Annotated in this window: 56 protein-coding genes and 1 tRNA gene (1 of these 57 running past the window's edge); 37 read left to right on the plus strand and 20 right to left on the minus strand. The window is 51.4% G+C overall.

The window, feature by feature from the left end:
• From OGX91_RS01455 to rmf, 5 genes are all read left to right on the plus strand, one after another.
• A protein-coding gene (locus OGX91_RS01455; protein WP_005123526.1) for an ABC transporter ATP-binding protein crosses the window boundary here: on the plus strand, positions 1-67 show its 3' end. 1,841 nt of this gene lie to the left of the window's left edge; only the last 67 of its 1,908 coding nucleotides appear in the window; its start codon lies off the left edge, out of view; its stop codon occupies positions 65-67.
• A 14-nt stretch (positions 68-81) separates the two neighbouring features.
• Positions 82-1,335: a membrane integrity-associated transporter subunit PqiA gene (gene pqiA / locus OGX91_RS01460; RefSeq protein ID WP_005123525.1), complete on the plus strand. Its 1,254-nt coding sequence runs from the start codon at positions 82-84 to the stop codon at positions 1,333-1,335.
• A 4-nt stretch (positions 1,336-1,339) separates the two neighbouring features.
• Positions 1,340-2,980, plus strand: coding sequence for an intermembrane transport protein PqiB (gene pqiB / locus OGX91_RS01465; protein ID WP_005123524.1), 1,641 nt, complete (start codon positions 1,340-1,342; stop codon positions 2,978-2,980).
• Complete coding sequence (gene pqiC / locus OGX91_RS01470) at positions 2,977-3,540, plus strand: membrane integrity-associated transporter subunit PqiC (RefSeq protein WP_040231826.1); 564 nt, start codon at positions 2,977-2,979, stop codon at positions 3,538-3,540. Before pqiB ends, pqiC begins: the two co-directional genes overlap by 4 nt.
• A 256-nt stretch (positions 3,541-3,796) precedes the next feature.
• On the plus strand, positions 3,797-3,964 hold the full coding sequence (rmf, locus tag OGX91_RS01475) for a ribosome modulation factor (protein ID WP_003035871.1): 168 nt from the start codon (positions 3,797-3,799) through the stop codon (positions 3,962-3,964).
• A gap of 121 nt (positions 3,965-4,085) precedes the next feature.
• Here rmf and fabA read toward each other — a convergent pair whose 3' ends face one another.
• Both fabA and OGX91_RS01485 read right to left on the minus strand, forming a co-directional pair.
• On the minus strand, positions 4,086-4,604 hold the full coding sequence (fabA, locus tag OGX91_RS01480) for a bifunctional 3-hydroxydecanoyl-ACP dehydratase/trans-2-decenoyl-ACP isomerase (protein WP_003035875.1): 519 nt from the start codon (positions 4,602-4,604) through the stop codon (positions 4,086-4,088).
• Positions 4,605-4,672: 68 nt separating this feature from the next.
• Positions 4,673-6,433, minus strand: coding sequence for an AAA family ATPase (locus tag OGX91_RS01485; RefSeq protein ID WP_286625266.1), 1,761 nt, complete (start codon positions 6,431-6,433; stop codon positions 4,673-4,675).
• A gap of 185 nt (positions 6,434-6,618) precedes the next feature.
• Between OGX91_RS01485 and matP the strand changes: the two genes are divergently transcribed.
• Positions 6,619-7,071, plus strand: coding sequence for a macrodomain Ter protein MatP (matP, locus tag OGX91_RS01490; RefSeq protein WP_005123520.1), 453 nt, complete (start codon positions 6,619-6,621; stop codon positions 7,069-7,071).
• 98 nt (positions 7,072-7,169) lie between these two features.
• On the opposite strand, the gene ompA is transcribed toward matP, so the two are convergent.
• Both ompA and sulA read right to left on the minus strand, forming a co-directional pair.
• Positions 7,170-8,219 (minus strand): porin OmpA, encoded by a 1,050-nt coding sequence (gene ompA, locus OGX91_RS01495; protein ID WP_005123519.1) that lies wholly within the window; start codon positions 8,217-8,219, stop codon positions 7,170-7,172.
• Between the two features lie 355 nt (positions 8,220-8,574).
• Entirely contained in the window at positions 8,575-9,084 is a 510-nt protein-coding gene (gene sulA / locus OGX91_RS01500; RefSeq protein WP_040231828.1) for an SOS-induced cell division inhibitor SulA, read from the minus strand.
• A gap of 216 nt (positions 9,085-9,300) precedes the next feature.
• Here sulA and OGX91_RS01505 point away from each other — a divergent pair, with 216 nt between their 5' ends.
• Positions 9,301-9,915 carry a TfoX/Sxy family DNA transformation protein gene (locus tag OGX91_RS01505; protein ID WP_199947557.1) on the plus strand — a complete coding sequence of 205 codons (615 nt, stop codon included), beginning with the start codon at positions 9,301-9,303 and terminating at the stop codon, positions 9,913-9,915.
• On the opposite strand, the gene yccS is transcribed toward OGX91_RS01505, so the two are convergent.
• Positions 9,893-12,046, minus strand: coding sequence for a YccS family putative transporter (gene yccS, locus OGX91_RS01510; protein ID WP_005123516.1), 2,154 nt, complete (start codon positions 12,044-12,046; stop codon positions 9,893-9,895). The genes OGX91_RS01505 and yccS overlap by 23 nt on opposite strands.
• An 18-nt stretch (positions 12,047-12,064) precedes the next feature.
• A complete protein-coding gene (locus tag OGX91_RS01515) occupies positions 12,065-12,511 on the minus strand; it encodes a YccF domain-containing protein (protein WP_005123514.1) in 447 nt (148 codons plus the stop codon).
• 125 nt (positions 12,512-12,636) lie between these two features.
• Between OGX91_RS01515 and helD the strand changes: the two genes are divergently transcribed.
• Positions 12,637-14,691 carry a DNA helicase IV gene (gene helD / locus OGX91_RS01520; RefSeq protein ID WP_199947556.1) on the plus strand — a complete coding sequence of 685 codons (2,055 nt, stop codon included), beginning with the start codon at positions 12,637-12,639 and terminating at the stop codon, positions 14,689-14,691.
• A gap of 35 nt (positions 14,692-14,726) precedes the next feature.
• Here helD and mgsA read toward each other — a convergent pair whose 3' ends face one another.
• Both mgsA and csgI read right to left on the minus strand, forming a co-directional pair.
• Positions 14,727-15,185: a methylglyoxal synthase gene (mgsA, locus tag OGX91_RS01525; protein WP_182290712.1), complete on the minus strand. Its 459-nt coding sequence runs from the start codon at positions 15,183-15,185 to the stop codon at positions 14,727-14,729.
• Positions 15,186-15,278: 93 nt separating this feature from the next.
• Positions 15,279-15,941 (minus strand): curli synthesis inhibitor, encoded by a 663-nt coding sequence (gene csgI / locus OGX91_RS01530; protein ID WP_149691713.1) that lies wholly within the window; start codon positions 15,939-15,941, stop codon positions 15,279-15,281.
• Positions 15,942-16,113: 172 nt separating this feature from the next.
• Here csgI and OGX91_RS01535 point away from each other — a divergent pair, with 172 nt between their 5' ends.
• Complete coding sequence (locus OGX91_RS01535; protein ID WP_006685217.1) at positions 16,114-16,527, plus strand: CoA-binding protein; 414 nt, start codon at positions 16,114-16,116, stop codon at positions 16,525-16,527.
• A 74-nt stretch (positions 16,528-16,601) separates the two neighbouring features.
• On the opposite strand, the gene hspQ is transcribed toward OGX91_RS01535, so the two are convergent.
• Both hspQ and rlmI read right to left on the minus strand, forming a co-directional pair.
• Positions 16,602-16,919: a heat shock protein HspQ gene (gene hspQ / locus OGX91_RS01540; RefSeq protein WP_005123508.1), complete on the minus strand. Its 318-nt coding sequence runs from the start codon at positions 16,917-16,919 to the stop codon at positions 16,602-16,604.
• Between the two features lie 57 nt (positions 16,920-16,976).
• Positions 16,977-18,167, minus strand: coding sequence for a 23S rRNA (cytosine(1962)-C(5))-methyltransferase RlmI (rlmI, locus tag OGX91_RS01545; protein ID WP_032936284.1), 1,191 nt, complete (start codon positions 18,165-18,167; stop codon positions 16,977-16,979).
• Between the two features lie 94 nt (positions 18,168-18,261).
• Between rlmI and yccX the strand changes: the two genes are divergently transcribed.
• Complete coding sequence (yccX, locus tag OGX91_RS01550) at positions 18,262-18,543, plus strand: acylphosphatase (protein ID WP_005123507.1); 282 nt, start codon at positions 18,262-18,264, stop codon at positions 18,541-18,543.
• Here the strand turns inward: yccX and tusE are convergent.
• Both tusE and yccA read right to left on the minus strand, forming a co-directional pair.
• Positions 18,540-18,869, minus strand: coding sequence for a sulfurtransferase TusE (gene tusE, locus OGX91_RS01555; protein WP_005123506.1), 330 nt, complete (start codon positions 18,867-18,869; stop codon positions 18,540-18,542). The two genes, yccX and tusE, sit on opposite strands and share 4 nt — an antisense overlap.
• Before the next feature lie 88 nt (positions 18,870-18,957).
• On the minus strand, positions 18,958-19,617 hold the full coding sequence (gene yccA, locus OGX91_RS01560; protein ID WP_003035917.1) for an FtsH protease modulator YccA: 660 nt from the start codon (positions 19,615-19,617) through the stop codon (positions 18,958-18,960).
• A gap of 271 nt (positions 19,618-19,888) precedes the next feature.
• Between yccA and OGX91_RS01565 the strand changes: the two genes are divergently transcribed.
• Together OGX91_RS01565 and OGX91_RS01570 are read left to right on the plus strand one after the other, a co-directional pair.
• Entirely contained in the window at positions 19,889-21,517 is a 1,629-nt protein-coding gene (locus OGX91_RS01565) for an ABC transporter substrate-binding protein (RefSeq protein ID WP_286625273.1), read from the plus strand.
• Between the two features lie 143 nt (positions 21,518-21,660).
• A tRNA-Ser gene (locus tag OGX91_RS01570) sits at positions 21,661-21,748 on the plus strand.
• 535 nt (positions 21,749-22,283) lie between these two features.
• Here OGX91_RS01570 and cbpM read toward each other — a convergent pair.
• Positions 22,284-22,577: a chaperone modulator CbpM gene (cbpM, locus tag OGX91_RS01575; protein ID WP_005123502.1), complete on the minus strand. Its 294-nt coding sequence runs from the start codon at positions 22,575-22,577 to the stop codon at positions 22,284-22,286.
• Positions 22,577-23,497, minus strand: a complete 921-nt coding sequence (gene cbpA, locus OGX91_RS01580) for a curved DNA-binding protein (RefSeq protein ID WP_005123501.1) — start codon at positions 23,495-23,497, stop codon at positions 22,577-22,579. The genes cbpM and cbpA overlap by 1 nt, the downstream gene beginning before the upstream one ends.
• A 274-nt stretch (positions 23,498-23,771) precedes the next feature.
• Here cbpA and OGX91_RS01585 point away from each other — a divergent pair, with 274 nt between their 5' ends.
• Positions 23,772-24,074, plus strand: coding sequence for an antibiotic biosynthesis monooxygenase family protein (locus OGX91_RS01585; protein WP_286625276.1), 303 nt, complete (start codon positions 23,772-23,774; stop codon positions 24,072-24,074).
• A gap of 112 nt (positions 24,075-24,186) precedes the next feature.
• Here the strand turns inward: OGX91_RS01585 and dsbA are convergent, their stop codons facing one another.
• A complete protein-coding gene (dsbA, locus tag OGX91_RS01590) occupies positions 24,187-24,810 on the minus strand; it encodes a thiol:disulfide interchange protein DsbA (RefSeq protein WP_149691710.1) in 624 nt (207 codons plus the stop codon).
• A 413-nt stretch (positions 24,811-25,223) separates the two neighbouring features.
• Between dsbA and OGX91_RS01595 the strand changes: the two genes are divergently transcribed.
• The 16 genes from OGX91_RS01595 (at position 25,224) to agp (ending at position 40,976) form a co-directional block, all read left to right on the plus strand.
• Complete coding sequence (locus tag OGX91_RS01595; protein ID WP_149691709.1) at positions 25,224-25,586, plus strand: copper resistance protein; 363 nt, start codon at positions 25,224-25,226, stop codon at positions 25,584-25,586.
• Between the two features lie 48 nt (positions 25,587-25,634).
• Entirely contained in the window at positions 25,635-27,515 is a 1,881-nt protein-coding gene (locus tag OGX91_RS01600) for a cytochrome c biogenesis protein CcdA (protein ID WP_149691708.1), read from the plus strand.
• A complete protein-coding gene (locus OGX91_RS01605; protein ID WP_286625278.1) occupies positions 27,512-28,135 on the plus strand; it encodes a DsbA family protein in 624 nt (207 codons plus the stop codon). The genes OGX91_RS01600 and OGX91_RS01605 overlap by 4 nt, the downstream gene beginning before the upstream one ends.
• A complete protein-coding gene (locus OGX91_RS01610) occupies positions 28,125-28,631 on the plus strand; it encodes a protein disulfide oxidoreductase (protein WP_040231840.1) in 507 nt (168 codons plus the stop codon). Before OGX91_RS01605 ends, OGX91_RS01610 begins: the two co-directional genes overlap by 11 nt.
• A 194-nt stretch (positions 28,632-28,825) precedes the next feature.
• The gene (nqrC, locus tag OGX91_RS01615) at positions 28,826-29,578 is read left to right on the plus strand and encodes an NADH:ubiquinone reductase (Na(+)-transporting) subunit C (RefSeq protein ID WP_040231841.1); all 753 of its coding nucleotides are present in this window, start codon (positions 28,826-28,828) and stop codon (positions 29,576-29,578) included.
• A gap of 272 nt (positions 29,579-29,850) precedes the next feature.
• On the plus strand, positions 29,851-31,800 hold the full coding sequence (locus tag OGX91_RS01620) for an FTR1 family iron permease (protein WP_286625279.1): 1,950 nt from the start codon (positions 29,851-29,853) through the stop codon (positions 31,798-31,800).
• A gap of 29 nt (positions 31,801-31,829) precedes the next feature.
• On the plus strand, positions 31,830-32,357 hold the full coding sequence (locus tag OGX91_RS01625; protein WP_003035987.1) for an iron transporter: 528 nt from the start codon (positions 31,830-31,832) through the stop codon (positions 32,355-32,357).
• Between the two features lie 200 nt (positions 32,358-32,557).
• A complete protein-coding gene (locus OGX91_RS01630; RefSeq protein ID WP_286625280.1) occupies positions 32,558-33,937 on the plus strand; it encodes a Fe-S-containing protein in 1,380 nt (459 codons plus the stop codon).
• Positions 33,938-33,939: 2 nt separating this feature from the next.
• Positions 33,940-35,223 carry an ABC transporter permease gene (locus tag OGX91_RS01635; RefSeq protein WP_040231843.1) on the plus strand — a complete coding sequence of 428 codons (1,284 nt, stop codon included), beginning with the start codon at positions 33,940-33,942 and terminating at the stop codon, positions 35,221-35,223.
• Entirely contained in the window at positions 35,213-36,343 is a 1,131-nt protein-coding gene (locus tag OGX91_RS01640; protein WP_040231844.1) for an ABC transporter permease, read from the plus strand. Before OGX91_RS01635 ends, OGX91_RS01640 begins: the two co-directional genes overlap by 11 nt.
• A 4-nt stretch (positions 36,344-36,347) precedes the next feature.
• Positions 36,348-37,043, plus strand: a complete 696-nt coding sequence (locus tag OGX91_RS01645; protein ID WP_048212087.1) for an ABC transporter ATP-binding protein — start codon at positions 36,348-36,350, stop codon at positions 37,041-37,043.
• Entirely contained in the window at positions 37,030-37,515 is a 486-nt protein-coding gene (locus tag OGX91_RS01650) for a TlpA family protein disulfide reductase (RefSeq protein ID WP_005122129.1), read from the plus strand. Before OGX91_RS01645 ends, OGX91_RS01650 begins: the two co-directional genes overlap by 14 nt.
• Before the next feature lie 24 nt (positions 37,516-37,539).
• A complete protein-coding gene (locus tag OGX91_RS01655; RefSeq protein ID WP_286625281.1) occupies positions 37,540-38,028 on the plus strand; it encodes a hypothetical protein in 489 nt (162 codons plus the stop codon).
• Positions 38,029-38,114: 86 nt separating this feature from the next.
• Positions 38,115-38,870 carry a sulfite exporter TauE/SafE family protein gene (locus OGX91_RS01660; protein ID WP_155020881.1) on the plus strand — a complete coding sequence of 252 codons (756 nt, stop codon included), beginning with the start codon at positions 38,115-38,117 and terminating at the stop codon, positions 38,868-38,870.
• A 68-nt stretch (positions 38,871-38,938) separates the two neighbouring features.
• On the plus strand, positions 38,939-39,646 hold the full coding sequence (locus OGX91_RS01665) for an ArsR/SmtB family transcription factor (RefSeq protein ID WP_005122123.1): 708 nt from the start codon (positions 38,939-38,941) through the stop codon (positions 39,644-39,646).
• Positions 39,647-39,734: 88 nt separating this feature from the next.
• Positions 39,735-40,976, plus strand: a complete 1,242-nt coding sequence (gene agp, locus OGX91_RS01670) for a bifunctional glucose-1-phosphatase/inositol phosphatase (RefSeq protein WP_040231846.1) — start codon at positions 39,735-39,737, stop codon at positions 40,974-40,976.
• 37 nt (positions 40,977-41,013) lie between these two features.
• On the opposite strand, the gene OGX91_RS01675 is transcribed toward agp, so the two are convergent.
• Together OGX91_RS01675 and wrbA are read right to left on the minus strand one after the other, a co-directional pair.
• On the minus strand, positions 41,014-41,241 hold the full coding sequence (locus OGX91_RS01675; protein WP_001143127.1) for a YccJ family protein: 228 nt from the start codon (positions 41,239-41,241) through the stop codon (positions 41,014-41,016).
• A 20-nt stretch (positions 41,242-41,261) separates the two neighbouring features.
• On the minus strand, positions 41,262-41,858 hold the full coding sequence (wrbA, locus tag OGX91_RS01680; protein ID WP_003832057.1) for an NAD(P)H:quinone oxidoreductase: 597 nt from the start codon (positions 41,856-41,858) through the stop codon (positions 41,262-41,264).
• A 385-nt stretch (positions 41,859-42,243) separates the two neighbouring features.
• Between wrbA and OGX91_RS01685 the strand changes: the two genes are divergently transcribed.
• The 3 genes from OGX91_RS01685 (at position 42,244) to rutR (ending at position 44,191) form a co-directional block, all read left to right on the plus strand.
• Complete coding sequence (locus tag OGX91_RS01685) at positions 42,244-42,417, plus strand: con-10 family general stress protein (RefSeq protein WP_003036022.1); 174 nt, start codon at positions 42,244-42,246, stop codon at positions 42,415-42,417.
• A gap of 162 nt (positions 42,418-42,579) precedes the next feature.
• Positions 42,580-43,494, plus strand: a complete 915-nt coding sequence (locus tag OGX91_RS01690) for a DMT family transporter (RefSeq protein ID WP_155020884.1) — start codon at positions 42,580-42,582, stop codon at positions 43,492-43,494.
• A gap of 58 nt (positions 43,495-43,552) precedes the next feature.
• Entirely contained in the window at positions 43,553-44,191 is a 639-nt protein-coding gene (gene rutR, locus OGX91_RS01695; protein ID WP_005122118.1) for an HTH-type transcriptional regulator RutR, read from the plus strand.
• Here the strand turns inward: rutR and OGX91_RS01700 are convergent.
• Positions 44,188-44,583 carry a lysozyme inhibitor LprI family protein gene (locus OGX91_RS01700; protein WP_005122117.1) on the minus strand — a complete coding sequence of 132 codons (396 nt, stop codon included), beginning with the start codon at positions 44,581-44,583 and terminating at the stop codon, positions 44,188-44,190. The genes rutR and OGX91_RS01700 overlap by 4 nt on opposite strands.
• Positions 44,584-44,641: 58 nt before the next feature.
• A complete protein-coding gene (putA, locus tag OGX91_RS01705; RefSeq protein WP_286625283.1) occupies positions 44,642-48,604 on the minus strand; it encodes a trifunctional transcriptional regulator/proline dehydrogenase/L-glutamate gamma-semialdehyde dehydrogenase in 3,963 nt (1,320 codons plus the stop codon).
• Between the two features lie 421 nt (positions 48,605-49,025).
• Between putA and putP the strand changes: the two genes are divergently transcribed.
• From putP to phoH, 5 genes are all read left to right on the plus strand, one after another.
• On the plus strand, positions 49,026-50,534 hold the full coding sequence (putP, locus tag OGX91_RS01710) for a sodium/proline symporter PutP (RefSeq protein WP_040231851.1): 1,509 nt from the start codon (positions 49,026-49,028) through the stop codon (positions 50,532-50,534).
• Positions 50,535-50,748: 214 nt separating this feature from the next.
• Positions 50,749-51,582, plus strand: a complete 834-nt coding sequence (gene efeU, locus OGX91_RS01715) for an iron uptake transporter permease EfeU (RefSeq protein WP_005122113.1) — start codon at positions 50,749-50,751, stop codon at positions 51,580-51,582.
• 57 nt (positions 51,583-51,639) lie between these two features.
• Entirely contained in the window at positions 51,640-52,767 is a 1,128-nt protein-coding gene (gene efeO / locus OGX91_RS01720; RefSeq protein WP_286625286.1) for an iron uptake system protein EfeO, read from the plus strand.
• Positions 52,768-52,772: 5 nt separating this feature from the next.
• Positions 52,773-54,056: an iron uptake transporter deferrochelatase/peroxidase subunit gene (gene efeB, locus OGX91_RS01725; RefSeq protein WP_149691700.1), complete on the plus strand. Its 1,284-nt coding sequence runs from the start codon at positions 52,773-52,775 to the stop codon at positions 54,054-54,056.
• A gap of 520 nt (positions 54,057-54,576) precedes the next feature.
• Positions 54,577-55,365: a phosphate starvation-inducible protein PhoH gene (phoH, locus tag OGX91_RS01730; RefSeq protein ID WP_286625290.1), complete on the plus strand. Its 789-nt coding sequence runs from the start codon at positions 54,577-54,579 to the stop codon at positions 55,363-55,365.
• A 177-nt stretch (positions 55,366-55,542) separates the two neighbouring features.
• Here phoH and artJ read toward each other — a convergent pair whose 3' ends face one another.
• Positions 55,543-56,274, minus strand: a complete 732-nt coding sequence (artJ, locus tag OGX91_RS01735) for an arginine ABC transporter substrate-binding protein ArtJ (RefSeq protein WP_005122109.1) — start codon at positions 56,272-56,274, stop codon at positions 55,543-55,545.
• Positions 56,275-56,335 lie beyond the last annotated feature (61 nt).

The raw sequence follows: 56,335 nt of genomic DNA on the forward strand, positions 1-56,335 counted from the left end.
GGAACAAGAACTTGAGCAAGCCTTTGAGCGCTGGGAGTATCTTGAGTCTTTGAAGAATGGCGCATAATTAAAGGAGCACATATGTGCGAACATCACCATGCCGCGAAGCATATTTTGTGCTCGCAGTGTGACATGCTGGTGGCGTTACCTCGCCTTGAGCATGGTCAGAAAGCGGCATGTCCACGATGTGGCACTACGTTAACCGTTGAGTGGGACGCGCCCCGGCAGCGTCCCACTGCCTATGTTTTAGCCGCATTATTTATGCTGCTGCTGTCAAATCTCTTCCCCTTTGTGAATATGAACGTCGCAGGGGTGAGTAGTGAAGTGACGCTGCTGCAAATCCCCAGCGTGCTCTTTTCTGAAGATTACGCCAGTCTCGGCACCTTCTTTATCTTATTCGTTCAGCTGGTTCCGGCCTTTTGTCTGCTGACGATCCTGCTACTGGTAAACCGGGTTCAGATGCCCGAGCGGCTTAAAGCATGGCTGGCGCGCATTTTGTTTCAGTTAAAAAGCTGGGGAATGGCGGAAATTTTCCTCGCGGGCGTGCTGGTGAGCTTTGTTAAGCTGATGGCCTATGGCGATATCGGTGTGGGCAGTAGTTTCATCCCGTGGTGCTTCTTTTGTCTTCTCCAGTTACGTGCATTCCAGTGTGTCGATCGTCGCTGGCTTTGGGATGATATTGCGCCGATGCCGGCTATCAAACAGGTCTTAAAGCCAGGTGTACCCGGTATCCGGCAAGGATTGCGTTCCTGCTCCTGTTGTACGGCTATTCTTCCGGCTGATGAGCTGGTGTGTCCGCGCTGTCAGACGAAAGGTTATGTGCGGCGTAAAAACAGTTTGCAATGGACATTAGCCTTACTGTTCACGTCGATCATGCTTTATCTTCCTGCCAATATTCTGCCGATTATGATCACCGACCTGCTGGGGTCAAAATTGCCATCGACGATCCTTGAGGGGGTGGTTTTAATCTGGAGTGAAGGTTCTTACCCGGTGGCAGCGGTTATCTTTATCGCCAGTATTATGGTGCCGACATTAAAAATGATCGCCATTGCCTGGCTGTGTTGGGATGCCAAAGGGCACGGTAAACGCGACAGTGAACGGATGCATTTAATTTATGAGGTTGTGGAATTTGTCGGTCGCTGGTCAATGATCGACGTTTTTGTAATTGCCGTACTCTCTGCGCTGGTGCGCATGGGGGGATTAATGAACATTTATCCTGCAATGGGTGCTTTGATGTTTGCTTTAGTCGTCATTATGACAATGTTTTCTGCGATGACATTTGATCCGCGTCTGTCGTGGGACCGTGAACCAGAACCAGATCATGAGGAGTCCTGACAGCATGGAATCTAAAAGTGGGGAAGCCAAAGTGCAGAAGGTAAAAAACTGGTCACCCGTGTGGATATTCCCTATCGTCACTGCACTCATTGGCGCGTGGGTTCTGTTTTACCACTACAGCCATCAGGGGCCGGAAGTCACGTTGATTACGACCAATGCCGAAGGTATTGAAGGAGGTAAAACGACGATTAAAAGCCGCAGCGTAGATGTCGGCGTGGTTGAAAGCGCTACTCTGACGGATGATTTGACCCATGTGGAAATTAAAGCACGCCTCAATTCCGGTATGGAAAAGCTGCTGCATAAAGATTCTGTTTTTTGGGTTGTGAAGCCGCAGGTGGGGCGTGCAGGTATCAGTGGCTTGGGAACGCTGTTGTCCGGGGCATATATTGAGCTACAACCTGGTAATAAAGGCAGCAAGCTGGAAAATTACCAATTGCTCGATTCTCCACCGCTGGCGCCGCCTGATGCGAAAGGGATCCGTGTGAACCTGGACAGTAAAAAAGCCGGTCAATTGAGTCCGGGTGACCCGGTGCTGTTCCGTGGATATCGCGTGGGCTCGGTTGAGACCAGCACGTTTGATGCGCAAAAACGCACGATCAGCTACCAGCTTTTCATCAATGCGCCAAACGATCGACTGGTAACCAGTAATGTTCGTTTCTGGAAGGACAGCGGTATTGCCGTCGATCTCACTTCGGCAGGTATGCGAGTGGAAATGGGCTCGCTCACCACGCTATTTGGCGGCGGAGTAAGCTTTGACGTACCGGAAGGGCTGGAACAAGGCCAACCGGTTGAACAGCTCTCCTCTTTCAATCTATATGACGATCAAAAAAGTATTCAGGATTCCTTGTATACCGATCACATTGATTACCTGATGTTCTTCAAGGATTCAATTCGTGGTCTGCAGCCGGGAGCGCCGTTGGAGTTCCGTGGTATACGCCTGGGTACAGTAAGTAAAGTGCCTTTCTTTGCGCCAAATATGCGCCAGGTATTTAACAACGATTACCGCATTCCTGTTCTGGTGCGTATCGAACCTGAACGGTTGAAAGCGCAGTTAGGCGAAGACACCGATGTGGGGGCTCATCTTGCTGAGTTGCTCAAACGTGGGCTGAGAGGGTCATTGAAGACGGGGAACCTGGTGACCGGCGCGCTGTATGTCGATCTCGACTTTTACCCGAAAGAGCCGCCAATTACAGGGGTACGCGAGTTTAATGGTTATCAAATTATTCCGACAGTGAGCGGCGGTCTGGCGCAGATTCAGCAGCGTCTGATGGAAGCGTTGGATAAGATTAATAGCCTACCGCTGAACCCGATGATTGAGCAGGCGACCACGACTCTGTCGGAAAGCCAGCGCACGATGAAACACCTGCAAACTACGCTGGATAACATGAATAAGATCACATCCAGCCAGTCGATGCAGCAGCTTCCTGCGGATATGCAGAATACGTTGCGTGAACTGAATCGCAGCATGCAGGGCTTCCAGCCGGGTTCTGCGGCCTACAACAAGATGGTGGCAGATATGCAGCGTCTTGATCAGGTACTGCGTGAACTGCAGCCGGTTCTGAAAACGCTGAACGACAAGAGCAACGCGCTGGTGTTTGAAGCGAAGGACAAAAAAGATCCAGAGCCGAAGAGGGCGAAACAATGAAAAAGTGGCTAGTGGTGATGATGGCGGTCTGGCTGACGTCATGTAGCTCCAGCGGAGAGAATAAAAGCTATTATCAGCTCCCCATTGCGCAAGGGGGGGGACAAAGTTCAGCTAATCAGGGCAACCGCCTGCTGTGGGTTGAACAGGTTGCCGTACCTGATTACCTGGCGGGGAATGGTGTGGTGTACCAGACCAGCGACGTGAAGTATGTGATAGCGAATAACAATCTCTGGGCCAGCCCACTGGATCAGCAGCTACGTAATACCCTTGTCGCCAATCTCAGTATGCAACTTCCTGGCTGGGTGGTTGCATCTCAGCCGTTGGGAAGCACTCAGGATACGCTTAACGTGACGGTGACAGGCTTTCACGGACGTTACGATGGCAAAGTGATTGTCAGCGGTGAATGGTTACTGAATCACCAGGGGCAATTAATCAAGCGTCCGTTCCATATCGAAGTTGTGCAGACGCAGGATGGCTACGATGAAATGGTGAAAGTTCTGGCCAGCGCCTGGAGTCAGGAAGCGACGGCTATTGCCCAGGAGCTGAAACGTATTCCATAAGCTTAAATAATTGTAAATTATGCCGCCTCAGGCTTATCGCCAGAGGCGGTTTTTTTTATTTTTTTAGCGGTTGAGGTAGCTGTTCTGACAGAGAATTTTTGTACAAATGATTTACCAGCTAGCTCACAATTATGACACTGGCGTGAATTTTGCGCATTGACGAGCCTGATGTTTAGGGGTATTCGTTTAGTGTGATTGCACACTTAGTAATCACTGTTTTCTTTTCCACCAGACCTAAAGATGAGGGAAACGAGGCATGAAGAGACAAAAACGAGATCGCCTGGAACGGGCACATCAACGTGGTTATCAGGCCGGCATTGCCGGACGCTCAAAAGAAATGTGTCCCTATCAGACGCTGAATCAGAGGTCATACTGGCTGGGAGGCTGGCGAGAAGCCATGGGGGATAGGGTTTTAATGGCCTGATTCTGTCTCTTTAGATAAAAGAAACCTCCGCAAAGCGGAGGTTTCGCCGTTTGTAGACCGGTAAATTAACGTACGCGGCCATTCGGCCATGTCGCACCACCAGTCCTACAGATGTCTGCGATTAGAACGCCGAGGTGTCCTGGAACAGACCCACTTTCAGATCATTTGCGGTGTAGATCAGACGACCATCAACCAGCACTTCACCATCAGCCAGACCCATGATCAGGCGGCGGTTAACGATGCGTTTGAAGTGAATGCGGTAGGTGACTTTCTTTGCGGTCGGCAGAACCTGGCCTGTGAATTTCACTTCGCCCACGCCCAGTGCACGGCCTTTACCTTCGCCGCCCAACCAGCCGAGATAGAATCCAACCAGCTGCCACATGGCATCCAGACCCAGGCAACCTGGCATTACCGGATCGCCGATAAAATGGCATCCGAAAAACCACAGGTCCGGGTTGATGTCCAGTTCAGCTTCCACATAACCTTTGTCAAAGTTGCCGCCGGTTTCGGTCATCTTGATGACACGATCCATCATCAGCATGCTTGGTGCAGGCAGTTGTGGGCCTTTAGCACCAAACAGCTCACCGCGACCAGAGGCAAGAAGGTCTTCTTTTGTATAGGATTCGCGTTTATCTACCATGTTCTCTGTAAGCCTTATTTTATTGAAGCACGCAGGATAGCTAACACGTGTACGCTGAACAAGTCCGATCAGTTCGGAATAATCCAATTCAGCCAACGTAGCGGCCATGGAAAACGGTGACGGCCTTCCTGTTGCGTTGCCGCAGCAATACGCTCCTGGATAGTTTGCATCAGCGTCGTCTGACCTTCGCCATCCCACACCAAATTTAATAGCAGCGGCAGCGCATCGGTCACGTCGTCTACTGCCCAGATAGTGAATTTTTCTTCTTCAACAGCCTGCAGCAGTGCGGGTGGCAGGCTCAGATGTCTGACGTTGGCTGCAGGGATAATCACACCCTGAGTCCCTGTTAATTCACGCTGCTGGCAGATGGCAAAAAAGCCTTCAATTTTCTCATTCAGACCGCCGACAGGTTGAGCACGACCAAACTGATCGACAGAACCGGTTATCGCGATGCTTTGATTGACGGGAACGTCAGCGAGGGCGCTGATCAGCGCACACAGTTCTGCCATAGAGGCGCTGTCACCGTCTACTTCACTGTATGATTGCTCAAATGTCAGAGAGGCAGAGAACGGTATTTGCTGTTCTAGCTGGAGTTCCGACATCAGGAACGCCTGCATAATCATCATCCCCTTGGCATGAATATTTCCGCCCAACTCGGCTTTACGTTCAATATCGGTAAATTCGCCATCGCCAATATGCACGACGCAACTGATACGTGAAGGTTCACCAAATGCGCGGGGATGACCTGGAAATTCGATCACCGACAGGGCGTTTATTTGCCCAATACGCTCGCCTTCCGTTTCAATGAGGATCTGCTCTTGCAGGATCTCATCCTGCATTCGTTCGGAGAGGAATCCTTCTCGCCATTCACGCTGAGCAAGCATCAGGCTCAATTGCTCCGCAGTGCAGGTATCACCGTCGCAAAGAGGGGCCACTTCTTTGAGCTGGCGAGTGATCCATAGCGGATTAAGCGGCAGCGTGTCCTGTTCACCGGTATAGCGAACGGCTTCGCGGATGAGAACCTGCCAGGCATCGGTAGCGGGATAGGGCAGATTGTTGCGGCGGGCAGTATGCGTTACCCACTGACACCACTGTGTCATGGTTTCGGCATCCACTATCTGCAAGTTATCTTCAAATTCGCTGTAGATAGCCTGTTCTGCCAGTTCTGGTTCCATTTCCTGGAAGTCTGCCAGCGATTCACGTTCGCCGACCAACACCACTTTCAGTTTAAGCGGCATAGAAGGGACGGAGACTGGCAGGGGGCGAGACTCATCAAAGGCCACCCAGTCAAAACGCTCGTGGCTGACAATGGCTTTCAGGCGCATCCACAACAACGGCTGAGCCAGAAGTGTGCGTAATGAGATAACCAGCACACCGCCGTTGGCCTGATGAACCAGTCCCTGTTGAAGCGTAATTTCGCCATTGAACTGGCGCAGACAGCCAAACAGCTGTTCGGCCTCAGCCCAGTCAGCATTAACCACCTGAGTTAACGTCGCAAAGTTGTCGTCTGCTTTCTCCGCTGCGCGGTAACGAATAGTGTGGCCGGATACATCGTAATGCCCCCCGGTTAACCTATCGGCATCCGCATGCAAGGTACGTGCAGCCGTTGCAATAAGATTGAGATACTCCAGCTCTTCGGGCGCTTTCACCAGCATAAACGAGGACGTAGCCCAGTGCTGAAGAAGCTGCTCTAGCGCGAATTGTAAACGTGGCTGAGTATCACTGAGTAAGGTGTCGGTGTCGTCAGTGACGTGCGGCTGTGCAAATATTTCCTGATAGCTGTCGGTATCAGGAACCAGATCACGCCATGCAAGTTTCGTAATGGTCAAAGTTGATGTTTTTTAGTCTGTTGTAAAAAACGAGATTATACCGTAACCATCAGCACTGCACACGTGGAAAGCACCGCTAAACGGATGTGATGACGCGCGACAGTTCACAGGCTGGATATTCTTTTCTTCAGATGCTGAAAAAGCTGATATTCTGATAAGAGTTACACGGTAACATTGAGATCGCAATGAAATATCAACAACTTGAAAATCTTGAAAGCGGATGGAAATGGAAGTACCTGGTGAAGAAGCATCGCGAGGGGGAGTTGATTACCCGCTATGTGGAAGCCAGCGCTGCCAAAGAAGCCGTTGATTTGTTGCTAACCCTCGAAAATGAACCGGTTCGGGTCAACGCCTGGATTGAAGAATACATGAACCCTGCACTGCTCAATCGTATGAAGCAAACGATCCGGGCGAGGCGTAAACGGCACTTTAATGCAGAACATCAACATACGCGTAAGAAATCGATCGATCTGGAGTTTATGGTCTGGCAGCGTTTAGCCGGGCTTGCGCAGCGACGTGGTAAAACACTCTCAGAAACGATTGTGCAGTTGATTGAAGATGCGGAACATAAAGAAAAGTATGCGAACAAGATGTCGACATTGAAGCAGGATCTACAGGCGTTACTGGGTAAAGAGTAGGGTACGGGTAACGTCAATATGGAGTGTGTCTGTACTTTTGCATGATATGTAGATGAAAAAAAACCCCGCCAGGCGGGGTTTTTTTATAAGACGATAACTTAAGCCTGAGGCTGAGTTACAACGTCTTTGATACCTTTAACTTCGATCTCAACACGACGATCCGGAGCCAGGCAGTCGATCAGCGCAGCGCGAGCTTTCACGTTGTCACAGGTGTTACCAGTAACCGGGTTGGATTCGCCCATACCACGTGCGGAGATTTTGTCAGCAGGGATACCTTTAGAGATCAGGTAATCAACAACAGACTGAGCACGTTTCTCAGACAGACCCTGGTTGTAAGCGTCAGAACCGATGCGGTCAGTGAAGCCCAGAACAACGACGGAACCGTCTTTCGGATCCAGGTTGCTCAGCTGGCTGTACATCTGATCCAGAGCCTGTTGGCCTTCCGGTTTCAGAGTCGCTTTGTTGAAGTTGAACAGAACGTCAGACTTCAGAGTGAAGTGTTTGGTCTGTACTTCTGGAGCCGGAGCCGGAGCCGGAGCAACTACCGGAGCTGCTTCTTCCTGCTGGCCGAAACGGTAAGAAACACCAACGCTCAACAGACCGTTGTCTGGACGACCACCAACGGTGTTCGCGTCACCGATGTTGTTAGTCCACTGGTATTCCAGACGGGTAGCGATTTCAGGAGTAATTGCATACTCTACGCCGCCAGCGAATACTGGGGATACACCAGTGTCGTGGTCTTTGAAGCCGTCGTTGTTTTTAGCATCTGCACGCCAAACCATACCACCCAGACGGGTATAAACGTCCAGATCGTCAGTGATTGGGTAACCCAGTTTAGCGGTCAGCTGAACGCCCTGAGCTTTGAATGCGCCATTTTCAGTGTTGCCTTTGTACGGCATACGACCTAACCAGTCGTAACCCATTTCAAAACCAACGTACGGGTTAACCTGGTAACCACCGAACGCACCAGCACCCAGTTGGCTTTCGTGGGTCGGTCCGTTGTTGTTGATCTGATTGTTGCCGATGTCATGGAACTGGGACCAACCCAGTTTAGCACCAGTATACCAGGTGTTATCTTTCGGAGCGGCCTGCGCCACGGTAGCGAAACCAGCCAGTGCCACTGCAATTGCGATAGCTGTCTTTTTCATTTTATGCGCCTCGTTATCATCCAAAATTCGCCATGAATATCTCCAGAGAGATAACACGGTTAAATCCTTCACCCGGGGACCAGTTCAATAGTTACTCTACCGATATCTGCGGCTTACGCCGAGCACCCCTGGCGATGTAAAGTCTACAACGTAGTTGAAAACTTACAAGTGTGAACTCCGTCAGGCATATGAAAAAAAAAGGCTTGTATACACAATATTTAACATTTGTGGATGATTAATTGTACAGCTACTATCGCGGAAACCGCTTCACACAGGCGTTCTCGCAAAAAGTGTGTTAAAGCTCAAAGCCGAATTTGAGGATGAAAAAAAATTCCAGGATAAATCCTAATTTTACTTAATGATACAAATTCGAGTGAATTTTTAGCCCAGAATGCTGTCTCCCCGCAAGTGTCTGAGCGCGTACAGGACGCATGATAAACCCCATCGCATTGCCTTCATCTGCTGCTTTTACCAGCTCGGCATGTTCATCTTCGGTTAATTCTTCCGTCAGCCAGCCAATTACGACGCTGTAGTTACCCGTGCGTAGCGCACGAACCATAGATTCCAGCGTATTGCAGGGAGAGAGTTGGCTAATCTGCATGACTTTCGTCAATGGGAGTCCGGCCGACTGCACCCACTCCCGGCTTAGTTTTTGCTGAGGCGTCAGCCACAGCTGCCAGCGCGACTGCTGACCTAATTGCTGAAGCAGGGGAAGCAGCAGGAGCTGCGTCATCATGGGCTGGTCCTCGCGATAGACCACTTCACTGATAAGCCCAGCGGTAGTGTGCTCTGACGACACGCGCGCAATTTTGCTTGCTGTGGAAGAGAACGACGAAGAACGATTTGCATAGCCTGAAGTGTACATAATCAATCCAGCCCTGTGAGTTACTGTATGGATATACAGTAACCCTGCTATCACCAAAGATCAACCTTATTTTCTGAAACAGGTTCGCAGTTTTTGGTTGTTGTTACGGGAAAAACAAAATTCATCTTGCCCCTTGCGAATAAGTTGCCTATTTTCGTCATTAACGGATCCGCTACTGCAAATCATTTTATTACGTTATGATTTAAAAGGATTTTTATGAAAAAACTTTCTTATGCAAGGATCTATAAATCACAAGAATATCTGGAGTCACTGGGGACTATTCGTTATCGATCGCTGTTTGGGGGTTATAGCCTGACAGTCGAGGATACGGTGTTCGCCATGGTCGCCAGTGGCGAGCTATATCTTCGGGCCTGTGAACAGAGCACGCAGTACTGTGTAAAACATTCCCCTGTCTGGCTGACATTTATAAAACGTGGACGTCCGGTGGTGCTCAATTATTATCAGGTGAACGATACGCTGTGGCAAAACCAGCAACAACTGGTGTCGCTATCACGGTATTCACTGGATGCGGCGTTAAAAGAAAAGCAAAGTCGTTTTGCACAGCATCGCCTGCGTGGACTGCCGAACATGACATTTCATCTGGAAACCCTGCTGAATGAAGCAGGTATAAAAGATGAAAGCACATTACGCATGTTGGGTGCAAAAATGTGCTGGTTGAAACTGCGACAGATTAATCCCGCCCTGACGGTGAAAATACTCTATGCCCTTGAAGGCGCGATTGGGGGCATTCATGAGGCGGCGCTCCCGGCGATTCGCCGCCAGGAGCTTGTGGAGTGGGTGAGTTCTCTTACGCCTGAACCGGTGTACTAGACGGTAATGCGGCAATTTGCTGCTGTAATCGTCGGATTTCTGGTAGTAGCGCTATCAATAGGCCAACTTGCTGTACGACCAGCGGTTCTTTACTGTCCGGGCGTGGTTCAAGATGCTGAATCCGTTGCTTCAGTCCTTCAAGCGCCTGGTATACGCGTTGCTCGTCAGCAGGTTGATGATGAAGTGCATCATCAACATAGCAAACGGCATCGTCCAGTAATGCCAGAACGTCCGGGTTGGTTAACTGTTCACGGTGTGCGCCCAGTGCCGAGATATAACTGGTAAAGGTATGGTTGAGGCACAGCAAGCGGAATGCCGTTTCGCGCGTTTGGGCGGTAACATCCGGTTCACTCGACATATTCGACACCACGGATGCCAGCTCCGCATCACGATTATGCGCATCGCGGCGCGCAATACGGTATGCCAGACGATTGTCTCGCCCCTGATGATATTGTTCGAGAATGGCGTCAAGGTAACGACAGTTTGCGTCGGTCGCCCGTTCAATCACCCGTGGCAGGTTGCGAAAGCGCCAGTCTGGCCAGATGAAACTGACGGCTGCCCATGCGATGGCACAACCTATCAGCGTATCGATGACGCGCGGCAGTGCGACTTCAAACCCTTCTCCAAGCAGGTTAAAGCACAGCAATACCAGCAGCGTGATAAACATTGTGGCATGTGCGTACTGAACATTGCGGAAAGCAAAAAAGAGCACGCCGGTGATCACCAGCAGTATTAATTGCCCTTCCAGCGATGGGACGAACCACAGGATGGGCAGTCCAATCGCTATCCCGACTAATGTGCCGATAATCCTTAACGCCAGACGATGTCGTGTGGCGTTGTAGTTGGGCTGGCAGACAAACAGGCTGGTCAGCAGGATCCAGTAGCCATGGTTCATGCCCGTTATCTGGATAATGGCGTACCCGACGCAGAGCACCAGCGACATACGAACCGCGTGGCGAAACAGCGCCGACTCCGGCGTAAAATTGCGACTCAGACGCAGCCAGATATCACTGAATCCGTGCGGACTGTCATCGGCAAGCTGATTTTCTGACTCATTGCGCGAGAGTACCTGAGCCTGTTCAGACTCAATGGTGGCCAGTTGCGCATCGATAGCCCGCAGGTTCGATAGTAAGAATCCCAGCGTATTGAGCAGATCTGCAGGGGCACCGCTTGCACGCATACGCTCAAGGGCAGCATCTATATGTGTAAAGACTCGCTCAAAGTGTGGATCGTGCTGGTAAGGGGTGCGTAGCAAAATGCAGCGAGACAGTTGCGTACAGGCTTGCCCCTGCATCGACATTAATCGCTGGAAACGAAACATCACATCGCTGTGACGGAAATGGTCGCGTAGCGTCTGGTACTGAATATGTGAGGAACTTGCGCGTTCGTGAATATCCTGCGCGACAAAATAGTAATGCAGTGTGCGGCGGGTTCCTCGCTGTCCGCGGTCACCGCGCAGACGGGTCAGTAATGATACTTTTGTTTGGTTCAGCGTCGCCATCAGTTGCCCATTGGCCAGCGCTAACTCATACAGGGGGGCCTGACTTTCATCTTCGATGTCGGGATCAAAAAGGCGGGATTTCAGCTCCAGGTAGTGTGCCAGCTGTTCGTAGCTGCGTGCCAGATTGTCCTGCAGTGGACGAATCGGGAACAGAAGGTGACCGATGAGCGTCAGAAGGTTATACCAGATGGCGCCTGCAAGCAGCAGGATCGGTTGCTGATACCACTGATCGTAAAGTGATGTTCCCAGCATGGTGTAAATGGCGATCAGTAATGCACCAAAGGCTATGGTCGCATAACGCTGACCTAAGCCCCCCAGCAAAATAAAGCCGCTGGTGGAAAGCGTTAATCCAATTGCGAAAAGCCACGGCCAGGGGAAGAGCAATTCGACGGAAGCCGAAGCAATGAAAAAGCAGATCAGCGTAATGATCAAATTACGCAGACGACCCGCGAGCCGATCGTCCAGATCGGTCAGCGCGGCAGCAACCATGCCCAGCGTTAGCGGGATGGTCAGTTTGACGTCACCCAGCCACCACGGCAGTGCCGTTGTACCGCAAAGCGCGATAAAAATCCGCACGTAGTACAGCCAGGTGCTGTTCCAGGTGTAGCGTTTAAGCAGTGGACTTAACATAAAGGCCATCAGTTCCGATTATTCAAAGCGGCGACGCGCGTTGGCTTCGCGTGCGGCACGGGCAACTTCGACTGAAACCACGCGACGACCAACCGGCCAGAGTGCAATCGCGGCGATTTTAAAGTTCGCGATACCAACCGGAATACCAATAATCGTAATGCACTGGGCAATACCGGAAACAATATGCATCAGGCACAGCCACCAGCCGAAGAAAATCAGCCAGAAAATGTTGAGCAGCGTACCGCCGGTATTCAGAAGCACGTTTTTACCCGCCGGGTTGAGTTCATCAACGTGAATCGCCTCATTACCGTAGGGGAATAGCGACAAGCGTGTGATTTCCCAGCAGGAGCGGGTCAAGGGGAGTGTGAAGATAAGTACGATACTGACTAACGTCGCCAGTAGCCAGGCTAAGGTGGTGGCGAATCCCCCAAGCACAAAATTTAAAATATTCAGAACAGTACGCATAAACCCTCGGTTAACTCTGGTTTTCTGTGAGTTTGGCAATTGTAACGTTTTTTTGGGCTGGAGCACGTTTTCTCTGGCGGTTACACTGATAAGCAAACCTCTTCGTGTGGATCCGCGTAAGTCTTATGGAACTGAAAGCAACTTCTCTGGGAAAACGTCTGGCGCAACACCCTTACGATCGGGCCGTTATTCTCAATGCCGGCATTAAAGTCTCCGGCGACCGTCATGAGTATCTTATTCCATTCAATCAGTTACTGGCTATCCATTGTAAAAGGGGCCTGGTATGGGGTGAGCTGGAATTTGTGCTTTCTGATGATAAAGTTGTACGCCTTCACGGCACTGAATGGGCGGAAACCCAGCGTTTCCACCATCATCTGAGCATCCTCTGGCAGCAGTGGAGCCAGGAGATGAGTGACGTTGCAGCAGGGGTGCTGCAGGAACAGCTGGATACGATTGCCGCGCGTACAGGGGAAAACAGATGGCTGACGCGGAGACAAACATCCGGATTGCAGCAACAGATCCGCCGTGCTTTTGACGCGTTGCCCCTGCCGGTCAATCGTCTGGAAGAATTTGATCATTGTCGTGAGGCGTTGCATCAATGTCAGGCGTGGCTGCAGGATATTGAAGCGTGTCGTTTGCAGCACAATCAGGCGTACACCGATGCGATGCTGGCGGAGCATACCGAGTTTTTCCAGAAGATTGAGTCCTCACCGCTGAATCCAGCTCAGGCTCGTGCGGTGGTGAATGGCGAGCAGTCGCTATTGGTGCTTGCGGGGGCAGGAAGTGGCAAAACATCCGTTCTGGTTGCGCGTGCGGGCTGGTTGCTGGCGCGGGGAGAAGCGGCTGCTGAACAAATCTTGCTGCTGGCGTTTGGTCGCAAAGCCGCTCAGGAAATGGATGAGCGCATTCGCGAACGACTGAATACGCAAGACGTCACCGCGCGGACGTTTCATTCACTGGCGTTGCATATTATTCAACAGGGTAGCAAAAAAGTCCCGACAGTCAGCAAACTCGAAAATGATACTGCCGCCAGAAATAAGCTATTTATCGCCACATGGCGTCAGCAGTGCAGCGAGAAAAAAGCCCAGGCTAAAGGCTGGCGACAGTGGCTGGAAGAAGAGATGCAGTGGTCCGTGCCAGAAGGCAATTTTTGGGACGATGAAAAATTACAACGTCGCCTGGCCTCACGTCTGGATCGCTGGGTTAGCCTGATGCGTATGCATGGTGGAGCACAGGTGGAGATGATCGCCAATGCGCCGGAGGCGATCCGCGATCTGTTCAGCAAACGTATAAAGCTGATGGCGCCGTTGCTCAAGGCCTGGAAGAGTGCTCTGAAAGAAGAGAATGCCGTTGATTTTTCTGGATTGATCCATCAGGCGATTGTCATTCTGGAGAAAGGACGCTTTATCAGCCCGTGGAAGCATATCCTGGTTGATGAATTTCAGGATATCTCCCCACAGCGCGCCGCCCTGTTAGCCGCATTGCGCAAGCAAAATTCACAGACCACGCTGTTCGCCGTGGGAGATGACTGGCAGGCCATTTACCGTTTCAGTGGCGCACAACTTTCGTTAACTACCGCCTTCCGGCAACACTTTGGTGAGGGCGATCGCTGCGATCTGGATACGACATACCGTTTTAATAGCCGTATTGGCGAAATAGCCAATCGGTTTATCCAGCAAAACCCGCATCAGCTTAAGAAACCGCTCAATAGCCTGACAGCAGGCGACAGGAAAGCCGTCACTCTGCTCGATGAAAGTCAGCTGGATGCGTTGTTGGATAAGCTATCCGGCTTTGCGAAAGCAGAAGAGCGCATACTGGTGCTGGCGCGATATCACCACCTCAAACCTGTCAGTCTTGAGAAGGCAGCGACCCGCTGGCCCAAACTACAGCTGGATTTTATGACTATTCATGCCAGTAAAGGACAGCAGGCGGATTATGTCATTGTCGTTGGGCTTCATGATGGCAGCGATGGTTTTCCGGCCCCGGCTCGTGAGTCGATCATGGAAGAAGCATTACTGCCAATGGTCGAGGATTTTCCGGATGCAGAAGAGAGAAGGTTGCTCTACGTGGCACTTACGCGTGCCCGGCATCGGGTGTGGTTGCTGTTTAATAAAGACGCGCCATCCTGTTTTGTTGATGAACTAAAACAACTGGATGTCCCGGTAGCGAGAAAACCCTGAAGAACAGGCGGCGACGGCGGCCGCCTGTCTGGCGATTATTTGAGGCGCTCAGCCAGATAACGGGCGTAATCCGGGATCAGGATGTCCGTTGCATCGTTGAAATTTGGCGACTGGATAATAAAATCGGCGGTAGAGACGTTGGTGGCAACCGGAATATTCCAAACTGTGGCCAGGCGCAGAAGGGCTTTGACATCCGGATCATGAGGCACGGCGTTGAGTGGATCCCAGAAGAAGATCAGCACATCAATTTTACCTTCAGAGATCAGTGCGCCGACCTGCTGATCGCCGCCCATTGGACCGCTAAGCATGGCGTTGACATCCATGCCGGTCGCGCGTTGAATGAGATTTCCTGTCGTGCCTGTCGCATAGAGGACATGCTTTTCTAACAACGGCTGGTGGCGTTCCACCCAGTTCATCAGCATCTGTTTACAGTGATCATGTGCAACCAGCGCAATATGCTTACGCGCCGGTAAAGTGCGAGTCGTCAGTTCCATAGTACAGCTCCCAAGTTAACCTTATTACAGAGTACTGGAAGCGCTTGAGGCTGCAAGAGAAAGACAAAAAAAATGCGTAGGTGGACATGAACGTCATGAGGGTGGTTGTTTCTCTGCCCATTGCAGAAAATTACTCCGCGTTTGCGCGTCAGCCTGCTGGAACCAATATTTTAAGCGCTGCTCGGTGAGTGTTTGCGACTGCGGCGGCACGCGATCCAGTTCAGAAACTCCAGATAGCAGAGAGCTGTCATCGGCCATCATAGTGGCAAATTGTGGGAGTGAAGCATGCTTAGACGATTTGTTATAGCGTTCAGTCTCGAGTTCATAATCCACGATTTTTGCCGATGAGGTAATCGACAAAATATCCAGTTTGACCGGAATAGGCATGGAATCGCCATCTAATAGTTCCACACGGGGAGCTTCATCGAAATGCGTTGCGTCACGTTCGTTGTTCAGACGGGGAAGATGAAAATTGACCTGACTAACCAACTGAGTATCAAAACTGATGACCAGCGGAGGAGAAATATACAGACGTTCTTCATGACTGGAGAGACGAATCGTTTTCTCAACGCGAAAGACAAGCTGATGCCGACCATTCTCCAGCTCAATACTGTCGGCACCGCGCAGTAATGAGCTGGAGACTTTTTTTCCGTCCAGCACCAGCAGGTCAATATCATTAGACAGACGCAAAGAGGTCGCACAAACGGTTACCGGCAAAAACAGAGCAATCAGGGCTGTTACAATGCCGGTTTTCATAAGGTTCTCCTGTCCAGAAAATTTCTGTATAAGATGTATCTAAATTTTTCGACAATCACGTTTACTAACATATAGACATATTTTCCAGTTTAGCTCTCATGCTCCAGTATGGGATAAATGGTTGCGACGTCACCTTTGTCGTACACTTTGCAAAACAGCCTGGAGGAAGACGATGAAAGAGACCGATATTGCTGGCATTTTGACATCCACCCGTACGATTGCGCTGGTAGGAGCAAGCGATAAACCCGATCGCCCGAGCTATCGGGTGATGAAGTATTTACTCGATCAGGGTTATCACGTTATCCCCGTGTCTCCTAAGGTTGCCGGGAAAACGCTGCTGGGGCAGCAGGGCTATGCGACGCTGGCAGACGTACCAGAGAAAGTGGATATGGTGGATGTCTTTAGAAACTCAGAAGCAGCATGGGGAGTCGCACAGGAGGCTATTGCTATTGGCGCGAAGACCTTGTGGATGCAGCTTGGCGTGATTAATGAGCAGGCTGCTGTGCTGGCGCGCGATGCGGGCCTGGCGGTAGTGATGGATCGTTGCCCGGCGATTGAAATCCCCAGACTGGGACTGGCGAAGTAAGGTTGTACTGTTGCCGGATGGCGCATTGTATATCCGGCCTACAACGGTGTTTGTCGTAGGCCGGAGAAATGTTGTCAGTTGCGCAGGCGTGGAGCCTGGAGTTGTTTACGGATTGTCCGTGCCAGTTCATCCATCGACGGTTGCTCTGGATGTTCTTCCTGTAGCTCGCTACTCAACTGTGCTTCAGCCAGATACGTATGTACTGGCAGGCCATTATCGTCTTCCATCACTACGTGATACCAGGGAGCGGCGCGAAGTTCGTCGTTAACCGCCAACTCATCAGGTGACGGGTCATCAAGCGAATATTCCGGGTCGATATCCACGACCACTCCGAGGTAACCTAACAGGGAATGGCGGACCTGCTGGCCGATACCGAATTTGCTGGCAATCATAGTCACCTCCCGGGAAATAGATACCCTCTATGTAAGGGTAATATTCCACTTTTCAAGTTACATGATGCGACAGGCAAACCCTTTCAGATACAGCCCTTCCGGGTAGGTAGCGATCACCGGATGATCGGCGGCCTGACGGAACTGCTCTATAAATTGTACATCACGCCCGGCATCTATTGCGGCATCGGCGATGATTTTCTGAAATAAATCGGTGGTCATCAATCCGGAGCAGGAGAATGTCAGCAGTACGCCACCCGGATTCAGCAACTGAATTGCCAGCATATTGATGTCTTTATAGCCGCGGCAGGCGCCCATCAACTGGCTTTTGTTTTCGACAAATTTCGGCGGGTCCATTACGATAACATCAAATTTCTCACCACGATCGCGATAGGCGCGCAGCAACTTGAACACATCATCACGCACGAACTCAGCTTTGCTCAGATCCAGCTTGTTCAGCTCTACGTTCTGGCGGGCGATGTCGAGAGCTTCCTGGGAAGTATCAACGCTGACGACCTGGCGGCAGCCACCCATTAATGCAGAGACGGCGAATCCACCAGTATAGGAGAAACAGTTCAGTACGCGCTGATTTTCCACATAACGACGCGTGGCCAGGCGGCTATCGCGTTGATCGAGGTAATAGCCGGTTTTGTGACCATGCTGAATATCAACCAGCAGCTTCATTCCGTGCTCTTCAATTGGCAGCAGTGCTGGCGGAAGCTCGCCCGTTACTGGCCCTTGAGTCAGCTCCATACCTTCTTTTTTACGCACGGCCACATCGCTACGGTCATAAATGGCGCAGTCAGGGAAAACAATTTGCAGAGCGCTAATCAGGGCGGCGCGTTGATATTCAGCACCGGCGCTGAGCAACTGCAACACCAGAAAGTTGCCAAAGCGGTCAATGGTGACACCCGGCAGACCATCGGATTCTCCGGCGATCAGACGGTAGCTGTCCAGCCCGTCTTTTTTCGCCAGCCAGTCACGCCATGTCTGCGCCTGCTGCAGACGACGGGTGAAGAAATCAATATCGATGGACTCAGACTTGTCAAATGTCCAGACGCGTGCACGGATCTGCGACGCGGGTGAGTACGCGCCGCGTGCTAACCATTTACCCTGATGGTCAACAATATCGATGGTTTCACCGAGGTTGGCTTTACCTTCCATACGTGCGACAGCACCGGAAAATACCCACGGATGGCGGCGCAGTAATGATTTTTCGCGCCCTTTGGCTAACACTAAACGTACACTCATAATTTACTATTCTGTCAATTCAAAGAAATGGGCGCCATTGTCCTGAGTTTTTCGCATATTTGCAACGCGCGCTGTGATGATAAGGAGAACCGCAATGTCGAAAGTCTGCATAATCGCCTGGGTCTATGGCCGGGTTCAGGGGGTAGGATTTCGCTACACCACCCAGCATGAAGCACAACGGCTGGGATTGACCGGATACGCGAAGAATATGGATGACGGCAGCGTAGAGGTTGTCGCCTGCGGTGACAGCGAGCAGGTAGAACAACTGATGAAGTGGTTAAAAGCCGGGGGCCCGCGTAGCGCCAGGGTAGACAGAGTTCTCAGCGAACCGCATCGGCCTGGCGAAGCGTTAACGGGCTTTAGTATCCGCTACTAAATACATTTGACCGGTTTTGGCAGACCGGCAATTTTGGTGGCCTGCTTGGCCGGACCTTTCGGGAACAGGCGGTAGAGATAACGGCTGTTGCCTTTCTCTTCGCCAAACTTGTTGGCCATCGCTTTGACCAGCATACGAATAGCGGGGGAGGTATTAAACTCCAGATAAAACTCGCGGACAAAACGCACCACTTCCCAGTGTTCTGCTGACAGCGTAATTCCTTCGTTTTCAGCAATGGCAACTGCCAGCGGCTCGCTCCATTCGGTTGTGTCTTTTAAATAGCCTTCGCTATCAGTACTGATTTCTTTACCTTCAAAGATCAACATAATTCTTCACTGCGTTAGTCAAACTGGCGGCAGTTTACCAAAAAAGAAAGCCCCGCATAAGCGGGGCTGGATAATGCGTGTTGGTATCTTAATCGCGGCTGGCGAAGCCCAGAATGCTCAGCAGGCTGACGAAGATGTTGTACAGCGATACATACAGGCTGACGGTTGCACGGATGTAGTTGGTTTCACCACCACGGATGATGTTGCTGGTTTCAAACAGGATGGCACCTGAAGAGATCAGGATAAACACCGCGCTAATCGCCAGGTGCAGCGCTGGCAGTTGCAGGAAAATATTCGCAACCATACCAATCAGCACGACTACGATACCTGCCATCAGCATACCGCCGAGGAAGGACATGTCTTTACGCGTGGTCAGAACATACGCAGAACAGCTGAAGAAGACCAGCGCCGTACCACCCAGCGCCATACCGATCACGTCACCCATACCTGCCGACAGGTAAGTGTTCAGAATCGGTCCCAGGATGTAACCCAGGAAACCGGTGAAGGCGAAAGCAGACAGAATACCTACTGGTTTATCTGCCGTTTTGTAGGTCAGGAACATCAGACCATACATACCAACCAGCGTCAGAATCAGACCCGGAGACGGCAGCATCAGTACTGTACTGGCAGTTGCGGTGATAGCTGAAAACGCCAGCGTCAGGCTGAGCAGGAAATAGGTATTACGCAGCACCTTATGCGTGCTGAGTAGCGATGTACGATCGCGCGAAGAACTGATAATACGATCCATGAGTCACTCTCTTATGACAGATGTAATTAATGATGGAGGATAATGAAATCAACGGTAACGACCCAGCGGTTTTACCCATCTTTACGCATTTTAACCCGCCAGGCTTAAGCATATTATTTCAGCAAAAGCTTCTGGATTAGATGTTACCACTGTTTATGCAAAAATGTCAGATTGGTATCTGCCAGGTAACTGAAAAATATTGCGTTATTCCCTACATGCCTTTAAGAGTGACAGTGGTGTCAACATAAAACAGAACAATAAGGTAAAGGGAATGACTCAACATAAATCGAAGGTATTTACATTTACGCTGTTGGCTGTCTGTTTGATGTCTATCAACGGCATGGCGAGCGCTGCGACAGTTCCCGCGGGCACAGAACTGGCAGCTCAACAAGAACTGGTCAGAAATAACGGCAGTGAGCCAGCCTCACTGGATCCGCATAAAGTTGAAAGCAACGTTGAGTTTAATTTAATCAGCGATATGTTCGATGGACTGGTGGCCGTAAACCTGGATGGCACTATTGCGCCCCGTCTTGCTGCCTCCTGGGAGAATAAAGATAACACTGTCTGGATCTTTCATTTACGTCCAGGCATAACCTGGTCAGATGGATCGGCTATTACTGCACAGGATGTCGTCTGGAGCTGGCAGCGCCTGGTTTCACCGCAAACTATCTCACCCTATGCCTCTTATCTGGGCAATATGCATGTCGCAAATGCGGTTGATATTGCTCAGGGGAAAAAAGATCCCGCTACGCTTGGGGTCAAGGCACTGAATGACACCACGCTGGAAATTACCCTGACGCAGCCGACAGCGGCATTTTTAGCGATGCTGGCGCACCCATCACTGGTCCCGCTGGATAAAGTGCTGATTGGCCGCTTTGGCGATAAGTGGACTCGTCCGGAGCACTTTGTCAGCAGTGGTGCGTATAAGTTGTCGCAGTGGGTCGTCAACGAGCGGATTGTTGCCGTGCGCAACCCGCATTACTGGGACGATCAGCACACGGTCATTAATAAAGTGACGTATTTGCCCATCAGTTCAGAGGCTGCAGACGTTAACCGTTACAAAGCCGGGGAAATCGATATTGTTTTTAGTGTTCCGGTCAATCAGTTTGCTCAATTGAAAAAGACGATGGGTGATGAACTCCATGTCTCACCTCAGCTTTCAACCTATTATTATCAGTTTAATACCACGCGTGCGCCGTTTAACGACCCGCGCGTGCGTCGGGCGCTAAATATGGCGTTAGATAAAGACATCATTGCGCAAAAGGTGATGGGGCAGGGACAACGTGCGGCGTGGGTTATCAGCCAGCCTGAAATTGGCGGGGTAAAATTACACGCGCCAGACTACGCATCATGGCCACTCGACAAACGCATTGCCGAGGCAAAAAAACTGCTGGCGGAAGCGGGCTACGGTCCTGAGCATCCGCTTACATTAAATCTGCTCTACAACACTTTCGAAACGCATCAGCGAATCGCGATTGCCGCCTCGTCAATGTGGAAGAAAAATCTTGGTGTTGAGGCAAAGCTGCAAAACCAGGAATGGAAAACGATGCTGGATACCATGCACACCGGCAATTTTGACGTCGTACGCTATGCATGGATAGCGGATTACGACGATGCGTCGAGCTTCCTCAATATTTTCCGCACAGGCGATAGTGAAAATACCACCCGATACAGTAATCCAGCCTACGATGAAGCGATGCGTAATGCGGCAAAAGCCCGTTCTTTGCCAGAGCGCGGGAAATATTACCAGCAGGCGGAAGATGTGTTAGGCGAGGATGTACCGGCGATTCCGGTTTACCACTATGTCCGCACACACCTGGTGAAGCCGTGGGTAGGCGGATTTGCGCCGGATAATCGGGGGAATTACTTCACCAAAGATATGTACATCAAAAAACATTAAACAGCAGCAGCCCGGATTTGTGCTGAATAAACGGTCAATTTGTTGTTATTTAAGTCGATTAACGACATTTTGGCTGTTTTTCAGGCAAACGAACACATTGGTGCTTTACAGGTCCGTTCGGGATGTTTATAGTGCGCCTCATTGGAAGCGTGGCCGAGCGGTTGAAGGCACCGGTCTTGAAAACCGGCGACCCGAAAGGGTTCTAGAGTTCGAATCTCTACGCTTCCGCCAAACATGAAAAGGGGTTACCGAAAGGTAACCCCTTTTTGCTTTTGATGCATTAGAATAGACTTGCAATATTCGCCAATCCCCTCATGTAACATTCGAACACTTGCTTACCCCGAGTCCAGGTTTTTTCCTTTTAGTGCCATACGCTGCAATTTAACTGCACATCTAAAGTCTTTCCATATTGGCGTGGCTGAAGGCATGGTCATGATGTATTCATGACCTGTAAGAGCCTTAACTGAATCCAGGTCAGTCCAGGAGTGTTTCTCTGGGGGAGGCAAGTTCAGATCATCAGCAAATCGACGCGCTGTGCAGAAGGACATTGTCGGTACTGGTGAGATGGTTACCCATAAACGTTATTTCTGGCTAAAAAGCTGACGCGGATGGAGTCATTCATCCGCAGTTTTTCTGACTATCTGCCGGGCGGGTATTGAGCTCAACAATCCGTAACCGAGAAATCGAATCTGATGAGTGTGGTTCTTTATAAAAAATACGCCCTACTTACCTGTAGGTGCGGCTCATCGCCGCACCCTTAACATATTCACGGATGGCAAATAAATCGGGACAGGCGTTGGCGCAAAAGGCGGTTTTCCTGCCGCAGTTGCGCGTTTTCCTCGAGCAACGTCAGTGCGACGGCAATTCCTGGCCAGTCAAGCGCCAGTTCATGGCGCAGACGCAGTGCGCGTTGCACCACGGTCAGCGCATGGTCATCAAAGGTCTCATCTTCACGGGGTTCGATTACCCCTAAACCGACAATTTCATTCAGTTCCTCTGCAGAAACACCGGTATGCAGACAAAACTCGGTAATGGTAAAGGTAACGGTCACGTTAGCCATTATGCTTTCCCCCACTCTTTACGCGGATCAAAGGACTTCTGCGCATCCGCCAGCTGTTGCCACAAGGCGGCGCTGTTGTCGTCAGGTTTCGGCGGCATCACGATTTTGATGACCGCGTACAGGTCGCCAGTATGTTTTTTACCGACCAGACCTTTGCCTTTGATACGTAATCGCTGTCCGGCCTGGCTTCCTGCGGGGATGGTCAGCAAAATACTCTCTTTGAGTGTTGGTACAGTTACTTTTGCGCCCAATGCAGCTTCCCATGGCGCAAGCGGAACGACAACTTCCAGATCCTGATTAACAATATCAAACAGCGGATGCGGCGCGATATGAATCACCAGCCACAAATCACCGTTCGGGCCACCGTTTTCACCAGGGGTTCCCTGACCTTTCAGGCGAATGCGCTGCCCATTGCCGACACCGGCCGGGATCTTAACGTTGAGGGTTTTGGGGATTTCTCGCTCGATCATGCCAAACGCATTGTATACCGGCAGGTTGTAACTGATGGTGCGGCTATGCTCAGCAAGGGTTTCTTCAAGGAAAACGGCGACCTCGATTTCAATATCATGTCCGCGACTGGCGTGGCGCTGCCGTGACTGATGTGCGTGCTGGCCAAAAATTGAAGAGAAGATATCGTCGAAATCTTCAGCGCTGTAGCTTTGACCTTCTCCTTGCTGGAACTGACGATTAAACTGCGGGTCGTTGCGATGCTGCCACAGCTGGTCGTATTCGGCGCGTCGCTGTTCATCGCTCAGTACTTCCCAGGCTTCGGCAACTTCTTTAAAACGGGCTTCAGCGTCGGGCTCTTTGCTGACATCGGGATGGTATTTTCGCGCGAGACGACGGTAGGCGGTCTTGATTGTCTTGAGATCGTCTGTCGGCTTCACGCCCATAATGGCGTAATAATCCTTTAATTCCATAGCGTTCTCTCGTGTAAATCAACACATGAAGAAGGCAATCCCTCTCAAAAGGTATCACCGTTAAGTTTAGGGTAATCCTGATAGGCGCGAATGCCAACCATGAAAAAGGGGGGCACAGGTCATAAAAGGGTCACCGGCTAATGTGGTGAGCCTGCTTGTTTATTTACATGTCACACTCACATTTTCCCTTTTCCCCAGACAGTTCGTTGTTGAGCGAAGCATGGCATTTAACCCGGTAATAGAGTGGCTGAAATTAACAAGGGAGAGATACTGAATGATCGCCGTTATTTTTGAAGCAGATGTGCATCCTCAGGCTGGAGAGCGATATCTTCAACTGGCCTCAGAGCTGAAGCCGTTGTTGGCAGAGATCCCAGGATTTATTTCTATCGAACGATTTCAGAGCATTAATACGCCCGGGAAAATGCTGTCACTTTCATGGTGGGAGGATGAGGATGCATTGCTCAGATGGAAATGCAACATCAGGCATCAGGCCGCACAACAGGAGGGTAAGCAGTTGATTTTTTCATACTACAGAATACGTGTTGCCTCTGTTCTGAAGGATTACGCCTCTGAATAAGGTTCTGCCAGCGTATATGACAGTTGACAGTCAATAATGTCTGCCTGTAGCAACAGGAGCCAGAACAGGCTCTGGCTCCTGTTAATGGTGCGTCAGGAATATTAACGGCTTATCAAGGTCTGGAAAAAAGAAAACGAACGGTATCAGCGTAGTTCTGGACAAAAGCGTTAACGTTATCTGATTTTAATCCTTTCGGGTTAATCATATATTTACCCTTGATAAAGATAGCCGGTACACCTTTCAGGTCTACCGCTTTAGCCAACTCCTGTTGCTTCGCCGTTAATGATTTTACGGCAAAGCTATTCCATGCAGCATCATAGTCACTTGCACTGACGCCAGCGCGGATAAATACATTGCGAATATCATCTGCTGTTTTAACAGTTTGTTTTTTCTGCACGGCATCAAACAGTAAAGGTTTTACTTTATCTTCCACGTTTAACAGCATAGCGACAGACCATGCGTGCGTCATCTCCGGCCCCAACGGACCTAAGAAATCAACGTGATACTCAGTAAGTTTGACATCAGTAGGTAATGCTTTTTTCACATTATCAGTGACTTCCAGAACTTCATCGTATTGGTAGCATGAAGGGCAATAAAATGAAAAGAACTTTAGCGCAGCGGGCGCTGTCGCAACTGGCTTTTCAAGTGAAATATATTCCTTGCCATCGGTAAATATTGCTGCCTGAACGCTCACAGTAAAAATCAGGCCCAGAAGAGGAAGTAAGATTTTTTTCATTTCCATATACTCTAAATAACATTTAACAAACAATTTTTTTGATGATGAACATAACGTTCATTGCGGTAAGTTATAATACATTATTTATCCGAAAATGTGCTGGCCCTTACTTTCATTTACGTAGGAATATCCACTGGCGGATTTCTCATCCATTTTTATCATCAGTGGTGAAATATCTTTTGGGACGCTTTTGGAATGACTGATAATAAACCCTGTGATATTTCCAGTCTTGTTTTATTAGCACTATTATTTTGCAACAATGAAATTAATTAACAAGATTAATTATCATTTCTGGGCAGCGCGCTGGGGAGGAATGAGAATTGACCGGCCTCTGCCGACATAACTTTACAGGGTAAAGGTTGCCAAAACCTCGCCAGTGACTAAGATAACTCGCGTCAATCAGTGAGGGTATAATGGCGAAACGTCAACGGATGGGATGGTGGTTCCTCTGCCTGGCATGTGTTGTGGTGATGGTATGCACCGCGCAGCGCATGGCGGGTCTGCACGCGTTGCAGATGAACACCGCGACCACTGCTGTTGTCGCGAGCGCCCAGGCTGATACCGATGAGGCTTCACCCGTTACGCCTTGTGAGCTGAGTGCAAAATCATTGCTGGCTGCACCGCCAGTATTGTTTGAAGGCGCGATTCTGGTGCTATGTTTGCTCCTGTCGCTGTTGACGCCCGTGCGGGCATTTCGCCTCCCTTTTTTCCCTCCGCGCGCTATCTCGCCGCCCACACTTAGGGTTCATCTCCGATTTTGTGTCTTCCGTGAATGACAGCGCAGCCGTTGCTGACTGTTAGAAAATTATTCACGGAGAAAAAATATGAAGACTGTTTCCAGGCAGGCGCTGCTCTGCCTGTTATTGCTATGGCTGCCCGTATCCTGGGCGGCTGATATCGGTTGGCTGCGTTCACCCGATAACAATCACGCCAGTGTGCGGTTACGTGCCGATACAGCTGCAGACGGTGAAACCCGACTGCTGCTCGATGTTAAACTGGAGGATGGCTGGAAAACCTACTGGCGATCGCCGGGTGAGGGCGGTGTAGCACCGTCCATCGTCTGGAAAGATAAAATGCCTGCTGTTGATTGGTACTGGCCGACTCCCGCGCGTTTTGATGTCGCCAATATCACCACCCAGGGATATCACGATAATGTCACCTTTCCGATGGTAGTACGTGGCACAACGCCAGCCACCCTTAACGGTGTATTGACCCTATCAACCTGCAGCAATGTCTGCCTGTTAACGGATTTTCCCTTTTCTGTGACGCCGGGCGTCCAGGACCCGTCTTTTGCTCATGACTATGCGCAAGCGATGGGGCAGATACCGCTGGCCAGCGGGCTAACCGATGCGCTTAGTGCCGGGGCGCGAGCCGGAGAGCTGGTGGTTGAGGCGCGTCGTACGGGGGGCTGGTCTGCGCCAGGCCTGTACCTGGACACCGTTGATGATGCGGATTTTGGTATGCCGCAAATCCGTGTAGAGGGCGAAACACTATGGGCAACGGTTCCGGTTCATGACAGCTGGGGGGAAGGGGCGCCGAATCTTCGTGGTAAGCAACTTACACTGGTTCTGGCTGATAACGGCGTTGCGCAGGAAAGTCGTCTTGCCATTGGCGATGCGCCAGTGGTGCCGAATGCAGCGATCCCACTGTGGCAGGTGGTGCTGATGGCGCTGTCAGGCGGGTTGATCCTTAACTTAATGCCCTGCGTGCTTCCAGTGCTGGGCATGAAGCTGGGCTCGATTTTACTGGTTGAGGAGAAAAGCCGTCTTCAGGTTCGCCGCCAGTTTCTGGCATCGGTGGCTGGCATCCTGGTCTCTTTTATGGCCCTCGCGTTGCTGATGACGGTGCTACGTCTGACCAATCAGGCGCTTGGTTGGGGGATCCAGTTCCAGAGTCCGTGGTTTATCGGCTTTATGATGCTGGTGATGCTGACGTTCAGCGCCAGCCTGTTTGGGCTGTTTGAATTTCGCCTTCCTTCAGCAATGACCACCATACTGGCAACACGCGGCGGTAACGGCTTGTCAGGGCATTTCTGGCAGGGCGCGTTTGCGACGTTGCTTGCCACACCGTGCAGTGCTCCGTTCCTGGGGACGGCAGTGGCGGTGGCGTTGACCGCCTCGCTGCCGACGCTATGGGGGCTGTTCCTCGCGCTCGGGCTGGGGATGAGCTTGCCATGGTTGCTGGTGGCACTGCGTCCGGGTCTGGCGCTGCGTCTGCCGCGTCCGGGGCGTTGGATGAATATCTTGCGGCGTCTTCTCGGCGTAATGATGCTTGGCTCGGCTATCTGGCTGGCAACCTTGCTGCTCCCGCATTTGGGGGTCGCAAGCCAAAGCGCAGCCAAAGAGAGTGTGAACTGGCAACCGCTGAGCGATCAGGCCATCGAAGATGCACTGGCCCAGCATAAGCGCGTATTTGTAGATGTGACGGCTGACTGGTGTATTACCTGTAAAGTCAATAAATTCAATGTGCTACAAAAAGAAGATGTTCAGACTGCACTGCAACAATCCGATGTGGTGGCTCTGCGGGGGGACTGGACGCTGCCCTCTGAAGCGATCACCGAATTCCTGAAAAAACGCGGCCAGGTTGCTGTGCCGTTCAACCAAATTTATGGCCCCGGTATGCCGCAAGGCCAGGCATTGCCAACGTTGTTAACCCGCGATGCGGTGCTGAATACACTGGCCGATGCCAAAGGAGTGAACCCATGAAAATGATGATTGCCCTGCTGCTAACCCTGTTTTCTGCCGTCAGCGTGGCGAAAGAACCTGCGCCATTTGCGCCTGAACAGGAGAAGCAAATTGAAGCGCTGATTCAGGAAGCGCTGTTTAACGATCCCAATAGCCCTCGTATTGGTGCCAGGCAGGCTAAACTAACGTTGATCAATTTCACCGATTACAACTGCCCGTATTGCAAGCAGTTGGATCCGATGCTGGAAAAAATTGTACAGAAATATCCTGATGTGGCGGTGGTGATTAAACCGCTGCCGTTTAAAGGGGAAAGTTCGGTTCTGTCGGCGCGAACCGCGCTGACGACCTGGCGTGAGCATCCGCAGCAGTTTCTGGCGTTACATGAGAAACTGATGCAGAAGAAGGGCTACCACACGGCAGTGAGTATTAAACAGGCACAGGAGAAAGCCGCTGCCAGCCCTGTGACGCTGGATGCACAAAGTGAAGAGACGCTGAGCACTAACCTGCAACTGGCGCGACTGGTGGGTGTGCAGGGAACCCCCGCAACGATTATTGGCGATGAGCTGATCCCGGGTGCAGTACCGTGGGAAACACTGGAAGAGGTGGTCAAAGAAAAACTGGCGGCCGCAAATGGTCAGTAAACTGCGCCGCTGGCTGCGCGAAGGACTGATCTTACTGGTGTTATTCGCCGGGGCGATGTTGTTGATGGATGTCTGGCGAGCACCTAAGCTTCCCGCTGCGTTTGACAGTACGCCTTTGCAGACGCTGGATGGTGAAAACGTTACGCTGGCCGCGCTCAGCAAAGAGGATCCAGTGCTGATCTATTTCTGGGCGAGCTGGTGTGGCGTGTGTCGGTTCACGACACCGGAAATCGCCAGACTGCACTCAGAAGGCGAGAACGTGATAACCATTGCGCTGCGTTCTGGTAATGAGGTGGAGGTGATGCGCTGGCTGGCGCGTAAAGGCGTAGACTTTCCCGTCATCAACGATGCCGACGGGACCATCTCCCGCAGCTGGGATATCAGCGTCACGCCAACGCTGGTGGTGATGTCGCACGGTCGCGTGGTGTCGACAACCAGCGGCTGGACCAGTTACTGGGGCATGAAGCTTCGGTTGTGGTGGGCGAAAATGTTCTGATATTTGTGCCGGGGAAACCCGGCATTTTTTTACGATAAAAAGGTAAGAAAAACATGTTGTTCTGATATTGGATCCTGAAATCATATACTAATAGCTATATATTTTTGATTTTTTCTGTAGTTGCAAATCCACAAAGGTAATGGCATATCTGATGGTGTTTTAAATATCTTATTTCTCGCAGGGATTATAGAATAATGCGCAAGGGTAAAGTTATTGTTATATCAATGATGTTTTTTTGTATCCTTATTTTTATTGCTGCTATTGTCTGGTTTATGATGTATCAGGGGGAACTCACTGAACCTACCAGTGAAGAGAAACATGCCGCCATTCTGCATGCTTCAGGCTTGTTGAAATCAGATGCGCAGGATAAAAAAACAATTAAAAATTTGTATCAACGTTATATTTTAGCGCGTAAGGTTAATCTGGATTCTGGTGAGTGGGTAGCTGATGACGTCCAGACGCAGGGATGTAAAAAACTCGCTCCGGAACATGATCCCGCGAAGATCCATCAGCGTTGTACGATTGCAGATGTATATCTGGTAAAAGATAAAAATAATAAAATTCAACAAATTATACTCCCTGTTTTTGGTAAGGGCGCGAAGTCAATGATGTATGCCTTTCTGGCTCTTGACCCAGACGGACGTACGGTTAAAAACCTGTATTACTATCAGCAGCGGGAAACTCCTTTTTTGGGAGCCAGAGTGGAAGATGAGAGTTGGCGCAAGCAATGGGCGGGTAAAAAAGTGGTTGATAATAACTGGATGCCAGCATTAAGAATAACTCAGGAGAAACCAGAGAATATCGATGAATATACAGTAGATGGTATTTCTGGTGCGACCCTGACATCGAGTGGGGTTGAGAGAAGCATCAACTACTGGACAGGCGAACAGGGTTACGGCCGTTTTTTGCAACGGATTACTCGTAGTCCTGATATAATAGTTCCCTGAACACTTTTGTTTTAAATAACGTTTATTTTCATACTCACTGTCGGCCTCATTTGCGTCAGTGAGTATGGGGAAACTCTATTCCATATCACCGATAAATTCTCCTGTATTGACGGCATCATTAATAAATCCCGAATGTCTCAATTTCGTATTCATCACATTTTCATGAGATAAATTTACATAACTTGTTACCTATTGACATTTTTATGATCCAGGTCATGTACAACGCAAGCTAAAATCAGTAATGATAATAATTATCATTTGTATTTTACGGGATGCGTACCGTGCGTAAGTTCTGTGTTTTCCTGCTGACCACTTTGTGTAGCTTGCTTGTAAGCCTTCATGTATGGGCTGCAACAAACTATGCTCCATTAATTGAGGATATTGAGCAACGTCTTGATAAAACAGCAGAACTTTACTCTCAACAACAAACTGATGAAGCACGGCGAACGGTGCAAATGGCTTACTTTGAGGTATTTGAAAACCTTGAAGGTCCTATCCGAATCAACATTTCCGCCAGCAAAAGTTATGAGATGGAAAGCGCTTTTGGTGAGATCCGTCGCATGATTGGCGAAAAAAAATCGCTCTCTGACGTGCAGTCTAAAATCGACTGGCTCAAAGCCTCGCTGCGTGAAGTTGAACCTGTGTTAGATGGCGGACATCGCCTGGTTGCCGAAGAGCAGCACAATGCGTTTTCCAGGACAGATATCGCCGTACACTGGCAAGAGAGTTTTCGCGTTATCGACGATTTGTTGGCCCAGGCAGTAAATAACTATCAGGCCGGGAATTTAAGCGTAGCCAGCCAGAACGTTCAACAAGCGCACTACCAGGGTTTTAAAAACTCAGAGATGGAAATGTCGGTCAGACAGAATCGATCGGCAAAAGACGCTGCTGCGATTAACCAGCAATTTTCTGCGTTGATTGCGCTCACCGCAGAGTCGGATCGCCTTAATGATGTCTCTTATCAGGTCACTACGCTGTTACAGGATATTGAGGATCTTCTGCCTGGTCTGCCTACGACCCGTGACGAACAGCAGGTTACGGCGGTGCAAAATACGGGGAATACGCCCACGGCACAGGATGATATAGCCCGCGCAGACTGGGCTGCCGTCTCGTTGTGTATCCACCAAAGTATTCAGAAAGCGATTGCCCGTTACCAGGAGGGCGATGCGAAAAATGCCATTCTGGATGTGCAAGACAGTTATTTTGACCGCTTTGAAGCTAGCGGTATGGAAAACAAAATCGGTTCTCGCGATTCGGCGTTTAAAACCTCTCTGGAGGCTTACTTCACGCGTCTGGTTAGTCTGATGAAAGCGGGTCAGCCAGTGGAAAGACTCAACGCCGAAGCCAGCGCACTGGAGCAGGATTTACAAAAAGCGGTGGTGATGTTGGGAGAAGGAGAAGAGACCCAGTGGAGCCTGCTGCTCTACAGCCTGATGATCATTGTCCGTGAAGGACTGGAGGCCCTGCTTATTGTGGCGGCCATCGTGGCTTATATGGTGAAAAACAATCACCAGGATAAACTTCCGTTAATTCGCCAGTCGGTGATTGTCGCATTAATCGCCAGCGTCATTACCGCTGTGATATTCCAACTCCTGTTCACGAATTCCGGCGCCAGCCGAGAACTGCTGGAAGGCGTCACGATGCTGATTGCCGTCGTCATGCTGTTCTTCATGAGCTACTGGTTACTGTCTAAAGTCGAGGCTCGCCACTGGAAAGCATGGCTGGAAGGAAAACTGTCCCACTCACTTTCCCGTGGTTCACTGGTTGGACTGTGGCTTACCAGCTTCCTGGCGGTTTACCGCGAAGGGGCGGAGACCGTGCTGTTTTACTACGCCCTGATCGGGGATGCGAATGATATTTCTGGGCATATGGCGATTGCGGCAGGTTTTGTTATCGGCTGTGTTGTTCTGCTGGTCGCCTGGCTCATTATGCGCTACTCGGTTGTACGCCTGCCTTTGAAGCCGTTCTTTATGTTTACCGGCAGTTTTATGTACCTGATGGCCTTTGTATTTGCGGGCAAAGGGGTTCTGGAACTGGTGGAAGGTAAGCTGTTCCAGCCAACGTTGATTAACGGCTTCCCTGAAATCAGCTGGTTGGGAATTTATCCCTACGTGGAAACGTTATTACCGCAGGCCCTATTGCTACTTGCGGCGCTGGTGGCGCTGTGGGTGATGCGGCGGAAAAGCACTGTTCCTGGGGAAACGATAAAAACTAATCTATAGCTGTTATTTGAGACGAGAGGATATGTCTGATGACCATGAAGAAAACCCTGATTGCCAGTGCAGTGATGGCCGGTATTTTCACTGCTCCGGCAGCGTTTGCCTTTAAGGAGTATCCGGCAGGCGAGCCTGTCACCATGAATGAGATGGAACTGGCCGCTGTGTACCTGCAGCCAATCGATATGGAACCGCGTGGCATGGGGTTACCGGCCGCAAAAGCCGATATTCACCTTGAAGCGGATATTCATGCCGTGGAAGGCAGTAAAAATGGTTTTGGCGCAGGCGAGTGGATCCCTTATCTGACTATCAGTTACACCTTGATTAACAGTGATACGGGTGAAAAACAAGAAGGTACGTTCATGCCGATGGTTGCCAGCGATGGCCCTCATTACGGTGCGAACATCAAAATGATGGGGGTGGGTAACTATAAAGTGACCTATCACATCGAACCGCCGTCAAAAGCAGGTATGCACCGTCATACAGACAGTGAGACCGGCGTTGGTCGCTGGTGGAAACCATTTGATGTGAGTTATGAATTTAAATACGTCGGCCTGAACTAAGCGCTTTTTCCATCAGGCTGCTTGATTTGCCATTTGGACCGGGCAGTGCTCACAATCTTACGTACGAAGTGTACCCACGATTTGTTTTGCACTGCTCATGTCTTAACTGACCGCGAACTTATCCCCCTGATGGGCAGGCTCTAAATTATCGATGTACCTGGATAGTTACATCATTCAATCCGCCGTACAGAGTCGATGTTATGAGTTATTTTTTTGTCACGACGCTACAGGTTTTTTTCTGCATTGCGCTGCTCTCCGGGGTTCTCTGGAGTCGCATCGATCCCCCTTCTTTACGCCCACTCGTCTGGACCTTACTCACAGGCTTAATCCTTGGCGTGCTGGTGGGACTTACCCTCCGTGGCTCTCAGCCAGTGCAATTGTTGCTGGTTGGCACAGAAGTGATGATTACGCTGCTGTTTGTATTGAGCTTCTGGTGGGTATCAAAGCGCATTCGCTACCTGTGGCAGGGGATTTTGGTGTTTGGCGCAGCCCGACATTGGGCTTTGGATCCCAATCTCGGCGGATTAACCAGCACCCATGTGCTAAATACCGATCTGCTGTTGAATCTGACGGCAATGCTATTGGCATTTGCGATCCTCTGCCTTGCGGGAGTACTGAGCGCCATGCTGTTGCGTCGTATTCGTGGACTCTACTGGCCGTTGACGCTGATTCTGATGGTCATGATTTGGCTGCCATTAAGCGGTAATTTGTTGCTGCTGTTAATGAAACTGCAGGTGCTACCGCTGGCGAAATCGCTATTGAGTTTCGTGGCCAAAGTGACCAACAACGCGGCGATGTATAACTGGTTGGGGGCCGCCCTATTACTTGCTCTGGCACTGTGCTGGGTACCGGCGTTGTTACGCGCGATCCGCCAGACGCGTAAAGCCGATGAGCCGATTGCTTATCGACTGGCGCTGGCACATCGTCGAAATACGTTTCGTCTTTGGCTGGTCACGCTAGGTTGTGCGGTGGTGGTGATCGCCGGGCAACTGTGGTGGGAAAAAGTCGCCTCTCAACCGCCGCAGTTGTCAGAAGCCATTCCGGTACAACTTGCCAGTGATGGCATGGTTCATCTGCCAATAGAACAACTCCGTGATGGCAAGTTGCACCGCTTTGTTTGGGTGGCTGATGATGGTAAAGCGGTACGTTTTTTCGTGATTAACCGTTATCCCGACAAGTTGCGTTTGGGGGTCGTGTTTGATGCCTGTCTACTGTGTGGCGATCAGGGTTACGTGATGGAAGGTAATCAAGTTATCTGCGTGGCATGCGGGGTACACATTTTCATTCCTTCGATTGGTAAACCTGGTGGTTGCAATCCGGTGCCGATTGAAAACTGGCGTAATGATGAGAAAGAGCTGGTGATCCCAGGTAAAGAGCTGGCTGCTGGCGTGAATTACTTCTCGACGGTCATGACCATCAAGGTGACCGACCCGGTTGATGGTTCGACGTTGACGAATACCTCTGCTGACTACAAATACAGCTATGGTGGCAAAACCTGGTTTTTCTCGTCCGAGGCCAATTACGATCGCTTCCGTAAAACGCCGGAACAGTTCGTCCCTGCCGAATTGAGGGAGGAGTAACAATGCTGTGGCGAATGTTACGACAATCCTGGGGGCGTAATCTCCGACGCAAGGGGCTGGCTATTATGACCGTCTTTCTTGCATCCAGCCTGATCTCCGCCCTGCTGGCGGTGTCGATTGATATTGGCGATAAAATGTCCAGAGAGTTGAAGTCCTATGGTGCCAATATTTTGATTGAACCTGCCGGACAGGCGGCGCTGCCTGCACTTTTCAGTGAAAACAGTAATCCACTATCAGGACAGGATTTCCTTGATGAAGCGGAACTCCCCAACATTAAGGATATCTTCTGGCGCAACAACATTGTCGGCTTTGCCCCTATGCTTGGCGGTGGTGTCGACGTTAACAGCAAAGAAGTACGTATTCTCGGCACCTTCTTCAGCCAACCGGTAGATATTCCAGATGAAGAAGGGTTTGAGACGGGGCAAAAAACGGTAAGCCCGTTCTGGCAAGTGACTGGCGACTGGCCGCAAGAGCCTGCTGGTGATGCTCCTCAAACACTGGTAGGGCATGCGTTGGCACGACAAACGGGCTGGAAGCCAGGCGATCAACTGGTGATCCGTACCAGTAATACAACGTTGAATGTGACCGTCAGCGGCATCCTCTCCAGCGGCGGGGATGAGGATAACCAACTGGTTATGCCGTTGAGCACGGCGCAAACGTTGCTGGGTCTACCCGGCAAAGTGCAGGCCATTCGTGTCTCGGCGCTGACGGTGCCGGAAAATGAGTTGTCGCGCCGGGCGCGTGAAAATCTTGATGCACTGAATGCTGAAGAGTATGACCTTTGGTACTGCACAGCCTATGTCTCGTCCATTGCTCATCAACTGGAGGAGGCTATTTCCGGTGCAGAAGTTCGCCCTGTATGGCAGGTTGCCGCATCTGAGGGGGTTGTAATCGATAAAATTCAGTTGCTGATGGCAGTCGTGACCGTCGCAGCACTGGCAGCTTCGGCTATGGGAATCGCGTCACTGATGACCAGCACCATTATGGAGCGCGCTAAAGAGATCGGCCTGATGAAGGCGCTTGGCGCGCATCAGTGGCAAATCATGCTGTTGTTCTATCTTGAAGCCGCGTCCAGTGGACTGGCCGGAGGGGCATTGGGATGTGTTGCTGGATGGGGAATGGCGAAAGCGATTGGCCTGATGCTATTTGATGCGCCATTGAATTTTGCCTGGATTGTGGTGCCATGTGTATTGGTTATTGCGGTCCTTATTGCCCTGATTGGCACCTGGTTCCCGGCCCGCCGTATTGCCCGCCTGTATCCTGTGGAGGTGCTGTATGGCCGCTAAACGTACCATGCTCTGGCTACTGGTATGGCGGGCGCTGCGTCTGCGTTTTCAGCGAGTTAGCGTAGTATTTGCCGCATTGATGGTCGGGGCGACCATTGTGACCGCACTATCTGCGGTGTGGTTCGACATCAATACCAAAATGAGTGAAGAATTGCGAACCTTTGGCGCAAATTTCTACATCGGGCCTGGCCATGGCTCCAGCATGCCGCAGCAAGCGTTGCAGACTATTTTAGATCAGGCACCGCAAGGCCTGGTTCACGGAGCCAGTCCTTGGCTTTACGGTATGGCGCGTACCGAGCTGGAGAAGGTGGTGATTGTCGGCGTGTGGTTTGAATCCTTGCAAAAGCTGGTGCCGTACTGGCAGGTTCAGGGGAGTTGGATTGGTGTCAGCTTTGACGATCGCAATGCGATGATTGGCGTCAAATTGGCGGAGCGTCTTAACGTCCAGCCTGGCGATAACATCACCCTGGTGGATCACAATCAGCGCAAAAACTTACAGATAAAAGGCATTGTTGAAGCCGGTGATGCGACAGATAACATGCTAATTGTGAGTCTTGATGTGGCGCAGGCGTGGTTGCATCAGCCCGGTAAAATTAGCCATGGGCTGCTGAGTGTCAGTAACGATGTCGGTCAGGTGGAAAACTATGCCAGCCGATTGCAGGCTCAATACCCGGATCTGGAGATCCGTCCAATACGGAAAGTCTCCGCTTCAGAAGGACAGGTACTGGATAAAATAAAAGGGTTAATGGGGCTGGTATCGGTTGTGATCCTTGCGCTGTCCTCTTTGTGCGTGAATACCACGTTGATGGCCATTGTGGGTGAGCGGGCCAGGGAATTTGCGCTGCAAAAAGCGTTGGGAGCCAGCAACGGTGATATTGTCCGGCAAATTCTCCTCGAAACCTGCATTATCGCGCTGGCTGCAGTGGTTTGTGGGTGGATCTTAGGGTACATGTTGGCCCAACTACTGGGGCTGACCGTATTCAATGCCGCAATATCGCTACGCTGGCCAGTGCTGCCCGTCACCCTGACATTATCTTTACTGGTCGCCATTCTGGCGGCGATTGTTCCGGTCCGTCGCGCGGTTAGCGTCGAACCCGCAAAAGTGTTGAAAGGAGAGTAACGCCATGTCCGTTGTGCAGACCCCGTCAATGGCGATTGAAACCCGCCATTTATATAAACGGTTCGGCGATGTTACCGCCTTAGATGACATCAACCTGCAAATAGTGCAGGGGGAGTTTGTCGCGATTATGGGCGCTTCTGGTTCGGGTAAAACGACGCTGATGAATATTCTGACCTGCCTGGACACCGCGACAGAAGGTCAGGTGTTTTTAGATGGGATTGATGCTGCCGCACTGGATGAAGAGGGGCGTCGCCGTTTTCGCGCTGAGAAAATAGGGTTGGTATTCCAGCAGTTTCATTTGATCCCGTTTTTAACCGCGCTGGAGAATATCATGCTGGCGCAACACTACCATAGCGTGGTAGATGAAGCGGCGGCCAGAAAGGTTCTGGAACAAGTCGGTCTTGGGCATCGAGTAACGCACCTGCCGAGTCAACTTTCTGGGGGGGAGCAGCAGCGGGTGTGCATTGCCCGGGCGCTGGTCAATGAGCCGCCGGTGATTTTTGCCGATGAACCTACGGGTAACCTCGATGAAGAGAATGAACAGCGGGTGTTGGATCTACTCACTGACCTGCATCGGCAGGGGCGCACGATTGTGATGGTGACGCATAATCCGGCGCTGGGGTTATTTGCCGATCGTATTATCCGTTTGCAACATGGCAAATATCAGGGTGAGGAGGCTAATCAACATGCGCTGGATTAACGTATTAACTTTCGCCATTTTGGTTCTGATTAGTGGATGTAAAGAAGAAAAGTTGGTGGTTGGGCAGCAAGCCCCGGCGCTGGCAACATTCGACCTGCAGGGGGGAGAAGCTGGGCTTGAACGCTGGCGTGGAAAGGCTGTTTATCTAAACTTTTGGTCGGCGGGATGCGGTGGCTGTCTTGCCGAAATGGACGCGCTGGAAGCGTTAAGTAAAAAGTGGGGCGATAACGTTGTGGTCGTGGCTGTGAATACCGATCCGGCGACGGTTAACATAGATGACTTACTGGTGAAACATCAGGTTTCTTATCCGGTACTCCGCGATCAGCTTAAGATTTCCCAGGAGCGCTATCAGGTCATCGGCACGCCAACCTCGGTGTTAATTGACAGGGACGGTCGCGTGCTGGAATTACACCAGGGGATGCGGAAACCGCCTGAGTTAGATGCAACGTTTGCGCGACTGGCCGCCCGATGAACGCGATACAAAGAGAAACGCTATATGGCATTCAGGTGGAATAAAGAAAGTCTGGCCGTCCTGCGTGAAAACGCAGGCGTTCTCACGACGGAGCAGATTGCGGGGATGCTTCGCACTAATATTACGGTTGTGCGCAATATGGCGTATCGACTGAAACTCAGCCTGCGGGTATCCGCCTACAATCAAAAACGTATTGAGCAGGTACAAACTCTCTATACGTCTTCTGAACCACTAAATCTGAAAGAGATTGCTGCAAAAACTGGACTGACATTCAGTACGGTGCAATACATTGTGTATGTGAAATTAAAAAGTAAACCCTATACCAAACGGGAATACGTTTCCTTTGAAACTGATGATGCGGTTCATTATCGGATACAACGAGAGTTCATTGATACTGAGCGTTCCCTTTTACACAACATCCCAGATAACACGCGCTTTCATCAATTGTATCTGATAGACGGAACCTTATATTGTGCACGTAATATCCGCAGCGAAGTGATTATCTGCGAATAATTGGATGGCATATTTCGTCACCCGACGAAGCAAGTATTCATAGTCGCGTTTAACCTGGCTTATCTTTTTTTGTGGGAAAATAAAGAATGGCCAATGTATACGCATTTGAATCCTCCCTGGTGATGATGATTACCGTCACGTTTGTCCTCGCCGGGATGGTGAAAGGTGTCACCGGTATGGGGCTGCCCACCGTGGCGATGGGGATCCTCGGATCGCTTATTTCACCGGTTGCGGCGGCGGCCATGCTGCTGTTGCCTTCGCTGATCAGTAATCTGTTTCAGTTTGGCGGTGGCGGAAATACGCGTCAATTGCTCAAACGGCTGTGGCCTATGCTGCTGGCGGTGGTGATTGCCACTTTGCTTGCCAGTGTCTGGATCACCGGGGGCGACACAACCCGGACCCAGTTTGCGCTTGGCATGGCACTGGTTGCCTATGCCCTCTGGACGCTGGCGGGAAAGAAAATTGCGGTGGCCCCGCAGCGTGAAAAACCCTTTTCCCTTGTCATTGGATTCGTGACCGGTTTATTGACGGGGGGAACGGGGGTATTTGTGATGCCCGCCGTGCCATGGATCCAGTCTTTGGGCTTTGAAAAGGATGAACTGGTGCAGGCGCTTGGCATTTCGTTTACGTTTTCGACGCTGGCGTTAGCACTGGGTTTGTGGTGGCACGATGCGTTACCTGTTCAGTCCCTGAGTTTATCGACATTTGCCATTCTTCCTGCGCTACTGGGACAGTGGATAGGGACTCGTGTGCGGCGAGTGATTTCTCCTGTGGTGTTTAAACGCTGTTTTCTGTTCTGTCTGGTGGGGTTGGGCGTGGAGATGATGCTGCGCGCCGCGTAAGTCTCACTGTGACTTTACGCCAGTTTCATGCCATCGTTAATTCAGAGAGCAACGCCAAAGGAGACGCTATGGCATCGGTGATACTGCACGAAGAAGAGGGTGAACTGGAGTCGCGAATGGCGCTTACTGCGGCAGTGATGGCGGATAAATCGCGTTCGCGTATGCTGTGTGCTTTGATGGATGGGCGCGCCTGGACCGCAACCGAACTTAGCGCCGTGGCGGACGTGTCAGCCTCGACGGCCAGCGCGCATCTGGCGCGTTTGTGTGAACAACGCTTTGTTGTGGCGCTTGCGCAGGGCAGGCATCGTTATTTTCGCCTGGCAGGTTCCGATATCGCCGAACTGCTGGAGCGCCTGATGGGCGTGGCGTGGAGCACATCCGTACCACGAAAAATTACTACGCCGCTAAGCTTGCGGCATGCCAGAACCTGCTACGATCATCTGGCTGGAGAAGTGGCGGTAAGGCTGTTCGATACGCTGGTTTCCCGCCAGTGGTTAACGTCGGATGGCGAAACGCTGACGTCACTTGGACGGGAAAAGCTGGCGCAGATGGGGATTGTCCTCACTGCTGGCTCATCCCGGCGGAAATTAACCTGTGGCTGTCTGGACTGGAGTGAGCGACGTTATCATCCCGGCGGCGTGCTCGGCGCCACGCTGCTGAGCTGGTTTAGCGAACAGAAGTGGCTTAAAACGCAGACAGGCAGCCGCCACGTTACCTTTACCCCACTTGGTGTGCGCAAACTTCAAACGGAGTTTGGCATCCAAACGACACGGTAGATTCCCCATTTTTGCGAAAGCGTTCCCGGAAAAATGTCATATATCTGTCACACTCTGTGGTGATTGATAACAACAAGAGGTCGTAGGGATGAAAAAATCGTTAATCGCCACCGCCGTGGCGGGGGCTGTATTGCTGTCAACGGCTGCACAGGCACAGACGGCACCGGAAGGTTATCAGCTTCAGCAAGTATTGATGATGAGTCGACATAACTTACGTGCACCTTTAGCCAATAATGGCAGCGTTCTCGAGCAGTCCACCCCCAAACAGTGGCCGGAGTGGGATGTCCCGGGCGGACAACTCACCACTAAAGGCGGCGTGCTGGAAATCTATATGGGTCATTACATGCGCGAATGGCTGGCAGAACAGGGCATGGTGAAATCCGGTGAATGTCCGGCACCGGGCACGGTTTACACCTATGCTAACAGTCTGCAGCGGACAGTAGCGACGGCGCAGTTTTTTGTCACGGGGGCTTTCCCGGGTTGTGACGTTGTGGTCCACCATCAGGAAAAAATGGGTACCATGGATCCCACTTTTAACCCGGTGATAACCGATGATTCCGCCGCATTCAGTCAGCAGGCCGTTCAGGCGATGGAGAAAGAGCGCGGCCACATGCAGCTCGACGACAGTTACCAACTGCTTGAGCAAATCACAAACTACCAAGACTCGCCGTCCTGCAAAGAAAAGCAGCAGTGTTCCCTGACCGATGCGAAAGACACATTCAGTGCGAAGTATCAGCAAGAGCCTGGTGTTTCCGGGCCTTTGAAGGTGGGGAATTCGCTGGTTGATGCCTTCACCTTGCAATATTACGAGGGCTTCCCGATGGACAAGGTTGCCTGGGGGGAGATCAAATCTGATCAACAGTGGAAGGTGCTGTCGAAGCTGAAAAATGGTTATCAGGACAGCCTGTTCACCTCTGCAGAAGTGGCGCAAAACGTCGCCAAACCGTTGGTCAAATATATCGACAATGCGTTGGTGACTGAACGGGCGAAAGCGCCGAAAATTACGGTGCTGGTGGGACATGACTCGAACATTGCCTCATTGCTTACGGCACTGGATTTTAAACCGTACCAGCTCCATGACCAGAACGAACGCACGCCGATTGGCGGTAAAATTGTCTTCCAGCGCTGGCATGACAGCAACACAAACCGCGATCTGATGAAAATTGAGTATGTGTATCAGAGTGCGCAGCAGTTGAGAAATGCGGAGGTTCTGACGCTCAAATCCCCGGCCCAACGTGTGACGTTGGAACTGAAAGGCTGTCCGATTGATGCTAATGGCTTTTGCCCTGTTGACAAGTTCGACAGCGTGTTGAATGAGGCGGCGAAGTAAAAGAAAAATCCCCCGCGAGCGCGGGGGAGTCAGAGCGCTAGACGTTTTTGCGTTCGATAGTCTGTTCACCCCAAAAGAGCGAATCTTTGTCTGTTTTCTCAAAGGCTTTGATGAGTACCTCGTCGCTACCTTCTTCCCAAATTTTTTCCGCCAGTTTCTCGTCATAATTCGCGACTTCAAAAATGGCTTCGGCTATTTCTGGCGATGTGTTGCGCAGACTTGCCCATTCGCCGACGCGATGGGCTTTCGCTTCTTGAGTTGGCATTCGAATCCTCCTGTTGAAGATTAGCCGTTGAGTTTTACTGCCAGACCTGCGACATACTCACCCTGATAGCGGGCGATAGATAACTCTTCCTGACTTGGTTGTCGGGAGCCGTCACCCCCGGCAATGGTGGTTGCGCCGTACGGCGTACCGCCACGAACTTGTGAGACATCAAACAGTTCTTGCGCCGCATATCCAATGGGAACAATCACCATCCCGTGGTGGGCTAGTGTTGTCCAGGTTGATGTAATGGTTTGTTCCTGACCGCCGCCAGTGCCTGTTGAGCTGAATACGCTGGCGAGTTTGCCGTAAAGGCCGCCAGATGCCCACAGTCCGCCGGTCTGATCCAGGAAGGTACGCATCTGACCTGACATGTTGCCAAAGCGCGTGGGGGTACCAAAAATAATGGCGTCGTAATCAGCCAGTTCCTGCGGGGTTGCGACTGGTGCGTTTTGTGTTTTACCGCCTGCTTTCAGGAAGATTTCAGGCTGCATTGTCTCTGGCACACGCTTAATAATGACTTCCGCGCCATCTACCTTATTTGCGCCTTCTGCGACTGCATGGGCCATGGTTTCAATGTGTCCGTACATGGAATAATAAAGCACCAGAACTTTTGCCATTTTACACTACTCCTCGAGTTAACCGTGTCCGTAGCGATTCGCTACCTCCCTTTAAAGATATGACGTACGGCCAGGAGTGCAAATTTCACAATCACTTCTTTGATTTATAACAATTTTTATAACAACTGTTTTTGTTGCAAAATGATACATTTTTAACCTGGCGGAATTTGGTAACCATAAGAAAGACTTATTGATTTCATACTGCGATTATTAACATCTTGCGGCCATTCCTGTTGCAGAATATTACAGTTCGCCGGTTATCCGGTTACTCTTCACTATGCTTAATCCCACGCAGTAAAAATCAGGGCACGGCCCATGCGCTGCGTGAGGTATCACTCCTCAGTACCTATGCAATATGATGGCTAATCAATGACGGAGGTCAGTAATGGCAAACCATCGGGGCGGTTCCGGCAACTTTGCGGAAGACCGTGAAAGAGCATCAGAAGCAGGTCGAAAAGGTGGCCAGCACAGCGGGGGCAACTTCAAGAATGACCCGCAACGCGCTTCAGAAGCAGGCAAAAAAGGGGGCAAGAATAGTCACGGCAATAACAAATCGTAATTGTCGGGCTGTCTGTTAGAGATATCGTGACGGCTGAGTGTTCAGAGACAGACGTTACGTCGCCACCGCCGCCGGGTCGTTCCGGCGGTTTTTTTTGTCTGCAAGGTTGAACTGTAACAAAACGCAACGCAGACTAATGACATTCAGCTAATCGGGTGTCTCATGTCATTACTTTCTCGTTATTCCTTCTCTGTTAAACCTCAGGAGGCGATCCTCATTGTGATCACCATGTTCTGGGGTGGCACGTTTCTGGCGGTGCAATATGCCGTTACCCTGAGCGGACCTTTTTTCTTTGTTGGCGTGCGTTTTGCCACTGCTGCGCTGGCGGTCGCGCTTTTGTCGTTACGCACATTGCATAAGTTAACGTGGCTGGAATTCAAAGCAGGCGTGGCAATCGGTATCGCCATTGCGCTGGGCTATAGTCTGCAAACCTGGGGACTACAATTTATTCCCAGCAGTAAATCGGCGTTTATCACCGCGATGTACGTGCCGCTGGTACCGCTGTTGCAGTGGTTGTGTCTGGGACGAATGCCTGGGGTGATGCCGTGCGTCGGTATTGTGTTGGCCTTTATCGGACTGATATTTCTTGCCGGGCCGGATGGCAATTTACTGGCGCTCGGCGAAGGGGAGTGGATCACGCTGGTGGGTGCGGTGGCGATAGCGGCAGAAATTATCCTGATCAGCGCATGGGCTGGAAAAGTGGATGTGCGGCGGGTCACGGTGGTGCAACTGGCAACCGCTTCGGTGGTGGCGTTTATTGCGATGGGGCCCGCAGGTGAGTCGGTTCCTCCCATGTCGACAGGCTTGCTGGTCGTGGCATTAGGATTGGGCATTTTTAGCGCGATTATCCAGGTTACCATGAACTGGGCGCAGCGCAGCGTTTCGCCGACACGCGCAACGGTAATCTATACCGGTGAGCCTGTATGGGCGGGGATTTTTGGACGACTTGCAGGAGAACGCCTGCCGCTGCTTGCTCTGTTGGGGGCGGCATTCATTATCATTGGCGTACTGGTCAGCGAACTGAAGTTCAAAAAGAAGAAAGCCGTCCAGCAGGAGGCTCCGCCCGAGTCGCTTTAATTTAACGTTTCAGTGTGCGATTTGTTATGCTGGCGCGCTCAGAACAAGGAGAGGGTGCATGGCTCAAGGCGCAGAGAAAAAAACAGGTAAACGCTCGCAGGCCGTGAGTGCAAAACGCCAGGCTATCTTAACCGCGGCATTAAATGTCTTTTCCCAGTATGGGATTCATGGCACGCGTCTGGAGCAGATTGCGGAACTGGCGGGAGTGTCTAAAACGAATCTGCTTTATTACTACCCTTCTAAAGAGGTGCTCTATATTGCCGTATTACGCCAGATCCTCGCTGTCTGGCTGGCGCCGTTGAAGGCCTTTCGCGAGGACTTTGCACCGCTGGTGGCGATTAAAGAGTACATCCGACTCAAACTGGAAGTGTCCCGCGATTATCCTCAGGCATCGCGACTGTTTTGTATGGAAATGCTGGCAGGCGCGCCGTTGTTGATGACGGAGTTAACGGGCGATCTCAAAACGCTGATTGATGAGAAATCCGCGCTGATTGCCGGGTGGGTCAGTAGTGGAAAACTGGCACCGGTTGACCCACATCATCTGATTTTTATGATTTGGGCTTCAACGCAACACTACGCCGATTTTGCCCCACAGGTGGAGGCGGTGACGGGCGCAACGCTGCGTGATGAAGCCTTTTTTAACCAAACCGTTGAGAGCGTACAGCGGATGATTATTGAAGGGATCCGCGTGCGTTAACCTGCCGGCGGTAACGGGCAGCTTAAATCACCCTCTTCGCACTGTAAGAGCGAGGCGAGAAATGCTTCTCGCTCGTTGGTTTTGTCCGTTAAACACTGGCTGGTGATCATCGATTGTATGCTGCCGCCTTCCGTGCCTGAACTGATCAATGCGCAGTCTGCATCGCGCAGGGTAATCCATGCGACTTGTGCTTTTTTCAGTAAATCACGTTGGGTGGGGGCGGCGCGCTTCAGTGCATTCTGATAAGTATCATTTAGCTTTGCGTCGGCCGTCTTATACTGCTCCGCGGCGCAGGTATTCATTTCAATCTGGTTGTTTGCGTTGGCGCAGTCATCCGCCAGTGCGTGACTGCTTAGCAGCAGTGCTGCACAGGTCAGTACAATTCGTTTCATGCTTCCCTCTGGCTTCATAAAAAAGGCTCCGTTGCCGGAGCCCTAATTAACCACAACCTTAACCGATTGTCATCAGGCTGGCGTTCCCTCCGGCAGCGGCGGTATTGACGCTCAGGGAACGTTCAATGTACAGCCTCTCCAGCAGAATATTGCTTTCGCCACGGGCAAAGCCCTGGACCGAGACAATCGCCCCTTCGCGGGCTGCCACAGATTCGCACAATGCGCGCAGCTGATCGGAATCGCCGTGGAAAATAACGGCATCAAACGGCTGTGAGGTGATGTTGTCCGCTTTGGCAAACTGAATACGCCCGGAAACCGCAGTTGGCAGACGTTTTGCCAGGTCGCGATGGAATGCATCATCAGGCCACAGGATTAAGCTACCTACGGAAGCCACCGCGGCAACCTGTACCAGTGCATCCTGCTCATCATCGGCGATACACAGCACGCGTTCGCGCGGCAACAGCGTCCAGGTATTGCGCTCGCCGGTTGGTCCTGGCAGCAGACGCTGGGTACCGGCCTGTGCCAGTTCGCCAAACTGCTGGCAGAGCGCATGCAGCGACGGGCGATCGATTGCCCATGCGGTGAGCGCTTCCAGCGGTTGAATCAGCGCTGATTTAAGCTGTGCATCGACAGGGTAGTCTGCATCCTGACGCGCAAGCGTAATGCCTAACGCATTTTCCGGACGGTTAGCCAGCAGGCGGTACAGATACAGCGGTCCACCCGCTTTTGGCCCGGTGCCTGACAAGCCTTCGCCACCGAATGGCTGCACGCCGACCACGGCACCGACCATATTGCGGTTAACGTACAGGTTACCTACATGTGCCGCTCCCGTGACCTGGGCGATGGTTTCATCGATACGGGTGTGCACGCCCAACGTCAGGCCGTAGCCGGAGGCATTAATTTGCTCAATCAGACTGCCCAGATTGTTCCGGGTGTAACGCACGACGTGCAACACCGGGCCGAATACCTCTTTTTGTAGCTCATCAAAGCTTTCCAGCTCAATCAACGTTGGTGCAATAAAGGTCCCGGTTTGCCATTCACGCGCATCGTCGCTGTTTTCACGCACGGCCTGGAATACCGGACGTCCTTTGGCACGCATGGCCTGAATATGACGTTCAATATTGGCTTTGGCTTCTTCATCAATAACTGGACCGATATCGGTGGTCAGGCGGCCAGGGTTGCCCATGCGGCATTCCGCCATGGCGCCGCGCAGCATTTTCAGCGTATGGTCGGCAATATCATCCTGCAGGCACAGGACGCGCAGTGCCGAGCAACGCTGTCCGGCGCTGTCAAACGCAGAGGCCAACACGTCGACCACGACCTGTTCCGTCAACGCGGAGGAGTCGACAATCATTGCGTTCATCCCACCGGTTTCGGCGATAAGCGGGATTGGACGCCCTTGAGCATCAAGGCGGGTCGCGATATTGCGTTGTAACAGCGTGGCGACTTCAGTGGAGCCGGTAAACATCACGCCGCGAACGCGTTCATCGGAAGTGAGCTGCGCCCCGACGGTTTCACCCTGACCGGGCAGCAGTTGCACCACGCCCGCCGGTACACCGGCTTCGAGTAAAATCGCGATGCCCTGGGCGGCAATCAGCGGGGTTTGCTCCGCAGGTTTTGCCAGCACGCTATTACCTGCTGCCAGTGCAGCCGCAATTTGTCCACTGAAAATGGCCAGTGGGAAGTTCCACGGGCTGATACAGACCACCGGGCCGAGCGGACGATGCGTTTCGTTGTCGAAATCGTCACGAACCTGGCCGGCATAGTAGTGCAGGAAGTCGACAGCTTCGCGAACTTCCGCAATGGCGTTGCTGAAGGTTTTACCCGCTTCGCGCACCAGGATGCCTATCAACTGCTGCATCTGACCTTCCATCAGCACGGCGGCACGATGCAAAATAGCGGCGCGCTCTTGTGGCGGTGTAGCAAACCAGATAGGGGCATTATTAACGGCGTTCTGTAGCGCCTGCTCCACTTCAGCGTGAGTCGCTTCTCGCACGTAGCCCACAATGTCTTTCGGCTCAGCCGGGTTGACGACTGGCGTCATTTCACCGTCAGCGACCGGTTGTTCGAGCATTGGTTTGGCGTGCCATTTTTGCAGCGCACTGTTGAGCAGGGCAGAGGACAGCGAGGCCAGGCGGTGTTCATTTGCTAAATCCAGCCCTGCGGAGTTTTCGCGGCCTTTGCCATACAGGTTTCGCGGCAGGGCAATCTTCGGATGTGGCAGCCCGGCCTGACCTTCCTGCTGCGCCAGTTTTTCAACGGCTTCGACCGGGCAGGCAACCAGTTCATCCAGTGGTAGGGTAGTGTCCGCAATACGGTTGACGAACGAGGTGTTGGCGCCGTTTTCCAGCAGGCGACGAACCAGGTAAGCCAGCAGCGTTTCGTGCGTGCCGACCGGCGCATAAATACGGCATGGGCGGTTCAGTTTGCCATCGGCAACTTTGCCGGTGACCTGCTCATACAGCGGTTCGCCCATGCCGTGCAGGCACTGGAACTCATACTGACCTGGATAGTAGTTTTGACCCGCTAACTGATAAATGGCCGCCAGCGTATGGGCGTTGTGGGTGGCAAACTGCGGGTAGATCAGATTCGGTACCGCGAGCAGTTTTTTCGCACAGGCCAGATAGGAAACGTCGGTGTACACCTTGCGGGTATAGACCGGATAGCCTTCCAGACCGTCCATCTGCGCTCGTTTGATTTCACTATCCCAGTACGCACCTTTAACCAGACGGATCATCAGGCGACGGCGACTGCGGGTGGCCAGGTCGATCAGGTAGTCGATGACGTACGGGCAGCGCTTCTGGTAGGCCTGGATAACAAAGCCGATCCCGTTCCAGCCTGCCAGTTCGGGCTCAAAGCACAGTTTTTCCAGCAGATCGAGGGAGATCTCCAGTCGGTCGGCTTCTTCGGCGTCAATATTAATGCCGATGTCATACTGACGCGCCAGCAGGGTCAGCGACTTCAGACGTGGGTAAAGCTCATCCATCACGCGGTCATACTGCGCACGGCTGTATCGCGGGTGCAGTGCAGACAGTTTGATGGAGATCCCTGGGCCTTCATAAATACCGCGCCCGTTTGAGGCTTTACCAATGGCATGGATCGCCTGCTGGTAGGAGACCATATAGGCCTGGGCATCGGCGGCGGTCAGCGCGGCTTCACCCAGCATGTCATAAGAGTAGCGGAAACCTTTTTCTTCCAGTTTACGCGCGTTAGCCAGCGCTTCGGCGATAGTCTCTCCGGTGACGAACTGCTCGCCCATCAAGCGCATTGCCATGTCGACGCCTTTACGCACCAGCGGTTCACCGCTCTTGCCGATGATGCGGTTCAGCGAGCGTGAGAGGCTGGCTTCGTTATGGGTGGAGACCAGACGACCAGTAAACAACAATCCCCACGTTGCAGCGTTAACGAACAGAGACGGGCTGCGTCCGATGTGTGATTGCCAGTTGCCATTGCTGATTTTGTCGCGGATCAGCGCATCGCGGGTGGCTTTGTCGGGAATACGCAGTAGTGCTTCCGCCAGACACATCAGCGCGACGCCTTCCTGTGAGGAAAGGGAGAATTCCTGCAATAGTCCCTGGACCATGCCGGCACGTCCGCTGGCCGTCTTCTGGTTGCGCAGTTTATTTGCCAACTGATAGGCCAGTTTATGGGCCTGCTCGGCGATAGGTTGCGGCAGACGAGCCTGTTCCATCAACATTGGCACCGCGTCGGTTTCAGCGCGGCGATATGCCGCGGTAATGGCCGCACGGGAAACAGACTGCGGCAGGATCTGCTCGGCAAATTCAAGGAAAGGCTGGTGCGCTTCATTTTGTTGCGCAGTGGATTCCTCGCTCTCATTTGCCGCACCCGCCAGCAGGGCAGGCAGCTCCGGGAGCGCATCGTCATTTTCCAGTCTTTCGAGATAATTAAAGATGGCTTGCTTGATCAGCCAATGTGGCGTGCGATCGATTCGTGATGCTGCTGTTTTAATACGCTCGCGTGTGGCGTCATCCAGCTTAACCCCCATCGTGGTGGTTCCCATGCCGTTTACTCCTGTTGTACTGAAATACGGATCTGATAGTTACCGAGAAATATCCACTATGTTGCAACTTTGTGCAACCATGTTAAATGTGACCTGGTTTGCAAGCTTGGAAATGAATGAAATGTTAATAAATATGATGTTTATAACGAGGGCTGTAAAAACGCAGAATCTTTTTCTCTGCGGTAGTTAACACTTTTTAAAGGTGCAACCAGAAAAAATGTGAGAGAGTGCAACCTACAGAAAAATGCTATCTACTCTGGATCAAAATTGATGTAAATGGTGTGTTAAATCGATTGTGAATGGCCATGGCTTCCGGCAGGATACGGTCGCCCTGGTCAATACAGATATCTTTGCCACGTTCCGGCAGGGTAATAAAACGGCAAGCCACGGCATTGCCGATACATAATTTTGGAGAGTTTTGATGGCTATTAGCACACCGATGTTAGTCACATTCTGTGTCTATATTTTTGGCATGATATTGATAGGGTTTATTGCATGGCGTTCAACCAAAAACTTTGACGATTACATTCTGGGGGGACGCAGTCTGGGTCCGTTCGTAACGGCGTTATCTGCCGGGGCATCTGACATGAGCGGCTGGCTGCTGATGGGGCTGCCAGGCGCAATTTTCCTGTCGGGGATTTCAGAAAGCTGGATCGCCATCGGCCTTATTTTGGGCGCCTGGATCAACTGGAAGCTGGTGGCCGGACGTTTACGCGTACACACCGAATACAATAACAATGCGCTGACGTTACCGGATTACTTTACCGGTCGCTTTGAAGATAAAAGCCGTATCCTGCGGATTATCTCTGCACTGGTTATTCTGCTGTTTTTCACCATCTATTGTGCTTCAGGGATTGTGGCGGGGGCGCGTCTGTTTGAAAGCACCTTTGGTATGAGCTACGAAACCGCGCTGTGGGCGGGAGCGGCCGCGACGATCATTTATACCTTTATTGGTGGCTTCCTGGCTGTTAGCTGGACCGATACCGTCCAGGCCAGCCTGATGATCTTCGCCCTGATCCTGACACCGGTGATGGTGATTATTGGTGTCGGCGGATTTGAAGACTCGCTGGAAGTGATTAAGCAAAAGAGCATTGAAAACGTCGATATGTTCAAAGGGCTGAATTTTGTTGCCATCATTTCCCTGATGGGATGGGGACTGGGTTATTTCGGTCAGCCGCATATCTTGGCGCGCTTTATGGCTGCCGATTCCCACCATAGTATTGTCCACGCACGTCGCATCAGTATGACCTGGATGATTCTGTGTCTGGCTGGTGCTGTTGCCGTTGGTTTCTTCGGCATTGCTTACTTCAGTAACAACCCGTCGTTGGCGGGTGCCGTGAACCAGAACGCCGAGCGTGTGTTTATTGAACTGGCGCAGATCCTGTTCAATCCATGGATTGCCGGTATTCTGTTGTCTGCGATCCTTGCAGCGGTGATGTCGACGCTGAGCTGCCAATTGCTGGTATGTTCGAGTGCAATCACCGAAGATTTGTACAAAGCGTTCCTGCGTAAAAATGCCAGCCAGAAAGAGCTGGTATGGATTGGGCGTATCATGGTGCTGGTCGTGGCGCTGGTGTCTATCGCGCTGGCGGCAAACCCAGAGAACCGTGTGCTCGGCCTGGTGAGCTACGCCTGGGCTGGCTTTGGTGCTGCCTTTGGTCCGGTTGTTCTGCTCTCCGTAATGTGGTCGCGTATGACCCGTAACGGCGCGCTGGCAGGGATGGTCATTGGTGCAGTGACGGTTATCGTCTGGAAGCAGTTTGCCTGGCTGGGTCTGTATGAAATCATCCCGGGCTTCGTGTTCGGCAGTATCGGGATTGTGGTCTTCAGTCTGTGGGGTAAAGCGCCGTCAGCAGCAATGCAGAAACGTTTTGCCGAGGCTGACGCGCATTATCATTCAGCACCGCCGTCGCGTTTGCAGGCAGAATAATTTATCTCCTGTCCCTCAAGCCCGCCGTGCGCGGGCTTTTTTATTGCCCCGGTCGTAAACCTTTTTAACCGTTACCTTCCTAACCTTTTACATTCAGTCATCATTCTCAAAACATTCTGCTTGAGTTTTTCTTTGCTGTAATGATAATCACTATCACTGTAATTTACTTTTCTTTGCATCAGTTGACTGAGAATAACGTTAAAGGGTACTTCGCATGTTTGTTCCATTTCTAATTATGTTGCGCGAAGGGTTAGAGGCCGCGCTGATTGTCAGCCTGATTGCCAGCTACCTGAAACGGACTCAGCGTGGTCGATGGATTGGGGTGATGTGGATTGGTGTTCTGCTGGCAGCGGCGTTGTGCCTGGCGTTAGGCATTTTCATCAACGAAACCACCGGTGAATTTCCGCAAAAAGAACAGGAACTGTTTGAAGGCATCGTGGCGCTCATTGCCGTGGTGATCCTCACCTGGATGGTCTTCTGGATGCGCAAAGTTTCCCGCAACGTCAAAGTCCAGCTTGAACAGGCTGTCGATAACGCGTTGCAACGCAGTAATCATCACGGCTGGGCGCTGGTGATGATGGTCTTTTTTGCCGTTGCCCGTGAAGGCCTGGAATCGGTGTTCTTCCTGCTGGCGGCATTTCAGCAGGATGTGGGTATCTGGCCACCGCTAGGTGCGACGCTGGGGCTGGCCACCGCGGTAGTACTGGGTTACCTGATTTACCTCGGCGGCATTCGCCTCAACCTCGGGGCATTCTTCAAATGGACCAGCCTGTTTATTTTGCTGGTGGCTGCCGGTCTTGCCGCCGGGGCCATCCGCGCGTTCCACGAAGCCGGGTTATGGAATCATTTTCAGGATGTGGCGTTCGACATGAGCAGCGTTCTGTCAACGCATTCGCTGTTTGGCACATTAATGGAAGGGATCTTCGGCTATCAGGAAGCGCCAAGCGTCAGTGAAGTTGCTGTCTGGTTTATCTATCTGATTCCGGCATTGATTATGTTTGCTCTGCCACCTCGTTCAGGCACTACGGCATCACGTACCGCACCCTGATAAAACGTGATGCAAGAATATCATTTAGTTACAACATACTTTTTATAGGGATGGGTCATGACGATTAATTTCCGCCGTAGTGCGCTGCAGTTGGGTATTGCCGCGCTGTTTACATCTGCTTTTACCGCTCACGCTGCTGATATCCCGCGGGTAAAAGTCACGGTTAATGACAAACAGTGTGAACCGATGACAATCACGGTGAATGCCGGGAAGACTCAGTTCATCATTCAGAACCACAGTCAAAAAGCGCTGGAGTGGGAGATCCTCAAAGGCGTGATGGTGGTCGAAGAGCGTGAAAACATTGCGCCCGGTTTTAGCCAGAAAATGACGGCTAACCTGCAGCCGGGTGAATATGATATGACCTGCGGTCTGCTGACCAACCCGAAAGGCAAGCTGATCGTGAAGGGGGCTGCAACGGCAGATGCCGCGCACAGCGACGCTCTGCTGAGCCTGAGTGGTGCAATTACTGAATACAAAGCTTATGTAACGGCAGAAACAGCGCAACTGGTGACTGGCACCAAAGCTTTTACGGATGCTATTAAAGCGGGCGATGTGGAAAAAGCCAAATCGCTGTATGCGCCAACCCGTCAGCATTATGAGCGTATTGAGCCAATTGCCGAATTGTTCTCCGATCTCGACGGCAGCATTGATGCGCGTGAAGATGATTATGAGCAAAAAGCCGCCGATCCGAAATTCACCGGCTTCCACCGCCTGGAGAAAGCGCTGTTTGGCGACAATACCACTAAAGGTATGGACAAGTACGCTGACCAGCTAAACAGCGATGTTCTTGACCTGCAAACGCGTATTAGCGAGCTGGCTTTCCCACCGTCTAAAGTGGTTGGCGGGGCAGCAGGGCTGATTGAAGAAGTTGCTGCCAGCAAAATCAGTGGGGAAGAAGATCGCTACAGCCATACCGATCTGTGGGATTTCCAGGCCAACGTCGATGGCGCGCAGAAAATTGTCGATCTCCTGCGCCCTCAGTTACAAAAATCCAATGCTGATCTGTTGGCGAAGGTGGATGCGAACTTCAAAAAAGTCGATACCATTCTGAGCAAGTACCGTACCAAAGACGGCTTTGAAACCTATGACAAACTGACCGATGCCGATCGTAATGCGCTGAAAGGGCCAATCACGACGCTGGCGGAAGACTTGTCGCAATTACGCGGTGTTCTGGGTCTGGATTAAGCACTATGCAGCACGATAATGAAAACGGCGTGAGCGAACCGTCACGCCGACGTTTACTGAAAGGGATGGGGGCGCTGGGTGGGGCACTGGCGCTGGCGGGCGGATGCCCGGTCGCTCACGCGCAAAAAACGCAAAGTGCGCCGGGAACCCTGTCTCCGGATGCGCGTAGCGAGCAACAACCGTTTTATGGCCAGCACCAGGCCGGGATCCTGACGCCGCAGCAAGCCTCAATGATGCTGGTGGCGTTTGATGTGCTCGCCAGCGATAAAGCTGATCTTGAGCGTCTGTTTCGTTTACTGACCAGCCGGTTTGCATTTCTAACCACCGGTGGGCCGGCGCCAGAAACGCCGAATCCACGTTTACCGCCTATGGATTCCGGTATTCTTGGGGCATACATAGCCCCGGATAATCTGACGATGACGCTGTCGGTTGGATCTTCACTGTTTGATGATCGCTATGGTCTGAAAGCACAGATGCCGAAAAAACTGCAAAAAATGACGCGTTTTCCGAATGACTCACTGGATGCGGCATTATGTCATGGCGATCTGCTGTTGCAGATTTGCGCCAATACGCAGGACACCGTTATCCATGCGCTACGCGATATCATTAAGCACACGCCTGATCTGCTCAGCGTGCGCTGGAAACGTGAAGGGTTTATTTCTGATCATGCCGCACGCAGCAAGGGTAAAGAGACCCCGGTCAACTTGCTTGGCTTTAAGGACGGCACCGCGAATCCGGATGCTACCGATGCGAAGTTGATGCAAGACGTCGTGTGGGTGACGGATGGGCAAGGAGAACCTGCGTGGGCTCAAGATGGTAGCTATCAGGCCGTCAGGCTCATCCAGTTCCGCGTGGAATTTTGGGACCGTACGCCGCTTAAAGAGCAGCAAACGATTTTCGGCCGCGATAAACATACCGGCGCGCCGCTGGGTATGCAGCATGAGCATGATGTGCCGGATTACGCCAACGATCCCGAAGGCGAGGTGATTGCACTCGACAGCCATATTCGTCTGGCGAACCCGCGCACGAAAGAAACAGAGACCAGCCTGATGATGCGTCGTGGCTACAGTTATTCGCTTGGCGTGACCAATTCCGGGCAGTTGGATATGGGACTGTTGTTCGTTTGCTATCAGCACGACCTGGAAAAAGGGTTTTTGACGGTTCAGAAACGCCTGAACGGTGAAGCGCTTGAGGAGTATGTCAAACCGATTGGTGGGGGCTATTTCTTTGCATTACCGGGTGTCAAAACCGCTGGCCACTATCTGGGGCAAGCCCTGCTCGAAGCGTGATGATTGTGCCCCGCAGCGCTGCGGGGCATTTCCTGACACTCTGATGAATGAAAAAATTATTTTTCATGATCGGCGGCGACTGAAATAATTCTGTCATCTCTCTGCAAGAGACTGTTGCTGGTGATAAGATGAAATTAAGTTAACAATAAGTAAAAATATTGTTGCATTAACGAAAGGTTATGATGTAATTATACGTAATAGCGGTAGTTCCCGGCGGTGATAGTCATTCACTATGGAGATCGCGAATGGAAAAGTCCTGTACTGGACACATTTTTCAAAGTTATTGCAGTCCCTTATGCGGACGTTTCTCTTCCGGTAGCCATCTCGTCACCGTTAAATCTCTCTCCCTTTCACTTCTTATCCTTGTAACTGACACCCTGTACGGTGCGCGTAGCCGTGTATGGCGTCTTATCCAAAGGCAGGCAATGGCTTACAAGGAAGCCAACCCTCAGATGTTCGTGCGCATAATCGTGCCGCCAACGGCGCGTGTGATGTATACCTACAACTCAAGGTGCTATCCATGGGAAGACAAAAAGCAGTGATCAAAGCTCGTCGCGAAGCAAAACGTGTGCTGAGGCGGGATTCGCGTAGCCATAAACAACGCGAAGATGAATCGGTCACCTCGCTTGTGCAGATGGGCGGCGTAGAAGCGATTGGTATGGCGCGTGATAGCCGCGACGCCACACCGATCACGGCGCGAAATGAAGCTCAGGCGCACTACCTGAATGCTATCGAGAGTAAGCAGCTGATCTTCGCCACAGGCGAAGCCGGGTGTGGTAAAACCTGGATCAGCGCAGCGAAAGCAGCAGAAGCCCTGATCCACAAAGATGTGGACAGGATCATAGTAACCCGTCCAGTTCTGCAAGCTGATGAAGACCTCGGCTTCTTACCTGGGGATGTCTCCGAGAAGTTCGCTCCCTATTTTCGTCCGGTTTATGACGTGCTGGTAAAACGTCTGGGAGCCTCCTTTATGCAATATTGCCTGCGACCTGAGATTGGTAAGGTAGAAATCGCGCCGTTCGCGTATATGCGGGGACGTACATTTGAAAATGCCGTTGTCATTCTGGATGAGGCTCAGAATGTGACTGCTGCGCAAATGAAGATGTTTTTGACTCGCCTCGGAAAGAATGTGACGGTGATTGTGAATGGGGATATTACCCAGTGCGATCTCCCCGCTCATGTTCGTTCAGGGCTAAGCGATGCGCTGGCCCGTTTCGAAGAAGATGACATGATTGGGATCGTTCGATTCAACAAAGATGATTGCGTTCGCTCGGCACTGTGTCAGCGGACGCTCAACGCTTACAACTGATAAGTACTCCGTCTTCAAGGCCCGGGAAACCGGGCTTTGTTTTTTGTACCCCTATGAGCACAACGGACTGATGGCGTGGCCAACATTGTTGATGAGGTCAGGTGTTCGCGTTGTATCCCGCATGGGAAAATAGCAGTAAAAAAGCCGCTGGTCGCGGCTTTTTTAACAAGACTGAGGTTACTGTGGAAACCACTGGTCACTGATTTTTTGGTACGTGCCGTCAGCTTTGATGGCGGCCAGCGCACTGTTCAGTTTTTCCAGCAGTGCTTTATTATCCGGGCGAACAGCTATACCAAGACCCGTACCAAAGTACTGCGGATCGGTGACTTTTGCCGTTGCAGAACCTAACTGTGGATTGGTTTTTAGCCACTCATTGACGACGGCAGTGTCGCCAAATACCCCATCAATACGGCCATTTTTCAGGTCGATGATTGCATTCTGATAGCTGTCGTAGGCCACCGTTTTTACTTCAGGATGTTTGTCCTGCAGGTATTTCTGGTGCGTGGTGCCGTTTTCCATCCCAATACGTTTGCCTTTCAGGTCATCAAAGCTTTTATAGGTGTCTTTCTTCGCAATCACCAGCGCGGAGTTGGCATAGTACGGCTGAGTGAAGGAAACCTGCTTGCTACGTTCAGGCGTGATGTCCATACCGGAAATCACCGCATCGTATTTTTTGAATTTCAGCGCGGGGATCAGGCTGTCGAAAGCATGATTAGTAAAAGTACATTCAGCCTGCATTTGTTTACACAATGCTGTTGCCAGATCGATATCAAAACCGACAATTTTATTGCTGGCGTCCAGTGACTCAAATGGCGGGTAAGTAGCTGATACACCGAAACTAATTTTATCAGCAGCTGCGGCGCCAGCGGCGAAAGTAGCAAGTAATGCGGCCAGTACTAACTTTTTCATGGTGGAACTCCCGTCTGTCAATCTTATGATTATTTACCGTGTCTGCGGCGTGGATTAACAA

The organism is Citrobacter sp. Cpa228, from assembly GCF_030333085.1.
Taxonomy (GTDB): domain Bacteria; phylum Pseudomonadota; class Gammaproteobacteria; order Enterobacterales; family Enterobacteriaceae; genus Citrobacter; species Citrobacter pasteurii.

What these genes read in the sequence shown, in the direction of transcription:
- OGX91_RS01690 (WP_155020884.1), top strand. Translation starts at nt 42,580, where the DNA reads ATGTCATTACTTTCTCGTTATTCCTTCTCTGTTAAACCTCAGGAGGCG.
- OGX91_RS01565 (WP_286625273.1), top strand. Translation starts at nt 19,889, where the DNA reads ATGACTCAACATAAATCGAAGGTATTTACATTTACGCTGTTGGCTGTC.
- fabA (WP_003035875.1), bottom strand. Translation starts at nt 4,604, where the DNA reads ATGGTAGATAAACGCGAATCCTATACAAAAGAAGACCTTCTTGCCTCT.
- OGX91_RS01650 (WP_005122129.1), top strand. Translation starts at nt 37,030, where the DNA reads ATGCGCTGGATTAACGTATTAACTTTCGCCATTTTGGTTCTGATTAGT.
- efeB (WP_149691700.1), top strand. Translation starts at nt 52,773, where the DNA reads ATGCAGCACGATAATGAAAACGGCGTGAGCGAACCGTCACGCCGACGT.
- nqrC (WP_040231841.1), top strand. Translation starts at nt 28,826, where the DNA reads ATGCGCAAGGGTAAAGTTATTGTTATATCAATGATGTTTTTTTGTATC.
- artJ (WP_005122109.1), bottom strand. Translation starts at nt 56,274, where the DNA reads ATGAAAAAGTTAGTACTGGCCGCATTACTTGCTACTTTCGCCGCTGGC.
- OGX91_RS01505 (WP_199947557.1), top strand. Translation starts at nt 9,301, where the DNA reads ATGAAAAAACTTTCTTATGCAAGGATCTATAAATCACAAGAATATCTG.
- OGX91_RS01635 (WP_040231843.1), top strand. Translation starts at nt 33,940, where the DNA reads ATGCTGTGGCGAATGTTACGACAATCCTGGGGGCGTAATCTCCGACGC.
- OGX91_RS01515 (WP_005123514.1), bottom strand. Translation starts at nt 12,511, where the DNA reads ATGCGTACTGTTCTGAATATTTTAAATTTTGTGCTTGGGGGATTCGCC.
- dsbA (WP_149691710.1), bottom strand. Translation starts at nt 24,810, where the DNA reads ATGAAAAAAATCTTACTTCCTCTTCTGGGCCTGATTTTTACTGTGAGC.
- OGX91_RS01595 (WP_149691709.1), top strand. Translation starts at nt 25,224, where the DNA reads ATGGCGAAACGTCAACGGATGGGATGGTGGTTCCTCTGCCTGGCATGT.
- pqiB (WP_005123524.1), top strand. Translation starts at nt 1,340, where the DNA reads ATGGAATCTAAAAGTGGGGAAGCCAAAGTGCAGAAGGTAAAAAACTGG.
- cbpM (WP_005123502.1), bottom strand. Translation starts at nt 22,577, where the DNA reads ATGGCTAACGTGACCGTTACCTTTACCATTACCGAGTTTTGTCTGCAT.
- ompA (WP_005123519.1), bottom strand. Translation starts at nt 8,219, where the DNA reads ATGAAAAAGACAGCTATCGCAATTGCAGTGGCACTGGCTGGTTTCGCT.
- pqiA (WP_005123525.1), top strand. Translation starts at nt 82, where the DNA reads ATGTGCGAACATCACCATGCCGCGAAGCATATTTTGTGCTCGCAGTGT.
- yccA (WP_003035917.1), bottom strand. Translation starts at nt 19,617, where the DNA reads ATGGATCGTATTATCAGTTCTTCGCGCGATCGTACATCGCTACTCAGC.
- csgI (WP_149691713.1), bottom strand. Translation starts at nt 15,941, where the DNA reads ATGAAAACCGGCATTGTAACAGCCCTGATTGCTCTGTTTTTGCCGGTA.
- OGX91_RS01605 (WP_286625278.1), top strand. Translation starts at nt 27,512, where the DNA reads ATGAAAATGATGATTGCCCTGCTGCTAACCCTGTTTTCTGCCGTCAGC.
- rlmI (WP_032936284.1), bottom strand. Translation starts at nt 18,167, where the DNA reads ATGAGTGTACGTTTAGTGTTAGCCAAAGGGCGCGAAAAATCATTACTG.
- wrbA (WP_003832057.1), bottom strand. Translation starts at nt 41,858, where the DNA reads ATGGCAAAAGTTCTGGTGCTTTATTATTCCATGTACGGACACATTGAA.
- phoH (WP_286625290.1), top strand. Translation starts at nt 54,577, where the DNA reads ATGGGAAGACAAAAAGCAGTGATCAAAGCTCGTCGCGAAGCAAAACGT.
- putA (WP_286625283.1), bottom strand. Translation starts at nt 48,604, where the DNA reads ATGGGAACCACCACGATGGGGGTTAAGCTGGATGACGCCACACGCGAG.
- OGX91_RS01675 (WP_001143127.1), bottom strand. Translation starts at nt 41,241, where the DNA reads ATGCCAACTCAAGAAGCGAAAGCCCATCGCGTCGGCGAATGGGCAAGT.
- OGX91_RS01700 (WP_005122117.1), bottom strand. Translation starts at nt 44,583, where the DNA reads ATGAAACGAATTGTACTGACCTGTGCAGCACTGCTGCTAAGCAGTCAC.
- OGX91_RS01625 (WP_003035987.1), top strand. Translation starts at nt 31,830, where the DNA reads ATGACCATGAAGAAAACCCTGATTGCCAGTGCAGTGATGGCCGGTATT.
- matP (WP_005123520.1), top strand. Translation starts at nt 6,619, where the DNA reads ATGAAATATCAACAACTTGAAAATCTTGAAAGCGGATGGAAATGGAAG.
- sulA (WP_040231828.1), bottom strand. Translation starts at nt 9,084, where the DNA reads ATGTACACTTCAGGCTATGCAAATCGTTCTTCGTCGTTCTCTTCCACA.
- rmf (WP_003035871.1), top strand. Translation starts at nt 3,797, where the DNA reads ATGAAGAGACAAAAACGAGATCGCCTGGAACGGGCACATCAACGTGGT.
- tusE (WP_005123506.1), bottom strand. Translation starts at nt 18,869, where the DNA reads ATGTTGATCTTTGAAGGTAAAGAAATCAGTACTGATAGCGAAGGCTAT.
- OGX91_RS01640 (WP_040231844.1), top strand. Translation starts at nt 35,213, where the DNA reads ATGGCCGCTAAACGTACCATGCTCTGGCTACTGGTATGGCGGGCGCTG.
- mgsA (WP_182290712.1), bottom strand. Translation starts at nt 15,185, where the DNA reads ATGGAACTGACGACTCGCACTTTACCGGCGCGTAAGCATATTGCGCTG.
- yccX (WP_005123507.1), top strand. Translation starts at nt 18,262, where the DNA reads ATGTCGAAAGTCTGCATAATCGCCTGGGTCTATGGCCGGGTTCAGGGG.
- OGX91_RS01610 (WP_040231840.1), top strand. Translation starts at nt 28,125, where the DNA reads ATGGTCAGTAAACTGCGCCGCTGGCTGCGCGAAGGACTGATCTTACTG.
- OGX91_RS01535 (WP_006685217.1), top strand. Translation starts at nt 16,114, where the DNA reads ATGAAAGAGACCGATATTGCTGGCATTTTGACATCCACCCGTACGATT.
- OGX91_RS01665 (WP_005122123.1), top strand. Translation starts at nt 38,939, where the DNA reads ATGGCATCGGTGATACTGCACGAAGAAGAGGGTGAACTGGAGTCGCGA.
- OGX91_RS01585 (WP_286625276.1), top strand. Translation starts at nt 23,772, where the DNA reads ATGATCGCCGTTATTTTTGAAGCAGATGTGCATCCTCAGGCTGGAGAG.
- efeO (WP_286625286.1), top strand. Translation starts at nt 51,640, where the DNA reads ATGACGATTAATTTCCGCCGTAGTGCGCTGCAGTTGGGTATTGCCGCG.
- OGX91_RS01660 (WP_155020881.1), top strand. Translation starts at nt 38,115, where the DNA reads ATGGCCAATGTATACGCATTTGAATCCTCCCTGGTGATGATGATTACC.
- OGX91_RS01655 (WP_286625281.1), top strand. Translation starts at nt 37,540, where the DNA reads ATGGCATTCAGGTGGAATAAAGAAAGTCTGGCCGTCCTGCGTGAAAAC.
- putP (WP_040231851.1), top strand. Translation starts at nt 49,026, where the DNA reads ATGGCTATTAGCACACCGATGTTAGTCACATTCTGTGTCTATATTTTT.
- efeU (WP_005122113.1), top strand. Translation starts at nt 50,749, where the DNA reads ATGTTTGTTCCATTTCTAATTATGTTGCGCGAAGGGTTAGAGGCCGCG.
- rutR (WP_005122118.1), top strand. Translation starts at nt 43,553, where the DNA reads ATGGCTCAAGGCGCAGAGAAAAAAACAGGTAAACGCTCGCAGGCCGTG.
- agp (WP_040231846.1), top strand. Translation starts at nt 39,735, where the DNA reads ATGAAAAAATCGTTAATCGCCACCGCCGTGGCGGGGGCTGTATTGCTG.
- yccS (WP_005123516.1), bottom strand. Translation starts at nt 12,046, where the DNA reads ATGTTAAGTCCACTGCTTAAACGCTACACCTGGAACAGCACCTGGCTG.
- hspQ (WP_005123508.1), bottom strand. Translation starts at nt 16,919, where the DNA reads ATGATTGCCAGCAAATTCGGTATCGGCCAGCAGGTCCGCCATTCCCTG.
- pqiC (WP_040231826.1), top strand. Translation starts at nt 2,977, where the DNA reads ATGAAAAAGTGGCTAGTGGTGATGATGGCGGTCTGGCTGACGTCATGT.
- OGX91_RS01630 (WP_286625280.1), top strand. Translation starts at nt 32,558, where the DNA reads ATGAGTTATTTTTTTGTCACGACGCTACAGGTTTTTTTCTGCATTGCG.
- OGX91_RS01600 (WP_149691708.1), top strand. Translation starts at nt 25,635, where the DNA reads ATGAAGACTGTTTCCAGGCAGGCGCTGCTCTGCCTGTTATTGCTATGG.
- OGX91_RS01685 (WP_003036022.1), top strand. Translation starts at nt 42,244, where the DNA reads ATGGCAAACCATCGGGGCGGTTCCGGCAACTTTGCGGAAGACCGTGAA.
- OGX91_RS01620 (WP_286625279.1), top strand. Translation starts at nt 29,851, where the DNA reads ATGCGTACCGTGCGTAAGTTCTGTGTTTTCCTGCTGACCACTTTGTGT.
- OGX91_RS01645 (WP_048212087.1), top strand. Translation starts at nt 36,348, where the DNA reads ATGTCCGTTGTGCAGACCCCGTCAATGGCGATTGAAACCCGCCATTTA.
- helD (WP_199947556.1), top strand. Translation starts at nt 12,637, where the DNA reads ATGGAACTGAAAGCAACTTCTCTGGGAAAACGTCTGGCGCAACACCCT.
- cbpA (WP_005123501.1), bottom strand. Translation starts at nt 23,497, where the DNA reads ATGGAATTAAAGGATTATTACGCCATTATGGGCGTGAAGCCGACAGAC.